At 73.2% G+C, this 56739-nt stretch carries 50 protein-coding genes (2 of these 50 running past the window's edge); 31 read left to right on the plus strand and 19 right to left on the minus strand.

Translation table 11 applies throughout. From position 1 onward, the window contains the following. The 4 genes from ABZY91_RS05140 to ABZY91_RS05155 form a co-directional block, all read left to right on the plus strand. A protein-coding gene (locus tag ABZY91_RS05140; RefSeq protein WP_355399824.1) for an LAETG motif-containing sortase-dependent surface protein crosses the window boundary here: on the plus strand, positions 1 to 266 show its end. It extends 478 nt beyond the left edge of the window; only the last 266 of its 744 coding nucleotides appear in the window; the start codon falls outside the window, past its left edge; its stop codon occupies positions 264 to 266. 284 nt (positions 267 to 550) lie between these two features. Further along, on the plus strand, positions 551 to 985 hold the full coding sequence (locus ABZY91_RS05145; protein WP_355399826.1) for a type VII secretion target: 435 nt from the start codon (positions 551 to 553) through the stop codon (positions 983 to 985). A 3-nt stretch (positions 986 to 988) separates the two neighbouring features. Then, entirely contained in the window at positions 989 to 2689 is a 1701-nt protein-coding gene (locus tag ABZY91_RS05150; RefSeq protein ID WP_355399828.1) for an alpha/beta hydrolase, read from the plus strand. A gap of 158 nt (positions 2690 to 2847) precedes the next feature. Beyond that, positions 2848 to 3381 (plus strand): hypothetical protein, encoded by a 534-nt coding sequence (locus ABZY91_RS05155; RefSeq protein ID WP_355399830.1) that lies wholly within the window; start codon positions 2848 to 2850, stop codon positions 3379 to 3381. 36 nt (positions 3382 to 3417) lie between these two features. Here ABZY91_RS05155 and ABZY91_RS05160 read toward each other — a convergent pair whose 3' ends face one another. After that, positions 3418 to 4137, minus strand: coding sequence for an ABC transporter permease (locus tag ABZY91_RS05160; RefSeq protein ID WP_329876444.1), 720 nt, complete (start codon positions 4135 to 4137; stop codon positions 3418 to 3420). A 41-nt stretch (positions 4138 to 4178) separates the two neighbouring features. Next, positions 4179 to 5105: an ABC transporter ATP-binding protein gene (locus ABZY91_RS05165; RefSeq protein ID WP_355399832.1), complete on the minus strand. Its 927-nt coding sequence runs from the start codon at positions 5103 to 5105 to the stop codon at positions 4179 to 4181. 323 nt (positions 5106 to 5428) lie between these two features. Here ABZY91_RS05165 and ABZY91_RS05170 point away from each other — a divergent pair, with 323 nt between their 5' ends. From ABZY91_RS05170 to ABZY91_RS05205, 8 genes are read left to right on the plus strand one after another with little or no spacing between them, the layout of a single operon-like run. Then, positions 5429 to 6274: an HTH domain-containing protein gene (locus ABZY91_RS05170; protein ID WP_329948642.1), complete on the plus strand. Its 846-nt coding sequence runs from the start codon at positions 5429 to 5431 to the stop codon at positions 6272 to 6274. Positions 6275 to 6283: 9 nt separating this feature from the next. Beyond that, positions 6284 to 7699, plus strand: coding sequence for a Fe-S cluster assembly protein SufB (gene sufB, locus ABZY91_RS05175; protein WP_329876337.1), 1416 nt, complete (start codon positions 6284 to 6286; stop codon positions 7697 to 7699). A gap of 58 nt (positions 7700 to 7757) precedes the next feature. Continuing rightward, complete coding sequence (gene sufD, locus ABZY91_RS05180) at positions 7758 to 8990, plus strand: Fe-S cluster assembly protein SufD (protein WP_355399834.1); 1233 nt, start codon at positions 7758 to 7760, stop codon at positions 8988 to 8990. A 4-nt stretch (positions 8991 to 8994) separates the two neighbouring features. Beyond that, positions 8995 to 9312: a bifunctional 3-phenylpropionate/cinnamic acid dioxygenase ferredoxin subunit gene (locus tag ABZY91_RS05185; RefSeq protein WP_329876333.1), complete on the plus strand. Its 318-nt coding sequence runs from the start codon at positions 8995 to 8997 to the stop codon at positions 9310 to 9312. Positions 9313 to 9318: 6 nt separating this feature from the next. Beyond that, complete coding sequence (gene sufC / locus ABZY91_RS05190) at positions 9319 to 10083, plus strand: Fe-S cluster assembly ATPase SufC (protein ID WP_329876331.1); 765 nt, start codon at positions 9319 to 9321, stop codon at positions 10081 to 10083. 23 nt (positions 10084 to 10106) lie between these two features. Beyond that, positions 10107 to 11354, plus strand: coding sequence for a cysteine desulfurase (locus ABZY91_RS05195; RefSeq protein ID WP_329948692.1), 1248 nt, complete (start codon positions 10107 to 10109; stop codon positions 11352 to 11354). 19 nt (positions 11355 to 11373) lie between these two features. Next, on the plus strand, positions 11374 to 11826 hold the full coding sequence (sufU, locus tag ABZY91_RS05200; protein ID WP_329876329.1) for a Fe-S cluster assembly sulfur transfer protein SufU: 453 nt from the start codon (positions 11374 to 11376) through the stop codon (positions 11824 to 11826). 22 nt (positions 11827 to 11848) lie between these two features. Further along, entirely contained in the window at positions 11849 to 12235 is a 387-nt protein-coding gene (locus ABZY91_RS05205) for a metal-sulfur cluster assembly factor (RefSeq protein WP_329876327.1), read from the plus strand. Positions 12236 to 12381: 146 nt separating this feature from the next. Here the strand turns inward: ABZY91_RS05205 and ABZY91_RS05210 are convergent, their stop codons facing one another. Further along, a complete protein-coding gene (locus tag ABZY91_RS05210; protein WP_355399838.1) occupies positions 12382 to 13713 on the minus strand; it encodes an MFS transporter in 1332 nt (443 codons plus the stop codon). A gap of 322 nt (positions 13714 to 14035) precedes the next feature. On the opposite strand from ABZY91_RS05210, the gene ABZY91_RS05215 reads away from it, so the two are divergent. Further along, on the plus strand, positions 14036 to 15712 hold the full coding sequence (locus tag ABZY91_RS05215) for a hypothetical protein (RefSeq protein WP_355399840.1): 1677 nt from the start codon (positions 14036 to 14038) through the stop codon (positions 15710 to 15712). 79 nt (positions 15713 to 15791) lie between these two features. Here the strand turns inward: ABZY91_RS05215 and ABZY91_RS05220 are convergent, their stop codons facing one another. Beyond that, positions 15792 to 16235, minus strand: coding sequence for a VOC family protein (locus ABZY91_RS05220; protein ID WP_329948648.1), 444 nt, complete (start codon positions 16233 to 16235; stop codon positions 15792 to 15794). Positions 16236 to 16417: 182 nt separating this feature from the next. Between ABZY91_RS05220 and ABZY91_RS05225 the strand changes: the two genes are divergently transcribed. After that, complete coding sequence (locus tag ABZY91_RS05225; protein WP_355399842.1) at positions 16418 to 17749, plus strand: hypothetical protein; 1332 nt, start codon at positions 16418 to 16420, stop codon at positions 17747 to 17749. Between the two features lie 215 nt (positions 17750 to 17964). Further along, positions 17965 to 19446: an alkaline phosphatase PhoX gene (locus ABZY91_RS05230; protein WP_329876317.1), complete on the plus strand. Its 1482-nt coding sequence runs from the start codon at positions 17965 to 17967 to the stop codon at positions 19444 to 19446. Between the two features lie 109 nt (positions 19447 to 19555). Here the strand turns inward: ABZY91_RS05230 and ABZY91_RS05235 are convergent, their stop codons facing one another. Beyond that, entirely contained in the window at positions 19556 to 21157 is a 1602-nt protein-coding gene (locus ABZY91_RS05235; protein WP_329948650.1) for a helix-turn-helix domain-containing protein, read from the minus strand. A 268-nt stretch (positions 21158 to 21425) separates the two neighbouring features. Here ABZY91_RS05235 and pruA point away from each other — a divergent pair, with 268 nt between their 5' ends. From pruA to ABZY91_RS05250, 3 genes are all read left to right on the plus strand, one after another. After that, positions 21426 to 23054, plus strand: a complete 1629-nt coding sequence (gene pruA, locus ABZY91_RS05240) for an L-glutamate gamma-semialdehyde dehydrogenase (RefSeq protein ID WP_329876313.1) — start codon at positions 21426 to 21428, stop codon at positions 23052 to 23054. 133 nt (positions 23055 to 23187) lie between these two features. Next, positions 23188 to 24117 (plus strand): proline dehydrogenase family protein, encoded by a 930-nt coding sequence (locus ABZY91_RS05245; protein ID WP_329876311.1) that lies wholly within the window; start codon positions 23188 to 23190, stop codon positions 24115 to 24117. 295 nt (positions 24118 to 24412) lie between these two features. Next, positions 24413 to 25105: an RraA family protein gene (locus ABZY91_RS05250; RefSeq protein ID WP_355399934.1), complete on the plus strand. Its 693-nt coding sequence runs from the start codon at positions 24413 to 24415 to the stop codon at positions 25103 to 25105. A gap of 111 nt (positions 25106 to 25216) precedes the next feature. On the opposite strand, the gene ABZY91_RS05255 is transcribed toward ABZY91_RS05250, so the two are convergent. Together ABZY91_RS05255 and ABZY91_RS05260 are read right to left on the minus strand one after the other, a co-directional pair. Continuing rightward, positions 25217 to 26476 (minus strand): TerD family protein, encoded by a 1260-nt coding sequence (locus ABZY91_RS05255; RefSeq protein WP_355399936.1) that lies wholly within the window; start codon positions 26474 to 26476, stop codon positions 25217 to 25219. Positions 26477 to 26669: 193 nt separating this feature from the next. Continuing rightward, positions 26670 to 28133, minus strand: coding sequence for a hypothetical protein (locus tag ABZY91_RS05260; protein ID WP_355399845.1), 1464 nt, complete (start codon positions 28131 to 28133; stop codon positions 26670 to 26672). A 406-nt stretch (positions 28134 to 28539) separates the two neighbouring features. On the opposite strand from ABZY91_RS05260, the gene ABZY91_RS05265 reads away from it, so the two are divergent. Then, positions 28540 to 29040 (plus strand): SsgA family sporulation/cell division regulator, encoded by a 501-nt coding sequence (locus tag ABZY91_RS05265; RefSeq protein WP_329876308.1) that lies wholly within the window; start codon positions 28540 to 28542, stop codon positions 29038 to 29040. Here the strand turns inward: ABZY91_RS05265 and ABZY91_RS05270 are convergent. Continuing rightward, positions 28992 to 30752: a GAF domain-containing protein gene (locus ABZY91_RS05270; RefSeq protein WP_355399847.1), complete on the minus strand. Its 1761-nt coding sequence runs from the start codon at positions 30750 to 30752 to the stop codon at positions 28992 to 28994. The genes ABZY91_RS05265 and ABZY91_RS05270 overlap by 49 nt on opposite strands. A gap of 665 nt (positions 30753 to 31417) precedes the next feature. On the opposite strand from ABZY91_RS05270, the gene ABZY91_RS05275 reads away from it, so the two are divergent. The 4 genes from ABZY91_RS05275 to ABZY91_RS05290 all read left to right on the plus strand — a co-directional run bounded on the left by ABZY91_RS05275 (position 31418) and on the right by ABZY91_RS05290 (position 34813). Next, positions 31418 to 32113 carry a phosphatase PAP2 family protein gene (locus ABZY91_RS05275; protein WP_355399938.1) on the plus strand — a complete coding sequence of 232 codons (696 nt, stop codon included), beginning with the start codon at positions 31418 to 31420 and terminating at the stop codon, positions 32111 to 32113. A 153-nt stretch (positions 32114 to 32266) separates the two neighbouring features. After that, on the plus strand, positions 32267 to 32779 hold the full coding sequence (locus ABZY91_RS05280) for a pyridoxamine 5'-phosphate oxidase family protein (RefSeq protein ID WP_329876304.1): 513 nt from the start codon (positions 32267 to 32269) through the stop codon (positions 32777 to 32779). Positions 32780 to 32996: 217 nt separating this feature from the next. Further along, positions 32997 to 34118 (plus strand): TIGR03364 family FAD-dependent oxidoreductase, encoded by a 1122-nt coding sequence (locus tag ABZY91_RS05285; protein WP_329876302.1) that lies wholly within the window; start codon positions 32997 to 32999, stop codon positions 34116 to 34118. Between the two features lie 11 nt (positions 34119 to 34129). Continuing rightward, positions 34130 to 34813 carry a phosphonatase-like hydrolase gene (locus ABZY91_RS05290; protein WP_329876300.1) on the plus strand — a complete coding sequence of 228 codons (684 nt, stop codon included), beginning with the start codon at positions 34130 to 34132 and terminating at the stop codon, positions 34811 to 34813. Positions 34814 to 35041: 228 nt separating this feature from the next. Here the strand turns inward: ABZY91_RS05290 and ABZY91_RS05295 are convergent, their stop codons facing one another. Then, positions 35042 to 35737 (minus strand): HAD family hydrolase, encoded by a 696-nt coding sequence (locus ABZY91_RS05295; RefSeq protein WP_355399850.1) that lies wholly within the window; start codon positions 35735 to 35737, stop codon positions 35042 to 35044. Between the two features lie 551 nt (positions 35738 to 36288). Between ABZY91_RS05295 and ABZY91_RS05300 the strand changes: the two genes are divergently transcribed. Together ABZY91_RS05300 and ABZY91_RS05305 are read left to right on the plus strand one after the other, a co-directional pair. Beyond that, positions 36289 to 37749 (plus strand): sulfatase, encoded by a 1461-nt coding sequence (locus ABZY91_RS05300; RefSeq protein WP_355399852.1) that lies wholly within the window; start codon positions 36289 to 36291, stop codon positions 37747 to 37749. Positions 37750 to 37921: 172 nt separating this feature from the next. Beyond that, positions 37922 to 38818, plus strand: coding sequence for a formylglycine-generating enzyme family protein (locus ABZY91_RS05305; protein ID WP_355399940.1), 897 nt, complete (start codon positions 37922 to 37924; stop codon positions 38816 to 38818). Positions 38819 to 39097: 279 nt separating this feature from the next. Here the strand turns inward: ABZY91_RS05305 and ABZY91_RS05310 are convergent, their stop codons facing one another. Next, positions 39098 to 40090 (minus strand): AraC family transcriptional regulator, encoded by a 993-nt coding sequence (locus ABZY91_RS05310; RefSeq protein WP_355399853.1) that lies wholly within the window; start codon positions 40088 to 40090, stop codon positions 39098 to 39100. A gap of 288 nt (positions 40091 to 40378) precedes the next feature. Between ABZY91_RS05310 and ABZY91_RS05315 the strand changes: the two genes are divergently transcribed. Beyond that, positions 40379 to 40732, plus strand: coding sequence for a hypothetical protein (locus ABZY91_RS05315; protein ID WP_329876283.1), 354 nt, complete (start codon positions 40379 to 40381; stop codon positions 40730 to 40732). A 116-nt stretch (positions 40733 to 40848) separates the two neighbouring features. Here the strand turns inward: ABZY91_RS05315 and ABZY91_RS05320 are convergent, their stop codons facing one another. From ABZY91_RS05320 to ABZY91_RS05345, 6 genes are read right to left on the minus strand one after another with little or no spacing between them, the layout of a single operon-like run. Beyond that, entirely contained in the window at positions 40849 to 41169 is a 321-nt protein-coding gene (locus ABZY91_RS05320) for a multidrug efflux SMR transporter (protein WP_355399855.1), read from the minus strand. 6 nt (positions 41170 to 41175) lie between these two features. Further along, positions 41176 to 41922: an HAD family phosphatase gene (locus ABZY91_RS05325; RefSeq protein WP_355399857.1), complete on the minus strand. Its 747-nt coding sequence runs from the start codon at positions 41920 to 41922 to the stop codon at positions 41176 to 41178. Between the two features lie 41 nt (positions 41923 to 41963). Further along, positions 41964 to 43043 carry an ABC transporter ATP-binding protein gene (locus tag ABZY91_RS05330; protein WP_355399859.1) on the minus strand — a complete coding sequence of 360 codons (1080 nt, stop codon included), beginning with the start codon at positions 43041 to 43043 and terminating at the stop codon, positions 41964 to 41966. Positions 43044 to 43090: 47 nt separating this feature from the next. After that, positions 43091 to 43930: an ABC transporter permease subunit gene (locus ABZY91_RS05335; RefSeq protein ID WP_329948660.1), complete on the minus strand. Its 840-nt coding sequence runs from the start codon at positions 43928 to 43930 to the stop codon at positions 43091 to 43093. Next, entirely contained in the window at positions 43918 to 44898 is a 981-nt protein-coding gene (locus ABZY91_RS05340; protein ID WP_355399861.1) for an ABC transporter permease subunit, read from the minus strand. The genes ABZY91_RS05335 and ABZY91_RS05340 overlap by 13 nt, the downstream gene beginning before the upstream one ends. A gap of 52 nt (positions 44899 to 44950) precedes the next feature. After that, entirely contained in the window at positions 44951 to 46120 is a 1170-nt protein-coding gene (locus ABZY91_RS05345; protein ID WP_355399863.1) for an ABC transporter substrate-binding protein, read from the minus strand. A gap of 340 nt (positions 46121 to 46460) precedes the next feature. Between ABZY91_RS05345 and ABZY91_RS05350 the strand changes: the two genes are divergently transcribed. Then, entirely contained in the window at positions 46461 to 47246 is a 786-nt protein-coding gene (locus ABZY91_RS05350; protein WP_329876269.1) for a GntR family transcriptional regulator, read from the plus strand. A gap of 109 nt (positions 47247 to 47355) precedes the next feature. Here ABZY91_RS05350 and ABZY91_RS05355 read toward each other — a convergent pair whose 3' ends face one another. Together ABZY91_RS05355 and ABZY91_RS05360 are read right to left on the minus strand one after the other, a co-directional pair. Then, positions 47356 to 49008, minus strand: coding sequence for a phosphonate degradation HD-domain oxygenase (locus ABZY91_RS05355; protein ID WP_355399865.1), 1653 nt, complete (start codon positions 49006 to 49008; stop codon positions 47356 to 47358). A 185-nt stretch (positions 49009 to 49193) separates the two neighbouring features. Then, entirely contained in the window at positions 49194 to 50294 is a 1101-nt protein-coding gene (locus ABZY91_RS05360; RefSeq protein WP_355399867.1) for an aminotransferase class V-fold PLP-dependent enzyme, read from the minus strand. A 96-nt stretch (positions 50295 to 50390) separates the two neighbouring features. Here ABZY91_RS05360 and ABZY91_RS05365 point away from each other — a divergent pair, with 96 nt between their 5' ends. From ABZY91_RS05365 to glnII, 4 genes are all read left to right on the plus strand, one after another. Then, complete coding sequence (locus ABZY91_RS05365; protein WP_355399869.1) at positions 50391 to 51482, plus strand: amidohydrolase family protein; 1092 nt, start codon at positions 50391 to 50393, stop codon at positions 51480 to 51482. 115 nt (positions 51483 to 51597) lie between these two features. Further along, positions 51598 to 52275, plus strand: a complete 678-nt coding sequence (locus ABZY91_RS05370; protein ID WP_329876261.1) for a uracil-DNA glycosylase — start codon at positions 51598 to 51600, stop codon at positions 52273 to 52275. A 316-nt stretch (positions 52276 to 52591) separates the two neighbouring features. Beyond that, entirely contained in the window at positions 52592 to 53716 is a 1125-nt protein-coding gene (locus ABZY91_RS05375) for an SCO1860 family LAETG-anchored protein (RefSeq protein ID WP_355399872.1), read from the plus strand. Between the two features lie 169 nt (positions 53717 to 53885). Next, complete coding sequence (gene glnII, locus ABZY91_RS05380; protein ID WP_329876257.1) at positions 53886 to 54908, plus strand: glutamine synthetase GlnII; 1023 nt, start codon at positions 53886 to 53888, stop codon at positions 54906 to 54908. Between the two features lie 89 nt (positions 54909 to 54997). Here glnII and ABZY91_RS05385 read toward each other — a convergent pair whose 3' ends face one another. Continuing rightward, a protein-coding gene (locus ABZY91_RS05385; RefSeq protein WP_355399874.1) for a hypothetical protein crosses the window boundary here: on the minus strand, positions 54998 to 56739 show its final stretch. Its footprint extends 3601 nt past the window's final position; only the last 1742 of its 5343 coding nucleotides appear in the window; its start codon lies off the right edge, out of view; it ends in the stop codon at positions 54998 to 55000.

The raw sequence follows: 56739 nt of genomic DNA on the forward strand, positions 1-56739 counted from the left end.
CGCCTACGCCGACTCCCACGCCGACTCCCAGCCGGACGGCGACCCCCACCCCCACGCGGACGCCCACCCCGACTCCCACGCCTACGCCGACCCGCACGCCCACTCCGGTCCCGACGGCCACCTCGACGCCGGTCGCCCCGGTGCTGGCCTCCACCGGTAGCAGCGACGCGACCCCGGTGATCGCGGCGGCAGGCGGCGGTGTCGTGGTCCTCGGCGGCGCCCTCGTCCTCCTCGCCCGCCGCCGCCGCAGCAGCGACGAGAGCTGACGCCCACCGCTCGGTTCCGGTCGGCGACGGCCCCTCGACTCGTCCGAGTCGAGGGGCCGTCGCCGTCGTGGGCCCGGGCCGGTGGAGGTGCCGTCCGCACAGGAAGTCGGACGGGTCGACCTCCTGTGCGGGCAGCGCGGCCGTGCCGCGTCGCGAAGTGCGGCGCGGAGGAGGAACGGTCGGACACCGAGGGGCAATTGAGTACGAGTACTCATTCACGCCACCGGGCCGGGTCCGGCAGACTTCCGGCATCACGACGCTGAGACGACGCACAGGGGGGAACCGTGCCGAATCCCGATCTCGCTTCCGAGTTCAAGGTCAATCCGGCGGCGTTGGCCGGCTGCGGGCAGAGCGCCCAGCACATAGCGGGTCAGGTGCCGGGAGAGACGGCGAGGATCGTCGCACCGAGCGACAGGGCCGCCGCGACGCTCCAGGGCTGGCTCACGGCAACCGCGATACGCACCTGCGGCACGAACTGGAGGACGCTGCTGGACAAGCTCTCCGGTGACATGTCGGACGTCGGCTCCAAGCTCGTCAAGACGGCGGCCCACTACCAGCAGGGGGAGCAGAGCGTCTACGCGCACCTCCGCGGCGCGGCGGGCCCCGCGCAGGGCGGCGCCACACCGGCGCCGGAGGCCGATCCGTTCGGGACGGTCCTGGCGGGCGAGAGCCCCGCCACCGGCACGGCGCGTGCCGCCGCAGAGCGGAAGTCCCGGTAGCCGATGGACATCGCCGGCCTCTACAACGCCAACCTCAACAACATCACCACCGCGAAGAACGCCTTCGACGCCCTGGCCACGGCCTTCGGACAGCACGTGGAAGCCTGGCAGCACGAGGTCGCCGACCGGCTGGGCGCCTCGCACTGGACCGGACCCACCTCCGCCGTGGCCCAGGGCCGCGTCAAGGACCTGGGCGGTCAACTCCGGGCCGCCCGCCAGGAACTCACGTTCGTCAGCAAGGCCCTGGCCAACGCCGTCGAACAGTTCGCGCTGGCCCAGTCCCATCTGATCAGCGCCCTCGACGACGCCAGGAACGCGAAGCTCGACGTGGCGCCCGACGGGCGCATCACGTGGGACAACGAGCCCGCCTCGCCGGGCTTCGCTGGCTCGGGCGCGGAGACGACCGCGGTCGCCATCAGCAACCGGATCACCGCCGCACTCAACGAGGCGGCCCACGCCGACCAGGAGATCAGTGCGAGGCTCAACCACCTGGCGACCAACGCGAGCAACGGCACGGGACTGAACGCCGCCACCGTGGCGCAGGACCTGGCTGCCGAGACCGCCCGCGAGCAGATACCCGTCGCGGGCACCGACCCGAACAGCGTCAAGCAGTGGTGGAGCGGCCTCACCCCGACTCAGCAGCAGAGGTTCGTCCACGACCACCCCGACCGGATCGGCAACCTCGACGGCATCCCGGCCGTCGCGCGTGACGGGGCCAACCGCCTCACCCTCCAACAGGCGAAGCTGGACCTCCAAGCCCAGCTCGACCACCTGGGCCCCGAACCGCCCGCGAAGGTCGCGGGCATGAACGGCGCCGTCTCGAACCCGGCACACGACGAGTGGGAGCGGAGGAAGGCCCTCCTCCAGGAGCAGGTCATCGGTGTGAACGCCATCGAGAAGCGGCTGATGACCAAGGTCGACGACAAGCATCCGCCCACCTATCTGCTCGGCTTCGACACCAAGGGCAACGGCCACGCCATCGTCGCGGTCAACAACCCCGACACCGCCGACAACGTCTCGACGTACGTCCCCGGCACCGGGGCCCGGCTCGGCAGCATCGACAGCGACATCGAGCGGTCGGACCGGATGGTCGCCTCGGCCAACACCGCCAATGTCAAGGCGGGTCTCCCCAGGACGACCTCGTCGATCACCTGGGTCGGCTACGACGCGCCGCAGTCCATCACGCCGGAGGCGATGAACGACAGCTACGCCAGGAACGCCGGGAACAGCCTGCACAGCTTCGAAGCGGGACTCCGCGCCACGCATGACGGAAAACCGTCGAACAACACGATCCTCGCCCACAGCTACGGAACCACGACCGTCGGATACACCTTGCGTGACAAGGGCCTGCCGGTCGACAACGTCGTGCTGATCGCCAGCCCCGGAGCCGGCGTGGAGCACGCCCGCGATCTTGGTGTCGATCCGTCCCGCGTCTTCGCGGCACAAGGTGACGCCGACGGTATTTCGATGGCCCCGCCCATGAACGCGAACGGTCTGGCGAGTAACTTCGGCAACAATCTCGGGGACTACTACGGGGTGCTCCAGAACCCCGATCATCACCTGATCCACGGGCGGGACCCCATCCTTCCCGGATTCGGCGCGCAGGTAATCCCGACTGACCCGGGAACCGGCCACTCCGACTACTGGAATCCCGGCTCGGTCTCGCTCCAGGCCATGGGCGAGATCATCGCCGGGAGGAAATGACGAGAATCACCGAGCGAACCTTCGCAGTGCCGTCAAGGCGCTGTGGTGAGCGGCGATCGAGTCCGTGATCGCGCTCACGGCGCCGAAATGCCGATGTCTGGAACGACATCACTCGTTTTCCCCCGCCACGGGGATGTCTTTGTTGGGAAGTGGAAGCCATGGGAGCTGTCGTACGCGCATCCACGGACTCGGCGCGGCCCGGCCGGACGGCCGCCGTAGCCGCCTTGGCCGTGGTGGTGCTCGCCTTGAGTTCCTGCGGAGCGGAGACCATCCCCGAACGAAGGAAGTCCACGGTCACCCTGGAGCAGGCCAAGGCTCAGGTCGACACCTATCTCGCGGAAATTCTGGCGAGACTGACGGTCAAACCCACGGCAAGTCCAGCCGATTTCCTCGACTCGCACTGCGATGCCAATGACGTGGGTCCGCACGGCAGGATGCAGACCTCTCGCGGGTATGATTTCGGTGACGTTCCGTTGGCGAGCAAAACGGAAGCCGCCGCTGCCTTTCGCACGTTCTTGACGGGGAAGGGATTCGAGCCGGATCCGAGTGCTACTGCCGACTGGGTGAAGCTGAAGAACCCCAAGGACAAGTTCCTGGCGATCCTCGACGGAGTTTCAGGCGAAAGCCACAACCTGTCGCTGGAGGTCAGCACGCCCTGCGTCTGGCCGAAGGGGACGCCGCCGCCGTCCTGACGCTCGGGGGTGGTGTGTGCCCGGGAGTCGGAGGGGCTACTCCCAGCGGAAGAAGCGGGCGGCGGCGGTCAGGGCGAGCACCGACCAGCCGGCGAGGATGCCGAGGTCCGACCAGGGCACGCCCGCGCCGGTCTGGAGGACGGACCGCAGGCCGTCGGAGAGGGCGGCGATCGGGAGCAGCTCCAGGACGGACTGCACGGCCGCCGGGAACTTCGACAGCGGCACGATCACCCCGCCCGCGAGCAGCAGCAGGATGAACACCAGGTTGGCCGCCGCCAGCGTCGCCTCCGCCTTCAGCGTGCCGGCCATCAGCAGGCCGAGTCCGGAGAAGGCCGCGGTGCCGAGGACCAGGAGGGCGGCCACGGTGAGGGGGTTGCCCTGCGGGGACCAGCCGAGTGCGAGCGCGATCACCGTCAGCAGCGCCACCTGGAGCGCCTCGGTGACCAGGACGCAGCCGGTCTTGGCGGTGAGCAGCGCCCAGCGCGGCAGCGGGCTGGCGCCGAGCCGCTTCAGCACGCCGTACCGGCGCTCGAACCCGGTGGCGATGGCCTGCCCGGTGAACGCGGTGGACATCACGGCCAGCGCGAGCAGGCCGGGTGCCAGGAAGTCGACGCGCTTGCCGGGGCCCTCGACGGCGACGATGTCGACCGCCGAGAAGAGGACCAGCAGCACCGTGGGGATGATCACGGTGAGCAGCAGCTGCTCGCCGTTGCGCAGCAGCATCTTCGTCTCGAACGCCGTCTGGGCGAGCAGCATCCGGCCGACGGGGGCGGCACCGGGCCGGGGGGAGTAGGTGGTCACGAGCGGAGGTCCCGTCCGGTCAGGTCGAGGAAGACGTCTTCGAGGCTGCGGCGCTGTACGGCGAGCCGCTCGGGCAGGATGCCGGAGGCCGCGCACCAGCCGGTGACGGTGGCCAGGAGCTGCGGGTCGACGGGCGCCTCGATGCGGTAGCTGCCGGGCGTCGTCTCGGCGGCGGTGGAGCCGTCGGGCAGCTCCTTGAGCAGGGTGGCGAGGTCGAGTCCGGGCGGGCCGTCGAAGCTCAGGCCGCCTTCGGCGCCGTCGCGGCGCAGTTCCTCCGGGGTGCCTTCGGCGATCACCCTGCCGCGGTCGACGATCGCGACCCGGTCGGCGAGCTGTTCGGCCTCGTCCATGTGGTGGGTGGTGACGACGACGGTGACGCCGTCCCGGCGCAGGTCGCGGACGAGGTCCCAGGTGGCGCGGCGGGCCTGCGGGTCGAGGCCGGCGGTGGGCTCGTCCAGGAAGACCAGCTCGGGGCGGCCGACCACGGCCATGGCGAGGGCGAGCCGCTGCTGCTGTCCGCCGGAGAGCCGGCGGTAGGTGGTGCGGCCGCAGGAGCCGAGGCCGAGCCGTTCGACCAGCGCGTCGACGTCCAGGGGGTGTGCGTGCAGCTTGGCGGTGTGCCGGAGCATTTCGACGGCGCGTGCGCCCGCGTACACGCCGCCGGACTGCAGCATCACTCCGATCCGGGGGCGCAGCGCCGCGCCCTGGGTGACCGGGTCGAGGCCGAGGACGCGGACGGTGCCGGCGTCGGGGCGGCGGTAGCCCTCGCAGGTCTCGATGGTGGTGGTCTTGCCGGCGCCGTTGGGGCCGAGGACGGCGGTGACGGCGCCGCGCGCGAGGGTGAGGTCGAGACCGTCCACCGCGGTCTTCTCGCCGTAGCGCTTGACCAGCCCGGTGATCTGGACCGCGGGATCGGAATGCATACCGGCGAGTCTAAGAGGACCGAACACGGCGGCCGTACGGGAGCCCGTGCGGGAGCCCCGGCGGAGCCCGTGCGGGAGCGCGGCTCGAAGCGGGCCGGGGTCGGTGGACGGGGCGAGAAGGGCATGGCGGAGGATTGGATTCCGCTCGGGCGGACCCCCCGGCCCGGGCCCGGAGCCGGCCCGGTGGCCGGCGAAGCGGAACCTCCGGTGATCGTTTCCGCAGGTCAGGTAAGGCTTACCTGCGTGACAGATGCCACGGATGAGGCCTGGGTCACGGCTTGTCCTGCCGGAAGGAATTACGCAACACTGGTGTTGTGAAAAACATGCGCGAGCACCCCGTACAGCCGGAGGCCGAGTCGGCCCCCGGCTGCGCCGTGCCCGCGACGGCGGCCGAGGTGCTCCTGGACGGCCACCGGGCCACCCGGGACCGGGTCGCCCGGTCGATCCTCGACCACGGTCCCTCCTCCGCCACCGATCTGGCGAACCGGCTCGGTCTGACCACCGCCGCCGTCCGCCGTCACCTGGACGGGCTCACCGCCGCCGGCCTTGTCGACGCCCGCGAACAGCGGGTGTACGGCAGCCGTGGCCGGGGCCGTCCCGCCAAGGTCTTCGCCCTCACCGACGGCGGCCGGGACGCCTTCTACCAGGCGTACGACCAGCTCGCCGCCGACGCCCTGCACTGGATCTCCGACGCCGTCGGCGGCGGAGCGGTGGGCGAGGAGGCGGTCGCCGCCTTCGCCCGCGCCCGGTTCGGGCGGCAGGCCGAGAAGTACCTGGAGACCGTCCGGTCCGCCAAGGTCGAGGAGCGCACCGAGGCCCTCGCCCAGGCGCTGAGCGCCGACGGGTACGCTGCCACGGTGCGGCGGGTTCCGTCCGCTGCGGCGCAGGCCCCGGCGGGCGCCCAGCTCTGCCAGCACCACTGCCCGGTCGCGCACATCGCCGAGCAGTTCCCGCAGCTCTGCGAGGCGGAGACCGAGGTCTTCTCCCAACTGCTGGGCACCCATGTGCAACGACTGGCCACCATCGCCCACGGCGACGGGGTCTGCACCACCTATGTGCCGGCACCCGGTGCCGCATCGTCGCCCGCCCTGCGCACTGCCGCCGGTCGGGGTACCGATGCCGCGCCGACTGCCGGTACGTCCACCGATGATTCAGCGTCCGCGCGTTAGGAAGCTCGCATGACTGACACCGTTTCGCACCCGGAGCTCGAAGGCCTGGGCACCTACGAGTACGGCTGGGCCGACCCGGACACCGCGGGTGCCGAGGCCAAGCGCGGGCTCAGCGAGGAGGTCGTCCGCGACATCTCCGCGAAGAAGAACGAGTCCGAGTGGATGCTGAACCTGCGGCTCAAGGGCCTCAAGCTGTTCGGCAAGAAGCCCATGCCGACCTGGGGCTCCGACCTGACCGGCATCGACTTCGACAACATCAAGTACTTCGTCCGCTCCACCGAGAAGCAGGCCGCGTCCTGGGAGGACCTGCCCGCCGACATCAAGGCGACGTACGACCGGCTCGGCATCCCGGAGGCGGAGAAGCAGCGCCTGGTCGCCGGTGTCGCCGCGCAGTACGAGTCCGAGGTCGTCTACCACCAGATCCGCGAGGACCTGGAGGAGCAGGGTGTCATCTTCCTCGACACCGACACGGCGCTGCGCGAGCACCCGGAGGTCTTCAAGGAGTACTTCGGCACCGTCATCCCGGCCGGCGACAACAAGTTCGCCGCGCTGAACACGGCGGTCTGGTCGGGCGGCTCCTTCATCTACGTGCCGAAGGGTGTCCACGTCGACATCCCGCTCCAGGCCTACTTCCGGATCAACACCGAGAACATGGGCCAGTTCGAGCGGACGCTGATCATCGTCGACGAGGACGCCTACGTCCACTACGTCGAGGGCTGCACCGCCCCGATCTACTCCTCCGACTCGCTGCACTCCGCGGTCGTGGAGATCATCGTCAAGAAGGGCGGCCGCTGCCGCTACACGACCATCCAGAACTGGTCGAACAACGTCTACAACCTGGTCACCAAGCGCGCCGTGGCGTACGAGGGCGCGACCATGGAGTGGGTCGACGGCAACATCGGCTCCAAGGTCACCATGAAGTACCCGGCCGTCTACCTGATGGGCGAGCACGCCAAGGGCGAGACCCTGTCGATCGCCTTCGCGGGCGAGGGCCAGCACCAGGACGCCGGCGCCAAGATGGTCCACATGGCGCCGAACACCTCCTCCAACATCGTCTCCAAGTCGGTGGCGCGAGGCGGCGGCCGCACCTCCTACCGCGGCCTGATCGAGATCGGCGAGGGCTCCAAGGGCGCCAAGTCCAACGTGCTCTGCGACGCGCTGCTGGTCGACACCATCTCCCGCTCGGACACCTACCCCTACGTCGACGTCCGCGAGGACGACGTCTCCATGGGCCACGAGGCGACCGTCTCCAAGGTCAGCGAGGACCAGCTCTTCTACCTGATGAGCCGCGGCATGACCGAGTTCGAGGCCATGGCGATGATCGTCCGCGGCTTCGTCGAGCCGATCGCGCGCGAGCTGCCGATGGAGTACGCGCTGGAGCTGAACCGGCTGATCGAGCTGCAGATGGAGGGCTCCGTCGGCTGATCCGCCGGCCGCCCCGCCGTCCATCGACACTTTGAGGAAGAGAGCACAACGAACAGCCATGGCTGACGTCAACACCCCCACCGGCTCCACCACCGCCGGTTCGATCGAGGTCGGAACGGCCGGTGCGGGCGCGCAGCTCGCCGGCCCCGGCACCGGCCGCGCCACCGTCCAGCAGCCGATCGACGCCCGCGTCACGGTCAAGCCGTCCTTCGACGTGGCGGACTTCCCGGTGCCGACCGGCCGCGAGGAGGACTGGCGGTTCACCCCGCTGCACCGCCTCGCCGGCCTGCACGACGGCACCGCCGCCGAGGGCGCCCAGGGCGAGGACAAGGTCGAACTGAGCCTGCCGGACGGCGTCACCGCCGAGACGGTCGGCCGCGACGACGCCCGCCTCGGCAAGGCCGGCAAGCCGGTCGACCGGGTCGCCGCGCAGGCGTTCAGCGCCTTCCAGCAGGCGCTCGTCGTCACCGTCCCCAAGGAGACGGTGCTCGCCGAGCCGGTCAAGATCGACGTGCACGGCGAGGGCGGCAGCCGCTTCGCCCACGTCGTGATCGACGTCAAGCCGTTCGCCGAGGCCGTCGTGGTGATCAACCACACCGGCACCGGCACCCGCGCCGCCAACGTCGAGCTGCTGCTCGGCGACGGCGCCAAGCTCACCTTCGTCTCCGTCCAGGACTGGGACCGTGACGCGGTCCACGTCGCGCAGCAGACCGCGCTGGTCGGCCGCGACGCGTCGCTGAAGTCCGTCGTCGTCACCTTCGGCGGCGACGTGGTCCGGATCCACCCGCGCGTCTCCTACGCCGCGCCCGGCGGCGAGGCCGAGCTGTTCGGCCTCTACTTCGCCGACGCCGGCCAGCACCTGGAGCACCGTCTGGTCATCGACCACGACACCCCGCACTGCCGCTCCAACGTGGTCTACAAGGGCGCGCTGCAGGGCAAGGACGCGCACGCCGTCTGGGTCGGCGACGTGGTGATCCGCGCCGCCGCCGAGGGCACCGACACCTACGAGCTCAACCGCAACCTGGTGCTCACCGACGGTGCCCGGGTCGACTCGATCCCCAACCTGGAGATCGAGACCGGTGAGATCGTCGGCGCCGGCCACGCCTCCGCCACCGGCCGCTTCGACGACGAGCAGCTCTTCTACCTGCAGGCCCGCGGCATCCCGGCCGACGAGGCCCGCCGCCTGGTGGTGCGCGGCTTCTTCGCCGAACTGGTCCAGCAGATCGGCGTCGCCGACATCCAGGACCAGCTGATGGAGAAGATCGAGGCCGAGCTGGAATCGGCGGTCTGACCCGATGAGCTTCCTTCGCGCCTGCGCGCTGAGCGAGCTGGCTGAGGACGAGCCCAAGCGCGTCGACCTCAACGGCGTCCCGGTCGCCGTCGTCCGCACCGACGAGGGGGTGTTCGCGATCAACGACATCTGCTCGCACGCGAACGTCGCGCTCTCCGAGGGCGAGGTCGAGGACTGCATGATCGAATGCTGGCTGCACGGTTCCAGCTTCGACCTGCGCACCGGCAAGCCCTCCGGGCTGCCCGCCACCAAGCCGGTCGCTGTCTACCCCGTAAAGATCGAAGGGGACGATGTGCTCGTCTCCGTCAACCAGGAGTCCTGAGTACCCATGGCAACGCTTGAAATCCGCGACCTGCACGTCTCCGTCGAGACCGAGAACGGTCCCCGCGAGATCCTCAAGGGCGTCGACCTGACCGTGAAGCAGGGCGAGACCCACGCCATCATGGGTCCGAACGGCTCTGGCAAGTCCACCCTCGCCTACTCCCTCGCGGGCCACCCGAAGTACACCGTCACCAGCGGCACCGTGCTGCTCGACGGCGAGGACGTCCTGGAGATGTCCGTCGACGAGCGCGCCCGGGCCGGCGTCTTCCTGGCCATGCAGTACCCGGTCGAGGTCCCCGGCGTCTCGGTCTCCAACTTCCTGCGCACCGCCGCCACCGCCGTCCGCGGCGAGGCCCCCAAGCTGCGCCTCTGGGTGAAGGAGGTCAAGGAGGCGATGGCCGGCCTCCAGATGGACCCGGCCTTCGCCGAGCGCAACGTCAACGAGGGCTTCTCCGGCGGCGAGAAGAAGCGCCACGAGATCCTCCAGCTGGAGCTCCTCAAGCCGAAGATCGCGATCCTCGACGAGACCGACTCCGGTCTCGACGTCGACGCGCTGCGGGTCGTCTCCGAGGGCATCAACCGGGTCCGCTCGACCGGCGAGGTCGGCACCCTGCTGGTCACCCACTACACCCGCATCCTGCGGTACATCAAGCCCGACTACGTCCACGTCTTCGCGGCCGGCCGCATCGTCGAGTCCGGCGGGGCCGAGCTGGCCGACAAGCTGGAGGCGGAGGGCTACGAGTCCTACGTGAAGGGCGGCGCTTCCGAGTGACCCATACGCACGAGTCGAGGGTCCTGTCGGGCCTGCTCGACACCGACGCGATCCGCAAGGACTTCCCCGTCCTGCAGCGCCTGCTGCACGACGGCAAGCCGCTGGTCTACCTCGACAACGCCGCCACCTCGCAGAAGCCCCGCCAGGTGCTCGACGCGCTGAACACCTACTACGAGCGGCACAACGCCAACGTCCACCGCGGCGTGCACGTGCTCGCCGAGGAGGCCACGGCGCTGTACGAGGGCTCCCGTGACAAGGTCGCGGCGTTCATCAACGCGCCGAGCCGCAACGAGGTGATATTCACCAAGAACGCCTCCGAGTCGCTCAACCTGGTCGCCAACATGCTGGCCTGGGCGGAGGAGCCCTACCGGGTCGACGCGGACTCCGAGATCGTCATCACGGAGATGGAGCACCACTCCAACATCGTCCCGTGGCAGCTGCTCGCGCAGCGCAGCGGCGCGAAGCTGAAGTGGTTCGGGCTGACCGACGAGGGCCGGCTCGACCTGTCGAACATCGACGAGCTGATCACCGAGCGGACCAAGGTCGTCTCCGTGACCCTGGTCTCCAACCTGCTCGGCACGGTCAACCCGGTCGAGGCCATCGTCCGCAAGGCCCAGTCGGTCGGCGCGCTGGTCGTCATCGACGCCTCGCAGGCCGCGCCGCACATGGTGCTGGACGTGCAGGCGCTGGAGGCCGACTTCGTCGCCTTCACCGGCCACAAGATGCTCGGCCCGACCGGCATCGGCGTGCTCTGGGGCCGCCAGGAGCTGCTGGAGGACCTCCCGCCGTTCCTCGGTGGCGGCGAGATGATCGAGACCGTCACCATGGGCTCGTCCACCTACGCCCCGGCGCCGCACAAGTTCGAGGCCGGCACCCCGCCGATCGCCCAGGCGGTCGGGCTCGGCGCGGCCGTCGACTACCTGTCGAACATCGGCATGGAGCGGATCGCCGCCCACGAGCACGCGATCACCGAGTACGCGGTCGAGCGGCTGCTGGAGGTCCCGGACCTGCGGATCATCGGCCCGCGCACGGCCGTCGACCGCGGCGCCGCGATCTCGTTCACGCTGGGCGACATCCACCCGCACGACGTGGGCCAGGTGCTCGACGAGCAGGGCATCGCGGTGCGCGTCGGCCACCACTGCGCGCGGCCGGTCTGCCTGCGGTACGGAATTCCGGCGACCACGCGGGCGTCGTTCTACCTGTACTCGACGCCGGGCGAGGTCGATGCCCTGATCGACGGCCTCCACCACGTCCGGAACTTCTTCGGCTGACGGGACGGGGCACGCGAACATGAAGCTCGACTCGATGTACCAGGACATCATCCTGGACCACTACCGCAACCCCCACGGCAAGGGGCTGCGCGACGGTGACGCCGAGGTGCACCACGTCAACCCCACCTGCGGGGACGAGATCACCCTGCGGGTGCGGCTCGACGGCGGCACGGTCGCCGACGTCTCGTACGAGTCCCAGGGCTGCTCGATCAGCCAGGCCAGCGCCTCGGTGCTGAACGACCTGGTGGTGGGCAAGACCGTCGGCGAGGCGCAGGCGGTCCAGGAGGCCTTCCTGGCGCTGATGCAGAGCAAGGGCCAGGGCGAGGGCGACGAGGAGGTGCTGGAGGACGCGGTCGCGTTCGCCGGCGTCTCCAAGTACCCGGCCCGGGTGAAGTGCGCGCTGCTCAGCTGGATGGCCTGGAAGGACGCCACCGCCAAGGCCCTGGCCGAGCACCCCGCCGTCAACGACTGAAGCAGAAGAGGAGGACAGACACATGAGTGACACCGAGACGCCGACCCCTTCCGCTTCCGCCGAAGAGGGTCCGACCGTCATCGTCGGCACCACCGCCGGAACCGTCTCCGTCGAGGACCTGACCGAGGCCCTGATGGACGTCGTCGACCCGGAACTGGGCATCGACGTCGTCAACCTGGGCCTGATCTACGGCATCCACATCGACGAGTCCGACGTGGCCACCATCGACATGACGCTCACCTCGGCGGCCTGCCCGCTGACCGACGTCATCGAGGACCAGGCCAGGACCGCCACCGACGGCCTCGTCCAGGACCTGCGCATCAACTGGGTCTGGATGCCGCCGTGGGGTCCCGACAAGATCACCGACGACGGCCGCGACCAGCTCCGCGCCCTCGGCTTCAACGTCTGACGGTCGGATCTTCCGCCGATCCACTGCCGCGCGAACCTCTCCTTCGGGGGAGTGTTCGCGCGGCAGTGGTGCGTCTGCCGGCGGACGCGGCCGAACGCCGCTGCCCGGGACGGATCCTCCGTCCCGGGCAGTGGCGTTTCCCGTGGTCAGGCGTGCCTGGGCCTGCGGGCGACGGCGACGGCCAGGGCGGCGCAGAGGGCTGCGGCGAGGAGGACGAAGCCGCTGGTGGCGGGGAGGAGGCCGTAGGCCTGGACGAGCGCGCCGACGGCGACGATGGGGAGGGACGAGCCGAGGTACACGATCACCCAGAGGGAGGAGAGCTCGGAGCCCCGGCGCTCCGGGTTCATCGCGGCGACGGCGCCGGTGAAGAGCGAGCGGAACGCGATCCCCTGGCAGGCGCCGCCGAGGACGCTGCCGATGAACAGCAGGGCCGGGGTGCCGGTGTACTGGGCGGTGACGACCAGGCCGAGGCCGGTGGCCAGGCCGGCCATGCCGAGGGCGATGACCAGGCGGTCGGCGGTCGGCGGGACGAGCAGCTGGGCGGCGGCCGAGGAGCCGAGCAGCAGGGCCGCGACGACGGCGCCGGTCAGGCGGGAGTCGGTGTGCAGCAGCTTGGCGGAGAAGGCCGGGGCCAGGCTGAGGTAGACGCCGAAGACCGCGTAGGAGATGAAGCCGGCCGAGGAGGCCAGCAGGAACTCGCGGCGGCCGGTGATCGGCAGGGCCAGGCGCTGCGGACGCAGGTGGGCCGGGGTCGTGATGCGGGGCGGGGAGGCCGGCGGGCGGTTGCGGCCGGGCATCCGGGGGTGGACCAGCGCGAGCGGCACGCAGAGCGCCAGCAGGGCGATCGCGTGCAGCAGGAACGGGGTCAGCAGCGGGTCGGAGCCGCCGGCCAGCAGGGCGCCGACCACCGGGCCGAGCGCCACACCGCCCGCGGAACAGGCGAGGGTGAGCTTGGCGGCCAGGGTGGGGTGGTCGGGCAGCAGGTCCCCGAGGGCGGCCCCGGCGGCGCCGGTGGACAGGCCCACCGCGACGCCCTGGACGGCGCGGCCGGCGGCGAGCTGCCAGAAGCTGCCGGAGGTGGCGAAGACGACGTCCCCGGCGGCGGCCAGGGCCACGGCGGGCAGGATCAGCGCCCGCCGGCCGAGGTGGTCCGACCAGTGGCCGACCGCGGCCAGCACCGGGACCAGCGCGAACACGTAGATCGTGAACAGGACGGTGGTGTCCAGCGCGGTCAGGGACAGCCGCTGTTGGAGCAGCGGGTAGATCGGGGTGGCCAGGTTGGCGCCGATCAGCATGAAGAGGAGGGCGGCGGCGACGAGGCCGACGCGGACACCGCGCAGCGCGTTCCAGCGGCTGATCGCGGCGAGCCGGAGCTGGGCGCGGGGCGCGAGCTCCAGGGGAAGCAGGGCCTCCGACAGTCGGCGTCCGTCGAGCTGCGCGGTGCGCAGGCCGGAGCCGGCGGGGGAGAGGTCCGCCATGGCAGGGGTCTCCTGTGGCCGGGCACCACCGGGGTCGGCGGGGTATGCCGGCGCGCCCGTCCTGGGCGCTGTGGTGGTGGCCTCGGTGCGGGGCTCCCTGGTGGAGCGGGTGAGCTGAAGTGGGCTTCGTTGCCCGTGGGCCCGCGCGGGGTGTGCGCGGTACCGATTCGAAGGATAAGGGGTAGGCGCGCGCTCGCGGCGCGCGCCCCTTGAGGCCGGGCATCGGGCGTGCGCGGCCTATACGCTGAGGTGATGGACCGGTACGCGCGGGTGATGCCGCGGGGCCGGCGGATTGACCTCGGGGTAGGGAGAACGCGCAACGATGGCCGCACGACGTCGTAAGAACGCCGGGACCTCGGAGGCGGGCACGCCGGGCGAGGGTGCGGTGCTGCCCGCCGACCTGGAGCTGCAGGATCTGTACGGGGCGTTCGCCGCACACGGGTTGGACGACGACGACCTGGACGACTCGGCCGTGCTGGTGCCGCCGGTGACGCTGCCGCCCGAGGCCGAGCTGGCCGCGCAGGCGAAGGCCGTCCCGATGTTCGGGTGGGCCCTGGAGCTGGCCCGCTGGACGGCCCCGCACCGCACCGTGGACGAGTTCGGCGACCTCACCGACCCGGACCGGGAGCCGGCCGCCCGGCTGCTCGGCCTCGCGCCGGAGGAGGGCGAGGTGTCGGAGGAGGCCGTGGTCGAGGCGATGCGCGCCTGGTCGCTGGCCTGTGACCTGGATCTGATCGAGATCGGTACCACGGCGGCCGGCGAGCACGTCGCCGTTCCCGGGCCGGACCTGGAACCGGCCGAGGAGGGGGACCCGGAGACCGTTCTGGAGCTGTGGCTGACCGCCGCCGGGATCGTCCGTGAGCTGGCCGTCGAGGCCGACTCGATGCCCGAGCCGGGTCACGAGGGACACGGCGGTCACGCGGGCGGGGAGGGCCGGGAGGACGCCGAGGGCTCGGAGACCTCGGCGGACGAGGACGAGGACGACGAGGACCGGCTCAGCGAGGTCGAGGAGGCCCGCGACGAGGCCGCCGAGCTGCTCGACGAGGCGCTCCAGGTGCTGTACGAGACCACGGCCTTCGCCGAGCCGGGCGGCGAGACCGTGCCGCTCGGCGTGCTGGCCGCGCTCCTGGTGGTGCCGGAGGGCGAGGAACCGAGCGAGGAACTGCTCGGTGACATCACCGACGTGATGGTCGCCCTGGACCCGATGCTCGCGGACCTGGCCGAGCTGGGCCTGCTGGACTACCGGCCGATCGACCCGGACCTCTTCGACGAGGAGGAGGGCGAGGCCGCGGCGCCGGAGGCCGACACGGAGGAGCCGCTGGACGAGGCGGAGTCCGCCCGCTTCGGGCTGGTCCGCCTCACGCCGCTCGGCCAGTACGGCATCCGGCAGTGGCTGCTGGAGGACGGCTACGACGCGCCGCTGGTCGGCGACCTGGCCGGGGGCGACGCCGCCGCGCTGCTCAGCGGGATCAGCGAGGCCGCCAACGTGCTGCCCGAGGAGGAACTGCGGGTCTGGATCACCGACCGGGATCCGGTGGAGGCGGCGCGCGAGCTACTCGCCGCGGCGCGCGGCCACGACGCGTACGCCCCGATGCGCCGGATGCTCTGCCACTCGGCGCTGACCATGCTCGGCGGGCCCGCCGAGCCGGCCGTCCGGGAGGTGCTGGACGACCCGGAGCTCGGCGGCGGGGCGCGGACCTGGCTGGTCTCGCTCGGCGCGGCCGACGTGCCCGCGCCCGAGCGGGCGATGGCGCTGTGGACGGTGGTCGACGCGTTCGCGGCCCAGCTGCTCGACTCCGGCGGCGACCCGGAGCAGCTGCGCGAGCTGATCACGGACCTGCCGGTGACCGGCAATCCGGCGAGCTACTTCGGCGAGCTGTGGCGGGTCGACCACCCGTACACGGCGGACGTGCTGGAGGCGGTCGGCGAGCTGCACCTGGACCGGACGGTCGCCAAGGAGGCCCGCAAGGCGGCGTTCAAGGCGCGGTCGAAGGGCTGAGCCGCCCGGGGCCGCCCGGGTGGCGGGTGGCCCGACAGCGGGGGCGGCGGGGCGCCCGGCGACCGATCGGTCGCCGGCCTCACGGCAGGTCCAGCGAGCCGCCTTCGGCGATCGGGAAGAACGGGTTGTGGGCCAGCTCCCAGAGGTGGCCGTCCGGGTCCTCGAAGTAGCACGAGTAGCCGCCCCAGCTGGTCGGCGCCGGCGGCTTGACCACCGTCGCGCCGGCCGCCGCCGCCCGCTCCAGCGCGGCGTCCACCTGGGCGGGCGACTCCAGGTGCACCGCGAGGGTGACGCCCCGGAACGAGGGCTCGCCGCCGGCCGGCACACCCGCGTCGGCGGCCAGTTCGTCGTGCGGGAAGAGGCCGAGCACCGAGTCGGCGGTGCGGAACCAGACGATCTCCGGGCTGGAGACGGAGGAGCGGCGCCAGCCCAGTGCCTCGTAGAAGCGGGCACTCTCGTCGAGGTCGGTGACCCCGAGGGTGACGATGCTGATCCGGGCCGGGAATTCCGTGGTTGCTGTCATGCCGGCCAGCGTACGAAGGGGGACCGACAGCCGGGCGCCCGGACACGGCCGCCGGCCGCCGGTTCCGTTTGCCGGGCCGATCGGCCCGCTGCGGCAAAGGGCCTGATGACCCGGCAGGTCGGGCCACGTATCGTTGCCCGCAGTCGACGGGGCACGGCGAGGACCAGGAGGTGCGGCGCGGGATGACGCGGGCGAGCGGCAGCGGGTGGGACGGCCGGCACAGGGACGGCGCGGGGACGGTGGACCGGTTCGACCGGCCGGACGGATGCCGCGGTGACGACCTGGAGGAGTGCCTGGCGGCCCAGGAGGAGTTCGCCCGCCGCACCCTCGCCTCGGCCTCCTTCCCGGTGTACGGCGCCGCGCCCCTGCTCGGGCCGGGCGGGGCCGTGCTGGTCGCGTTCGAGGCCGGTGGCGCCGGCTCCGGCGGTGCCGGCACCGAGGCGTCCGGTGCGCGGTTCGGCGGTACGGGGACGGCCGGCGCGGGATCCGGCGGCGTCCGTACCGTCGCCGGGCCGGGCTGGATCGAGGTCGGCTCCGGCGACTGGAGCTCCCCCGACGGCCCGTTCATCACCGTGCGTACCCACCGGCCCGGCGCCGAGCGCCTCGGGCCGCTGCCCGAGCTGGACGACGTGGTCGAGGACGAGCGCGACCGCGTCTACGAACAGCTCGGGGTGGACGAGGGCGACGGCCCCGGCCGGGTCCGGGCGCTGCGCGAGTGGATCACCGTGGACGGCGAGCCGCGCGCGGTCGAGGTGCACGAGGACCGGCGAGGGCTCTGGTCCGGTGCGGCGCTGCCCGGCTGCTGCCCGATCAGCGGGGCCGAACCCGTGTGGGCCGGCCGCCTCCGGCTGGACGGACTGACCGTCACCGTCTGCGGCCGCGGGGTGCCGCCCGGCGGCGTCGAGCTGGCCCGGATCGGTGACCAGGAGCGGTACCTGCGGGGCCGGACCGCGATGCTGCGCGACCTGGCCGTCCGGCGGGGCCGTCAGGTACCCCTGGGCGAGCGCGAACTCGCCCTGGCCACCGGCCTGGAGGCGCACCGGGCGGTGATCGCCCAGGGCATCAGCGAGGCCGCCGCGGTCGAGGCGCGGGTCCGGGCCGGACGGGCGCCCAGGCCGTCCCGCGGAGCCCGCGCGGAGGCGGGCGCGCTGCGCTGGGAGACGGCCGTGCGGCAGCAGATGCGGCTCGCCTCGGAGACCCGGGAGGAGGCGCTGGCCGCGGTGGCGTCGATGGTCGAGCAGCTCAACCGGCTCTCCCAGCTGACCCACTGGGTGGTGGGGACGCCGGAGGGGGACGCCGCGGTCGAGGAGGTGATCCGGTACACGGTGTTCGCCAGCGAGGTGGCGAGCCTGCCGGCGCAGCGGGCCTGGGAACAGGTCCGGCGCGGCCGGGCCGGCCGGGGGCCGGAGGACCGGGTTCCGGACGGGCTCGGGGAGGGCGAGGAGCACCGTCTCTGCGAGCAGCTCTGGCTGGCCTCCTGGGAGCAGTGGCGGGTGGCCCGGAACGGTCGCTGAGCCCCCGTTCGCCCGCTCGACCTGCGGTTCGTCGGGGAAGGGCGGATCATGAGTTCGAATACGGTCGGCAAATGACCACCCTGACGAGGCATCCGCTTAACCGTGCGTTCATCGAACGGGCGGAGTCTGCTGGGCGTCGACGTCCAGCCTCGACACCTCGCACGCCACGTACCGGGCACCGTCCCGGTCGGCGCCACCCCTCAGGAGTGACTGCCATGTCGCTGTCCCGCCGGGACTTCGTCAACCGTTCCACCGTCGTCGGGGCCGGTGTTCTGATCGCCGGCAGCGCCGAGGCGCTGGCCAGCGCGCCGGGCGCGATCGCCGCCCCGGTCGGCGGCGAGGCGCCGGCCGCCGCCGTCGCCGAGGCCGAGCGGGTGGCCGTCGGCTACGGCCCGCTGGTCCAGGACCCGGAGGGCCTGCTCGCGCTGCCCAAGGGCTTCAAGTACAAGGTCGTCAACCGGACCGGCGTCACCAAGCTGCGCACCGGCGAGTTCACCCCGAGCAACCACGACGGCACCGCGGCGTTCGAGGACGAGCGCGGCGGCAACCTGCTGGTCGTCAACCACGAGCTGTCCGGCGGCCGTGCCAACTGGCCGAACCCGGTCCCGCTGATCGAGGGCCACGTCTACGACCCGGGCGCGGCCGGCGGCTGCACCATCGTGCACGCCAAGGCCAACGGCAAGGTCGAGCAGTGGGTCGGCATCGCCGGTACCTCCACCAACTGCGCCGGTGGCGTCAGCCCGTGGGGCACCTGGCTGTCCGGCGAGGAGACCGAGGACAAGGCAGGCAAGAACGGCCTGACCAAGGACCACGGCTACATCTTCGAGGTCGACCCGTTCGACGACGACTACAACCGCGACCCGCAGCCGGTGAAGGCCTTCGGCCGGTTCGCCCACGAGGCCGTCGTCGTCGACCCGAAGCGCGCCCACGTCTACCTGACCGAGGACGCCTCGAACCCGAACGGCCTGCTGTTCCGCTGGACCCCGCCGGCCGGCTTCAAGCACGGCCGCTACCAGCTGCGCAAGCTGGCCGCCGACGCCGGTCTGCTGGAGGCCTTCAAGGTCTTCGACGCCCAGGGCAAGTTCGTCGACGACCTCTCCCGCGCCACCACGGTCGGCACCACCTACGGCGTGGACTGGGTCAAGGTCGAGGACCGCGACGCCCGCACCGTCTCGATCCGCAAGCAGTTCAAGGACGGCGAGGTCACCCGCGCCCGCAAGCTGGAGGGCATGTGGTGGGGTGACGGCGGCTTCTACTTCGTCTCCAGCTTCGCCCGCTCCGAGAGCCCGGTGCAGCACGACGGCCAGGTCTGGTTCTACAACCCGGTCCGCCGCACCATCACCCTGAAGGTGCTGCTGGGCGTCAACACCGACGTCTTCGGCGACCACGACAACTACGACGGCCCGGACAACATCACCGTCTCGCCGTACGGCGGCATCGTGATCGCCGAGGACGGCGAGGGCGTGTCCCACCTGTTCGGCGCCACCGAGGACGGGCTGACCTACCCGATCGCCCGCAACGACCTGAACATCGGCACCGCCACCAAGCCCGAGTTCAGCGAGTTCACCGGTGTGACCTTCTCGGACGACGGCAAGACCCTCTTCGCCAACATCCAGGTCCCCGGCATCCAGCTGGCCATCACCGGCCCGTGGCACCGGCTGAACGAGCACAAGCGCGGCCAGGGCTACGGCGCCTGAACCGACCGCAGGTGAGTGACGGGGGCCCGCTTCGGCGGGCCCCCGTCGCGTCCCCCGACGGGTGCGTCCCCCGGGGGCCCGGACGAGGGCCGGGCGGGGAGCGGGCGGGCTACGGCTCGGCCGGGAGCCGGAGCTGGAGCATGGCCAGCAGGCGCTGCTGCGGCTGGGCCAGGTCGATGCCGGTCAGCTGTTCGGCCCGGCGGACCCGGTAGCGCAGCGTGTTGGGGTGGATGTGCAGGGCGTCCGCCGCGACCCTGACCTCGCCCAGCGCGTCCAGCCAGGCCAGCACCGACTCGCCGAGCCGGGTGCCGTGCCGGCGGTCGTACGCGGTGAGCGCGGTCAGCCGCGGGTCGCGCAGGCCGCCGCGCTCCTGGAGCAGCGCCAGCACCTCGCTGACCAGTACCTCCGCCTGCACGTCGATCAGCGCCGCGACCTCCAGGTCCACCCCGCCGCGGCCCATCGCGTCCAGGATCCGGTCCGCCTGCGCCCGGGAGTCGGGCACCTGGGCGAGGCCCTCCACGGTCGACCCGATCGCCGCCCGCAGCGGGACGCCCAGGTGGTCCCGGGCCGCCTCGACCACCTCCTGCGCCCAGTCCCGCACCGTCGCCATCGGCAGGTTGGCCGGCAGCTCCGGCAGCAGCACGTACACCCGGGACTCGATCGGCGCGAGCAGCGCCGTCCGGTGCCGGGCCGCCGTGTGCACCGAGATCAGGCCGGTCACCTCGGCCCGGGTCAGCTCCTCGGTGGAGCCCGCGCTGTACGCCAGCACGGTCGCCGGGCGGCGCAGGTCCAGCCCCAGGTGGGTGGCGAGCGACTGCGCGCCGGTGGAGCCCTCCAGCAGGCCGGTGAGCAGCGTCCGGGTCAGCCGGACGTCCGCGGACAGCTCCCGGCGTCGGCGCACCAACTGGGCCGCCGCCACCCGCGCCGCGCCGACCAGGGCCTGCTCGGCCAGCGGCGCGAGCGGCTGGGCCCCCTCCTGCACCCAGATGGTGCCGAGCGGCTGCGCGCCGGCCCGGATGCCGATCGCCAGCCGGCGGCGCAGGCCCAGCTCCGGGTGCGGGTCGACCGCGATCGCCGTGTCCGAGGTGCGCAGGTGCTGGAAGACGCCCCACTCGCGGAGCTTCGACAGATACGGTTCGGGGCCCTGCCAGCCGAGGATGGAGAGCCGGCGCAGGTCGTCCACCTCGTCCGAGTCGGAGGAGCGCGAGTAGGCGAGCACCCGGCTGGAGGTGTCCTCGATCGAGACGATGCCACTGGTGAGGACGGCGACCGTCTGGGCGAGCGAGAAGAGGTCGCCGGCGTTGTGCTCGGCGGTGCCCGGCGAGTCCGGGGTGTCCGGCCCGGCGATGATCGCGCGGGCGAGCGAGTCGAGGTGCTCCCAGCGGGTCTCCCGGCGGACCGAGAGCAGGGCCACGCCCGCCTCGGTGGCCGCCTCGCGCAGCGCGTCGGCCTGCCCGGGCGCGTCCAGTTTGACGGCCACCGCGGCGGCGCCGGCCCGTCCGGCCGCACGCAGCGCCGGGAGGGCGGCCCGGCCCCGGGCGCCGATGGCGAGCACCAGCTCGCCGGTGGCGGCGGTGGGCGGGTCCTCCGGGTCGAGGATCGCCACGTCGCGGACGGCGACGTCCAGTCCGTGCGGGGCGGCCTGGAGCTCGACCAGCGGCTCGCCGAGCGACATCAGCAACTGGCGGAGCGGGATGCCCGGGCTGGTCATCGGTCCGCCTCCTTCGGGCACCGGCCGGCCCCGTCCGGGGACCGGTCCGCCTTCCTTCCGCCGCCTCGCCGTTGCGGCGGTCCGCGCGTCGATCGGCGCGTCGATCGGTGCGATCGGCCGGCTGTTCATCCAGTTGGACAACGCCGTGCGAATGATTTTAGCCGCCCGGCCAATCAAGCGGGCCCCGGTGCGGGAATAGCGTTCGTCCTGTGGCCGTCGTGCGACCCGCGCCGGCATCCCCGCAAGACATGAAGGAGAGCGTGCGCTCATGGATGCTGTGACCCAGGTCCCCGCGCCGGTGAACGAGCCGGTCCACAGCTACGCCCCGGGCAGCCCCGAACGGGCCCGTCTGGAGGCCAAGCTGAAGGAGCTGGGCGGCCAGGAGCCGGTCCAGCTGACCATGACGATCAACGGTGAGCGCCGCATGGGCGCCGGCGCCGAGATCCACGTCGTCCAGCCGCACAACCACGCGGCGAGGCTCGGTACCCTGCGCAACGCCACCCAGGCGGACGCGCAGGACGCCGTCGATGCTGCCCTGGCCGCTGCCCCGGCCTGGCAGGCGCTCTCCTTCGACTCCCGCGCCGCGATCTTCCTGCGGGCCGCCGACCTGCTGGCCGGCCCCTGGCGCGAGACCCTGGCCGCCGCCACCATGCTCGGCCAGTCCAAGACCGCCCAGCAGGCCGAGATCGACACCCCCTGCGAGCTGGTCGACTTCCTGCGCTTCAACGTGCACTTCGCCCGGCAGATCATGGCCGAGCAGCCGATCTCCTCGGACGGCGTGTGGAACCGCAGCGACCACCGCCCGCTGGAGGGCTTCGTCTACGCGATCACCCCGTTCAACTTCACCGCCATCGCCGGCAACCTGCCGACCGCGCCGGCGCTGATGGGCAACGTGGTGCTCTGGAAGCCGTCGCCGACCCAGCAGTTCTCCGCGCACCTGCTGATGCAGCTGCTGGAGGCGGCGGGCCTGCCCAAGGGCGTCATCAACATGGTGACCGGCGACGGCCTGGCCGTCTCCGAGGTCGCGCTGAAGCACCCGGCGCTGGCCGGCATCCACTTCACCGGCTCCACCGCCACCTTCCAGCACCTGTGGCGCGAGGTCGGCACCAACATCTCCGGCTACCGCACCTACCCGCGGATCGTCGGCGAGACCGGCGGCAAGGACTTCCTGGTCGCCCACCCGTCCGCCGACAAGGCCGTCCTGAAGACCGCGATGACCCGCGGCGCCTTCGAGTTCCAGGGCCAGAAGTGTTCGGCTCTCTCGCGCGCCTACGTCCCGGCGTCCATCTGGGCCGAGCTGAAGGACGAGTTCCGCGACGAGGTCGACGGCCTCACCATGGGCGACGTCAGCGACCTGTCGAACTTCATGTCCGCCGTCATCGACGACCGGGCGTTCGCCAAGAACAAGGCCGCGATCGACCGCGCCCAGGCCGACCCGCAGGTCGAGGTGCTGGCCGGTGGCACGTACGACGACAGCGTCGGCTACTTCGTCCGCCCGACCGTCCTGGTCTGCCAGGACCCGGCGAGCGAGTACTTCCGTGACGAGTACTTCGGCCCGGTCCTCGCCGTGCACGTCTACGAGGACGACCGGTACGACGAGATGCTGACCCAGATGGAGTCGGTGTCGGACTACGCCCTGACCGGCGCGATCATCTCCCAGGACCGCGAGGCCGTCCAGCACGCGATGCTCAAGCTGCGCAACGCGGCCGGCAACTTCTACATCAACGACAAGCCGACCGGCGCGGTCGTCGGCCAGCAGCCGTTCGGCGGCGCCCGCGCCTCGGGCACCAACGACAAGGCCGGCGCCAAGCAGAACCTGGCCCGCTGGACCTCGACCCGTTCGGTCAAGGAGACCTTCGTCCCGCCGACGGACTACCGCTACCCGCACATGGGCTGAACGTCCTCCCCCCGGGACCTTGTCCCCTGACGCCCGGTCCCGCAACCGGGCGTCCCTCGGGCGGCGGACCCCACCCCCCGGTCCGCCGCCCGCCTTTCTGCCACCCCTAGAAGCACCAGTTCCAGGAGTCACGATGCTCCGTTCCGCCCTCCTCGCGGCCTCCCGTTCCCCGCAGGTCCGCACCGTCGTCGAGAAGTTCCCGCCGACCCACGCGATAGTCGAGCGCTTCGTCGCCGGCGAGGCCCTCGACGACGCCGTCACCGCCTGCGACGACCTGGTCGCCACCGGCCGCAAGGTCACCCTGGACCACCTCGGCGAGGACACCCAGGACGCGGCCCAGGCCGCCGGTACCGCCGAGGCCTACGAGCACCTGCTCGCGGCCCTCAAGGACACCGGCCTGGCCGCCGGCGCCGAGGTCTCGGTCAAGCTCTCGGCCGTCGGCCAGTTCCTCCCGGTGGACGGCGAGAAGATCGCGCTGGAGAACGCCCGCCGCATCTGCGAGGCCGCCGCCGACGCGGGCACCACGGTGACCCTCGACATGGAGGACCACACCACCACCGACTCCACCCTGTCGATCGCGCGCGAGCTGCGCGCCGACTACCCGTGGCTCGGCGTCGTCCTCCAGGCCTACCTGCGCCGCACCGAGGCCGACTGCCGCGAGTTCTCCGGCGCCGGCTCCCGGGTCCGCCTCTGCAAGGGCGCCTACAAGGAGCCCGAGTCGGTCGCCTTCCAGGGCAAGCACGAGGTCGACCTCGCGTACGTCCGCGCGCTCAAGGTCCTGATGGCCGGCGAGGGCTACCCGATGATCGCCTCGCACGACCCCAACATGATCAAGATCGCCGGCCAGCTGGCCCAGTGGAACGGCCGCAAGCGGGACTCGTTCGAGTACCAGATGCTCTTCGGCATCCGCCCCGAGGAGCAGCTGCGCCTCGCAGGCGAGGGCAACACCATGCGCGTGTACCTCCCGTACGGGCAGGAATGGTACGGGTACTTCATGCGCCGCCTCGCGGAGCGCCCGGCCAACCTGACGTTCTTCCTGCGTGCCATGGCGACCCGCGGCTGACGACCGCCGCCGAGGACACGGCCCGTACCCCCGATGCGCGGAGGGGTGCGGGCCGTTCTCGTCGTCCGGGGCCGGAGCTCGGAGGAAGTCCTCCTGCGGCAGGGAACCCGTGATCGGTTGCTCATGTCATGCACCACAGCACTCGTGATGCCCCTCCTTCGGATGCGCGTCACGCCAATGGCGGGTCGGGGGAGTTGCGCCGTTCGCGACGGTCTTTCACCCGATGGTGTGAGCCGGCTGCGGCGTAGGATCCTCCCGCTGGTGAACTGGGCTGCGGGAAGAAGGAGTTGGCATGGTGATGAAGCGGTTCGCGGAACTGTCGACGCCGTTGGTGGCGGACGCGTGCGTGCGGCTCGGCGTCGAGGTGCGGGTGGCGCCCGCCGGGGTGGTCGCGGTGGCCCCGGGGAGCCGCGTCGCCGGGCGGGTGCTGCCGGTGCGGCACTACGGCAGCGTCGACGTCTTCCTGGAGGCGTACGGTTCCGCGGAGTCCGGGGACGTGCTGGTGATCGACAACGGCGGGCGGGTCGACGAGGCGTGCGTCGGTGACCTCGCGGTGCTGGAGGCGCGGGCCGCCGGGGTGGCCGGGCTGGTGGTGTGGGGGCTGCACCGGGACACGCCGGAGCTGCTGGAGATCGGGCTTCCGGTGTTCAGCTACGGCAGCCTGCCGCTCGGGCCGGTCCGGGTGGACGACCGGGAGCCGGAGGCGCTGACCACGGCCCGCTTCGGCCCGCACCTGGTGAGCGCCGGGGACGTGGTGTTCGCGGACGCGGACGGCGCGCTGTTCGTCCCGGGCCCGCGGGTGGACGAGGTACTGGAGACCGCCGTCGGGATCGCCCGCACCGAGCGCGTCCAGGCGGAGCGGATCCGTTCGGGTGACACGCTGCGCAGGCAGACCGCGTTCGACCAGTACCTGGAGCGCCGCGCCCGGGAGCCGGAGTACACCTTCCGCCGGCACCTCCGGCAGGTGGGCGGGGCGATCGAGGAGTAGCCGCCCCGAGGGCGCGAACGGGTTGACGCGGCAGGGAGCCGACGGGCCCGGCTGCTCCTGTTCGCGGGAGCGGCCGGGCCCTCGGTGGTGCCGGTGCCGGTGCGGGTGCGGTCAGAGCATCGAGGCGGCGGGCTTGACCATCGCCCGGGCTGTCTTGGCGTCGACGTACTCGCCGATCGCGGTCATCACCCACTCGCCCGAGAACTGGCGGACCAGCTTGCACATCACCACGCCGGTGCGGGGCTCGGACTGGGTGAGGTCGAAGCGGACCAGCTCCTGGTTGGAGGACGCGTCGACCAGACGGCAGTAGGCGTTCTTGACGTCGGTGAACTTCTGCCCGGAGAAGGAGTTCACGACGAACACCAGGCCGCACACCTCCGGCGGCAGGCCGTTGAGGTGGACGGTGATCGACTCGTCGTCGCCGCCTCCCTCGCCGGTCAGGTTGTCGCCGGAGTGGACGACGGAGCCGTTGAAGATGCCCAGCTTCATGAACCAGGCGGTGTCCAGCTTCTCGCGCTTCGCGTCGAAGGCGATGCAGGACGCGTCGAGGTCGATGTTGCGGCCGCGGCCCGCGGGCTCCCAGCCGAGGCCCATCCGGATGGAGGAGAGGAAGGGCTTGCCGTTCTTCTCCAGGGAGACCGAGCCGCCCTTGGTGAGGCTGACCCGGCCCTTGTCCAGGGTGACCTTGGTGAGGGACGGTGCGGCCGGAGGCGCCGGCGGCACGGGCGGGGCGCCCTGCGGCATCGGCGGGGCGGAGGCCATCGCGACCCGGGGGTCGACGGGCGTCCGGACCGTCTGGGCCGTCGGCGCGGCGGGGGCCGGCGCGGCGGGCGGGGCGACCGGGGCTGCGGCGGGGGCCGTGGCGGCCGGGGCGGCCGGCTCCTCGACGCTGACGCCGAAGTCGGTGGCGATGCCCGCCAGGCCGTCGGCGTAGCCCTGGCCGACCGCGCGGACCTTCCAGGCGCCGTTGCGCTGGTAGACCTCGACCACGATCAGGGCGGTCTCCCGGCCGAGCGGCGGCGGGGTGAAGGTGACCAGCACCTCGCCCGTGGCGCTGTCCCGGACGGTGGCGGTCGGCTCGATGCCCGCGAAGGTGGCGCCGGACTCGTCCGGGCTGGCGGTCACCACGATCTTGGTGATGCCGGCCGGGACGGCGGTGGTGTCGATGGCGATGGCGTCCGGGCCGCCGGCGGAAGCCGGACGGTGGGTCACGCCGGGCCCGTTCGGGGCGTTGTAGAAGACGAAGTCGGCGTCCGAGCGGACCTTACCGTCATCGGTCAGCAGCAGGCCCGAGACGTCCAGCGCCTTGGGTGCGGTGACCTCGACGGTCACCCGCGCGGTGGTCAGCGGGGCGTTTCCGCCTTGGGTCAGGACCGTGGACACGAACTCCTCCTGGGATGCGGTGGTGCGGGGCCGGCCCCGTGGGACGGGACGGCTGTGCCGACTGGCGACCACAGTAACGAACGAGGTGGCCGAGATGAGCCCGAACGGGAGCCGACCCGTCCGGTGGCCGGGCGGTCCTCCGGCGGGCGACCCGGTGGTCGGGCCGGGACAGCGGGCCAGGTCAGCGGGCCGGTGCGGTCGCGTGGGCCCGGGGGCGCGGTACGGCGGACGCGGAGGGTCCGGCGGGGGCGCCGGGTGCGGCCGTCGGGGGTGCGAAGGTGCCGAGGGCGGCGACCGCGCGGGGGTGCTGGATGCCGAAGGCCGCGGCGCTCCAGGTCTCCGGCGCGGTGGCCGGGCGCGGGGCGGCACTCGGCGCGGGCGCTGCGGAGGGGGCCGTCGGCGCGGGTCCCGCGCCCGGTGCGGCGGTGGCCGCGGTGGAGCGGCTGCCGAGGACGCCGAAGACGTACCGGCCGGGGCGGACGTCGGTGCCGGGCGGCGTGGTGAAGCGGTAGACGAGTGCGCCGCGTTCGTGGTGGGTGGTGGCCACGGCGCCCGCCAGGTCGGTCCAGGCGGTGCCGGAACCGGGCGCCAGGGTGCCGGGGGCGAGCCGGAACTCGGTCTGCAGCGCGGTGAGCGGCTCGCTGACGGTCAGGGCGAGCAGGTGCCGGGTGCCGTCGCGGCCGAGGGACTGGACCAGGGCGGCGCCGGTCAGCGCCCGGTCGGTGTGGTCGGTGTTGCCGGTCTTGGTGCCGTTCTCGGTCCCGGCGGTCGGGTTCTCGTTGCCGGTCTCCCGTCCTCCGGTCTCCTTGCCTCCGGTCTCCTCGGAGGTCAGGCCGCCCGGGCCCGGGGGCGCGACGGGCGGGCGGGGCGCGACGCCGCCCGGCGACGGGACGAGCGGCCGCGGAACGGAGGGCGCGGGGGCCGACGGTGACGGTCCGGACGGTGACGTGCCGTCGGCGGGCTCTCCGGCGGGGGGCCGCTCGGCGGCCGGGTACCCGTCGGCCTGCGGTCCGTCGGTGCCCGCCGGGTCGGCGCCGGGCTGCCGGCCGTCGGCGGCCCTCGGGCCGGGTCTCGGATCGCCGCCCAGGGCCTCGTTCCCGCCGGGCCCGTTCCCGCCGAGTGCCTGGGCGGAGGGTTCGCCGGTGAGGCCGTGCGAGGTGGCCGGGCCGCGCGAGGCGGCCGGACCTTCGGCGAGCGGTCGGCCGGACGCGGAACTCCCAGGGCGCGGCGCGCCCGACGCGAACGGGCCGGGGGAGTGCGTCCCCGCGGCCGGTCCCGGCGCGCCGGTTCCGCCGGCCTGCGGAGGGACGGCCGGTGCGCGGCCCGCGGGCCCGGTGGCGGTCGGGTCGGAGGAGGGTCCGTTGGCGTCGGGGGAGGCCGGACTGGGCGGCCCGCTGGATCCGACCCGGGCGACCCCGGCGCGCCGGCCCACGCCCTGCTGCTCGTTGAGCAGGAAGGTGGTGGCGATGCTGATGCCGACCACGGTGGACATCGCCATCGCGGCACCGGAGAACCGCAGCGTGGGCAGCCGGAGGCGCCCGCCGAACGGCTTCGGCCGACCGTGCCGACCGTGCCGGCCGTGGCGTTCGCGGTGTCGGTCGTGCGGGTACGCCGCGTCCTGACCGGCGTCCTCGGACAGAGTCACCGGGCCCCCTCCCTCCCCTGAAGTCGCCGTTGCGGTCGTCGCATTCTCCCACGTACCGACGGCGGCGCCGGTGCTGCCGGACCGGGCGGACGGCCGCCTGGCCGGCCGGTCCGGCGAGGTCTCGTCCGGGGCTGCGCGTGCGGGGTCCACCGGGACTCGCGCGCGGGCGCGCGCCGGCAGGGGGACGAGCGTACCAGCGGGCGGCCCGGGGGTGGCCAGCCCTTGGACGGAACCGATCCGATCCGTGGACAACCCGTCGGATAGCGGAAGTTGACGGTCCGTCTGACAGGATCGGTAAGGATCTGCCCGGTCGGGCAGGGATTATTGCAACCTCCTTGCAACCCTTGCCGCCCGGTGACCAGTGGCGCAGGCTGATGCCATCCCACGCCGTCCCGGAGAGATCGTCATGCCGCCCGACCCGCTGTCAGCACCCTCCAGTGCCCCTCTCGCCGCTACCCCCACGGGCGGCGATGAGGCAGGCTCCACCGCCGCTCCGGCGGCGGTGGAGGAGGTGCTGACCCTGCGGATCTCGTTGGGCGAGGAGGTGGTCGGCGAGGTCCGCACGCGGTTCCGGTTCGACGCCGACCGCCCGTACGAGGTGCTGCTGACGTTCCACCTGGGCCGGCCGGACGAGGCCGACTGGGTGTTCTCGCGTGAACTTCTGCGCGACGGCCTGCGCTCGTTGAGCGGTCAGGGCGACGTCAAGCTGTGGCCGGCGTACTGTCCGTGCCACGGCTCGACGTTGCACCTGGCGCTGGAATCGCCACACGGCAGCGCCCTGCTGGAGGTCTCGAAGCCGAAGGTCCGGGCCTGGCTGGACCGCACGTACGCGCTGGTCTCGGAGGAGGCGGAGCGCGCCTACGGGCCGACCGACGCCCAGCTGTCCGAGCTGCTGACGGGCGGCTGAGGCCGGACGGGCCGTGGGCCCGGAGGCTGGGCGCGCGAGGGTTGCGGGCCGGCGGGCGACGGCGGGGGCAGGTGTGCGCCCGGGAGCTGCGAGCGGACCGGCTGCGTGCCGACGGGCTGCGCGGAGGCGGGCTGTACGGAAACGATCTGCACGGAGACGGGTTGTCCGGAGACCGGTTGCCCGGAGACGGGCTGCGCGTTCCGGTGGTGTGCGTGGGGCGCGCGGGGTCGGGACGGGTGTGCGGGCAGGGCTCGTGGCACGGCCGCGTCGCCGGGGCCGCGCGGGCCCGGTAACGGCGGGGGGCCGGGGAGCCGGGCCGTGCCGTCGGCCAACCCCGTCCGGAGCCGGCGTACGGCCGGTGCCGACGAGCTCGGCAGCAGGTCGTACGGGTCCTCCGGGCCGAGCACGCTGACCAGCACCGACTCGGCGAACCGGTACGGCCGGTGGGCCAGCAGGCCGCCCAGGTAGCGGCGGAGCCGGGACAGTTCGGCCCGGACCGTCACCGTCCGGGCCGGGTCGCCGAACAGGCCGTCGGCCAGCTGGGCCGCGGTGTGGCCGTCCCGCTCGGTGGCGAGCAGGAGGAGCAGTTCGGCGTGGCGCGGGCTGAGCCCGTGGGACCAGCTGCCGGCGGCGCCGTGCACCGAGAGCTCGGCGCGGTCCGGCCGGCGCAGGTCGAGCCGGAGCCGGGCGCCCTCGGCCTGCTCGGCGAGCAGCCCCTGGTCGGGCCGGCCGTCCGGACCGCCGGTCGCGGTCGGGTCGTCGTCCTGGGGGCGGACCGGGCGGACCAGCCAGCCGTCGGCCAGCGGCTCGATCACGCACTCACCCAGGCTCGGCAGCCAGTGCACGGCCGCCGAGCCCCAGCCGCCGGCGGGCAGCCGCAGCCGCGCGGGCGGGGGGAATCCGGCGGCGGCGGCGGTCCAGCCGGCGGCGTCCACGACCAGGGCCGGACCGTTGACCCGGGCCAGCAGCGGGGCCGCCAGGGTGCGCAGGTGGTGCAGTGACTCCAGCCGCCGGGCGCGGAGCTCGGTCTCGGCCAGTCTGGCGGCGGTGGCGGTCAGTTGCAGGAGGTACGGGCGGACCGTGTGGGCCGGTCCGCTCAGGTTGATCGCACCGATCAGCCGCCCGGTTCCCGGGTCGTGGACGGGCGCGGCGACGCACGTCCAGGAGTGGTGGCTGCGGAGGTAGTGCTCGGCGGAGTGGACGTGCATCGGGCGCTGCGCGCGGAGCGCGGCGGCGATGCCGTTGGTGCCGACGCTCTCCTCGACCCAGCGGGCGCCGGTGAGGAAGCCGATCCGGTCGGCGCTGCGGCGCAGGCCGCGTTCGCCCTCCTGCCAGAGGATGTGGCCGTCGGCGTCGGCGATGGCCAGGATCAGCGGCGCCTGGCCGACCGGTTCGAGCAGCGTGTCGCGCAGGACCGGGAGCACCGGGTCGAGGCCGCTGGTGCGGCGGCGGTGTTCGATTTCGGCGGGGCCGAGGTGGACGGCGGCGGCGCCGGAGTCCGGGTCGAGGCCGAGCCGGCGCAGGCGGGCCCAGGAGTCGCCGATCTCGGGACGGGGTTCGAGGCGCGACTGGTCGTCGTCGGGGGCGGCGTCCCGGGCGGCGCTGCGGGCGGCGGCCTCGGCGAGGGCGCGCTCGTGGACCTTGGCCAGCTCCGCAGCGGTCTGCGGAGTTCGACGTTCGGGTCGTCGGGTCTGCCGTCCGGTCTGCCGCACTCCGTTTGCTCCTCGCCGCCGTTCGAGGGCGCGCCGGGTTGACGCGTTGACGAAAGAGTACGGGCGCTGCCGGTTCCTGGGGATGGGGTCTGCCAAGTCGGAATACCACGGGGTATGAGAGTGAACATGCCAATGAGTTATGACCGCCGGGCGTCGGGTCCGGTGTGGCTGCGGGGGCGGGTGGTGCGTGGCCGGAGGCGGGGCGGGCGAGGCGGGCGGGCGGCCTTCCGGGGCGCGGTCCCGTGCCGGGTCGCGGTGTCGTGCCGGGTGGTGGGGCGGGGGTGCGGCGGGTCCGGCGCGGGCCGGGAACGGGGCTGCGGCGGGGCGCTGCGGGGCGGAGTGGGGCGGAGCCGCGGCGGGTGACGGACCGGTCGCGGCGGTCGTGACGGATGCGCGTCGGGCGCACGGAGGCGCGTCGGGGGCGCATGTCCGGATGCCGGTCACGGGGTCGCCGCCGGAGCGTCCGGAGGCGGCGAGCGAGGCGGGGCCGGCCGCCGACCTGCGAGGCCGCCCGAGGAGGGCCCGCCGGGCGTGCCCGGAATCAATCGGTATCCGGTGGCGACCACTGTTCTGGTAGTAGTTGTCTCCATGCTCCCGTTTGTTCTCGAAGTGTTCCGCCCCGGAAGGGCCCGCCGGTGACCGTCCTGCTGCCGACGGCGGCGGCCGTGACCGTCCCCGCCCCCGCGCCCGCGTCGTACGCGGCCGGTCCGCAGGCCGCCTACGACGGCAGCGGCGTCGACGGCGGCCTGTACACCCGGGTGGTCGGCTGGGCCGACGCCGCGCCGCACTGGCTGGACCGGCTGGTCGCGCTCTGGTCCGCGCTCGGCCTGGCGCTCTTCGCGCTGCTCATGCTCGCCGCGTGGTGGCGTGCGCGGGGGGCCGGGTCCGCGGTGATAGCGCGGGTACTCGCCTCGCCGCTGATCGTGGTCGTCGCGTACGCGGTGAACTCGGTGTTCAAGGGAGTGGTGGAGGAGGTCCGGCCCTGCGCCCAGCTCGGGGTGCGCGACACCCTGGAGACCTGCCCCGGACCCGGCGACTGGTCGTTCCCGAGCAACCACACGGTGGTCGCGTTCGCCGCCGCCGCCGCGCTCTGGTTCGCCGACCGGCGGATCGGGTGGATCGCCGGGGTCGCCGCCGTCCTGATGGGTGCCTCCCGGGTGTGGGTGGGCGTGCACTACCCGCACGACGTGCTGGCCGGTGCGGTGGTCGGCGTACTGGTGGCGCTTCCGCTCGCGTCGGTGGCGGGCCGGGCCGCGCCGCTGGTCGACCGCGTGCGGAGCGGTCCGCTGCGCCCGCTCCTCGGCGCCGGGCTGCCCGCGCCGGCCGGTGGCCGACCGCCGGCGACGATGCGGCGGGGCTGAGCGGGACGGGTGCCGTCCGACCCTTGTGTGACCGGGGTGGCGGGGAGAGCATGTGAGCCGGGCGTGGGGCCCCTGTGGACGCGGCACCCGCCCGGCTCAGTCGTGCCCGGGCGCCACGGGCGCCGGGCGTGCCAGTGGAGGGAAGTGCTGCCCATGCCGTACGGACTCGACATCACCCAGGGGGACTGGCCGGCCGAGGAGCTCGGCAAGGGGGTCGAGGGGCTGCTGGCCGAGGCGATGGTGCTCACGCTCGCGACCGCCGGCCACGAGCACGGCCCGCACGCCAACCTCGCCTTCTTCGCGTACGACGAGGACCTCGTCCTCTACTTCGTCAGCGAGCGTGCCACCCGGCACAGCCACCACCTCGCCGAGGAGGCCCGGGCGGCGGCGACCGTCTTCCTGCCGCCGCCGGTCTTCGGCGAGCAACTGCGCGGCCTCCAGCTGACCGGCAGCGCGGGGGAGGCGTGGGGGCGGCAGGCCGAGTCGGCGCTGGCCGCCTACCAGGGTCGGTACCCCGCCTTCGCGCAGGACGCGGAGATCCGGCGGCAGTTCCTCACCGGGGGCGGTGCGGCGGCGCTGTACCGGTTCCAGGTGGAGGAGCTGACGGCGGTGGACGAGCCGAAGTTCGGCCGGCGGAACTACCTGCGGGCGACGGTGCGACGGTAGCGGGGTTCCCGGCACGGGTTCCCGGCACCGGGCACCCGGGCGAGCTGCCGGGGCGGGGCCGGGCGGGGTTCGGGGCGGGTGCCCCGGGCCTCGCGCCCCGGCCTCGGGCCCGAGCCGCGGCCCTCGCCCCAGGTTGGCTGTACAACTTTTCGGTCGGTTCATCTGCGGGCCGCCGCTCGGACGCCCCTCGGTCACCTGGCGGCACCACCCTGGCCGCATGAGAGTCATCGTCGTAGGAGCAGGCGTGCTCGGCACCATGCACGCCTGGCACGCCGTGGAACGCGGCCACGAGGTCGTCCACCTGGAGCGGGAGGCCGAGGCGCGTGGCGCCTCGGTGCGCAACTTCGGCCTGGTCTGGGTCAGTGGCCGGGCCCAGGGCGAGGAGCTGGACACCGCGCTGCGTGCCCGCGAGCTCTGGGAGCGGATCGGCGGCCAGGTGCCCGACCTCGGCTTCCGGGCCAACGGCTCGCTCACCGCGATCCGCACCGAGGCCGAACTCGCCGTCGCCGAGCAGGCGTTGACCCTGCCGGACGCCGCGGCGCGCGGCTACCGGCTGCTCGACGCGGAACAGGCCCGGGCCGCCAACCCGGCCCTGCGCGGCAAGCTGCTCGGCGCCCTGCAGTGCGACCGGGACGCCGCCGTCGAGCCGCGCACCGCCCAGCCCGCGCTGCGCGCCGCCCTGCTGGCCACCGGCCGGTACACCTTCCTGCCCGGGCGCGAGGTCCGCGACGTCATCGGCGAGAACGCCGTCCGCGACGACCACGGCGACACCCACACCGGCGACCTCGTCGTGCTCTGCACCGGCGCCTGGCTGGGCGGCCTGGTCCGCGAGCTCGCCCCCGAACTGCCCGTCCGCAAGGTGCGGTTGCAGATGATGCAGACCGACCCGCTGGGTGAACCGCTCACCACCTCCGTCGCCGACGGCGACTCCTTCCGCTACTACCCCGCCTTCGCCGGCGGTGCGCTGGAGCACCTCAAGGCCGTTCAGCCGCAGCCGCCGGTCGCCGCCGAGCACAAGATGCAGCTGCTGATGGTGCAGCGCCGGGACGGCGGTCTGACCATCGGGGACACCCACGAGTACGACCAGCCGTTCGGCTTCGACGTGGTCGAGGACCCGTACGACCACCTGGTCGGCGTGGCCGAGGAACTGCTCGGCCGCCCGCTGCCCCGGGTCCGGCGCCGCTGGGCCGGGGTGTACGCGCAGTGCGTCGACACCACCCGGGTCGTTCACCGCGAGCGCGTCCGCGACGGCGTCTGGCTGGTCACCGGCCCGGGCGGCCGGGGCATGACCTGCTCGCCCGCCATCGCCGAAACCACCGCCGAACTCGCCAACCTGTAAGAGGAACTGAAATGTCGTACGACATCCGCCTGGTCGTCCTGGACATGGCCGGCACCACCGTGGCCGACGACGGCCTCGTCGAGCGGGCCTTCCAGGCCGCCGCCGGCACCCTCGGCGTCGAGGCCGGCAGCCCCGAGCACGCCCGCATGCTGGAGCACGTCCGCGCCACCATGGGCGAGTCCAAGATCTCCGTCTTCCGGCACCTGTTCGGCGAGGAGGAGAAGGCCCAGCGGGCGAACACCGCCTTCGAGGCCGCCTACCACGACCTGGTCGACGCCGGTCACTGCGCGGCACTGCCCGGCGCGGCCGAGGCGATCGCCGAACTCCGCGGCCAGGGGCGGACGGTGGTCCTCACCACCGGCTTCTCCCGGGCCACCCAGGACCGCATCCTCACCGCGCTCGGCTGGCAGTCGATCGCCGACCTCACGCTCTGCCCCGCCGAGGCGGGCCGAGGCCGCCCGTACCCCGACCTCGCGCTCACCGCGCTGCTGCGCACCGGGACCGAGTCCGTGCGGCAGATCGCGGTGGCCGGCGACACCGGCTACGACATGCTGACCGGCGCGCGCGCCGGGGCGTCCGTGGTGGCCGGGGTGCTCACCGGCGCCCACGGCGAGGAGCGGCTGCGGGCCGACGGGGCGACGCACGTGCTGACGTCCGTCGTCGAACTGCCGGGGCTGCTCGGTCCGGTGGGCTGATCCCGTGCCGGGCGGGCGCGGCCGTGGGCGCGCCCGCCCGGTCGGCCGCCCGGCACCCCGCTCCGGTGTGGGCCGAGCGCGGTGCCGGGCGGTCCGTCGACGGCCGCGAGGGGGGGCGGCCGGTCGGCCGTACGCGTGTGGGCCGGGGCCGGGGGGACCGGGTCCGTGGGGCTGCACCGGTCGGGCGCCGGTCGGGGGCCGCTGTCCGGGCCGGCCGCCGCGCGACGGCTATCCGGCGGCGAGCAGGGCGGGGAGTTCCCGCATGTCGTCGAAGACGACGGTCCCGGGGCCCGCCAGCCGCTCGGCGGCGGTGAGACCCCCGGCGTAGCCGAAGGCGCGCATGCCGGCGGCGCGGGCGGCCCGGACGCCGGGCTCGCTGTCCTCGACGACGGCGCAGGCGGACGGCGGCACGCCCATCCGCTGCGCCGCGTACAGGAAGAGGTCGGGGGCCGGCTTGCCGCGGGCGACCTCGGTGGCGCTGAAGATCCGGCCGGCGAAGCGGTGGTGGAGCCCGGTGCGGCCGAGGGTGTGCGCCATCTTCTCGTGCGAACCGCTGGAGGCGACGCAGGTCGGCAGGGTGATCGCGTCCAGCGCCTCCGGCAGGCCGTCGACGGCGGTGAGTCCGGCGTCCACCTCCTCGGCGTGCCGCCGGACGAACGCCTCCCACCACGCTCCGGCGGTCTCCTCACCGAGCCGGGCGGCGATCTGTTCGTGGATCGACGCCTGGGAGCGGCCGATGAAGCGCTCCACCACGTCGGCCTCGGTGAGCGGCCAGCCGAGTTCGGCGCCGAGCGCGACCTGGATGCGGGCGGCGATCCGCTCGCTGTCCACGAGGACCCCGTCGCAGTCGAAGATGACGAGCCGTATCGGGTCCGGTGAGGGTGCCGACGGGAGTGCCGGTGAGGGCGCCGGTGAAGTGATCATGACCGGACAGCATAGGGGGACGCCCGACCGCCGACGGGCCGCGCCAGGGCCGTCCGTCGGCGGGAGGGGGCCGGCGGGAGGATACCGGCGGAAACATGGGTCCCGATATCCGTCATGGCGCCGCAACAATTCTCCCCGGGTATTGCCAGCGACTCCCCGCAACTCCTACAGTCGCTCGCATGGCAGCTGGCGATTTCCTGGCTGCTCGTCGGCATGTCGATTTCGGACGGCTGGCGAGCGCCCTCTGTACAGCCCACTCGGCGTGAGTCGGGCGGCGGTTCCCCGAAGGACGGACGGGAACCGGCCGACCCGCGTCGCGATTCCTCGGGGTGGCTCGCACTCGCACCGTTCGTGCAGGTAGACGAGGCGCCCCGGTTCCTTTCAGGCGGACTGCCGGCGACTCGCCGTGCCCGAGGACGCCGTCCTGGGTGCGGGTGCGGACGACTCGCGGGCCGGAGTTCCGCTTCCCGGCACCGATTTCCGGCAATGCCGAACCGGGATTTCCCGTGAGCGGCCTGCCGGGATCACCGAAAAGCACGGAGGGAATTCGAATGAGCGATTCCACGGGAGATTCGACCGGCAATTCGACCGGCGGTCCGGTCGGGGAGGGCCGGGCGCAGGCCGTCGGCCGGCGGGGGTTCCTCACGGGCGCCGCCGCCGTGGCGGCCACCGCGGCGGCCCCCGCCGCACTCCAGCTCGCCGCCGCCCGGCCCGCGGCCGCCGCCGGCGCCGCCGCCCGGCCGAACATCCTGCTGATCGTCACCGACGACCAGCCCAAGCACACCGAATGGGCGATCCAGAAGACCGTGGACTGGATCGCCGGCCAGGGCGTCCGGTTCAGCCACGGCCACGTGAGCACACCGCTCTGCGCGCCGTCGCGCTCGTCGGTGTTCTCCGGCCGCTACGCCCACAACCACGGCGTGCGCAACAACGGTGCGTCGCACAGTCTCGACCAGAACACCACCGTGCAGCGCCACCTCCGGCAGGCCGGCTACCGCACCGGTCTCTTCGGCAAGTACCTCAACTCCTGGGCGCTGGCCGACAACCCGCCGCACTTCGAGGAGTGGGCGCTGCTCCAGCCCGCCTTCAACAACGCCAACTGGAACATCGACGGCACCGTCCAGACGCTCACCGGGTACACCACCAACATCATCAAGAACCGCACGCTGGCCTTCCTGGACAAGGCCGCCACCGACACCCGCCCCTGGTTCGCCTACGTCACCCCCTACGCCTCGCACGAACCGAACGTCCCGGCCGCCAAGTACGCCGACACGGTGGTGCCGCCGTGGAACGGCCGCCCCTCCGTGCCCGAGGCCGACCGCAGCGACAAGCCCGGCTACATCAAGAACGCCACCTCCACGCTCGCCGACGCCCAGGCGCTGCGGACCCGGCAGCTGCGCAGCCTGCTCTCGGTCGACGACGCCGTCCAGGCGATCCACGACAAGCTGGTGGCGCTCGGCCAGCTGGACAACACCCTGGTCATCTACGTCGGTGACAACGGGTACACCTGGGCCGACCACGGCTGGCTCAAGAAGTCCGTGCCCTACTCCCCGGCCCACGAGGTGCCGTTCTACCTGTCCTGGCCGGCCGGTGGGCTCGGCGCGGGCACGGTCGACAACCGGATCGTCGCCAACATCGACATCGCCCCGACCATCCTCGACGCCGCCGGCATCACGCCCGGCACCCCGCAGGACGGCCACTCGCTGCTCGGCACCTACAGCAGGGACCACCTGCTGGTCGAGTGGTGGAAGCAGGGCACGGCGGCGGGCGGCCCGCCCACCTGGTCCTCGTACGTCGCGAAGGACCGGCAGTACACCGAGTACTACGCGCTGCACACCGACGCCAACGGCACGGTGTCCGGCACCGGAGAGGTGAAGTTCCGCGAGTACTACGATCTGGCGGCCGATCCGTACCAGCTGACCAACCTGCTGTACCAGGCGACGCCGCAGGAGGAGCAGGCGCTCGGTGTCCCGGCGCTGGCGGCGCAGCTGGCCGCCGACCGGGTCGCCTGACCGGGCCGCCCGACCGCTCGACCACCGGTGGTCGGCGCCCCGCACCCGGTTCGCCCGGTGCGGGGCGCCGGCCCCGCACCGACCACCCGGAACGAGGAACCCCGTGCCGACCACCAAGCCCTGCTGCACCCCCGGACGCGGCGCGGACACCGGCGGGACCACCGCCACCGTGCTGCCGCTCGCCGACCCGCGGGCACTGCGTGTCGCGCGGCAGCTGACCGGCCTGCCCGGCGGGCGGTTCCTGATGGGGACGGACGACCGGGAGGGCTACCCGGCCGACGGCGAGGGGCCCGTCCGGCCGGTCGAGCTGAGCCCGTTCCGGATCGCGCCGACCACGGTGACCAACGCCGCGTTCGCGACCTTCGTGAAGGCGACCGGCCACCGCACCGAGGCGGAGACCTTCGGCTTCTCCTACGTCTTCGAGGGCTTCCTGCCCGGGGAGCTCGCCGCCGCCTCGCCCGCGGTGGCCGCCGTGCCGTGGTGGCGGGCGGTCGCCGGGGCGACCTGGAGGTCGCCGGAGGGGCCGGGCTCCTCCGTCACGACGCGGCAGAACCACCCCGTCGTCCACGTCTCGTGGAACGACGCGCAGGCGTACTGCGCCTGGTCCGGCACCCGGCTGCCGACCGAGGCCGAGTGGGAGTACGCCGCCCGGGGCGGGCTGGAGCAGCGGCGCTACCCGTGGGGCGACGAGCTGATGCCGGGGGGACGGCACCTGTGCAACATCTGGCAGGGCGTCTTCCCGACGCTGAACACGGCGGCGGACGGTCACCGGGGTACCGCCCCGGTGACCGCGTTCCGGCCGAACGGCTTCGGGCTGTACAACACCGTCGGCAACGTCTGGGAGTGGTGCGCCGACTGGTTCAGCCCCGGCTTCCACCGCACGGGGCCGGGCCACGACCCGGCCGGGCCGCCGGACGGCTCGGCGCGGGTGATGCGCGGGGGCTCCCACATGTGCCACGAGTCGTACTGCAACCGCTACCGGGTGGCGGCGCGCAGCTCGAACACGCCGGACAGTTCGGCCGGCAACATCGGATTCCGGGTGGCGGCCGACGCCGTGCCGGCCGGCTGAGCGGCCGGTTGTCCGGGCCGGTTGTCCCGGGAGACTTCCCGGGGTGACTCTCGGGGACGGCACACGGTGGCTGCCCGGCGGGGCGGGCCGCCCGTGCGCCGCCGGGCGGTGGTGATTCACCTGCACACGGCGCTTCCCCGGAAAGGTCGACCGCGTCGTGCCGGCTTCCCCACGGCCTCCCCGCGGCCTCTCTTCAGGCTGCTCCAGGCGGGTTCCCGGCGGCAGGACGAGTCCGCTGCCGATCGGGCAGCGCCTGCCCGCCCGCGATCGTCCGCTCCGTCACTCTGCCTCCGGTGCCGTGTCCGAGGCCAGGGACCGGCTGCGGAAGGCGCCGGGGGGAACACCGTGGGCCTCGCGGAACGCCCGGCCGAACGCCGACGCGTGGCTGAAGCCCCGCCGCGCGGCGATGACGTGCACCGGCACCCCCCGGTGCGCGGGGTCGGCCAGGTCCTGCCGCGCTCGCGCGAGCCGCTGCTGTTGCAGGAAGCTCGCGACCGTGGCTCCGTTCCCCTCCCGCTGGAACAGGCGGTGGAGATAGCTGACGGATATGTGGTGCGCGGCGGCGATCGCGCGGATGTCCAGCTGCGGGTCGTCGGCGTTGTTCCGCACGAAGGCCATGATGCGGAGCGCCAGGGTGCGTTGGCGGGTCTCCGGGGTCAGCGACCGGTCGGCATCGAGGACACCGGCGAAGAGCGCGGCCACGAGGTCGGTCAGCACCGTGCTCAGACGCGGGGCGTCGGCCGGCTGGTAGGAGTGGCTCTCCCTCGTCACCTGGTCGAGGAACGTGGCCAGCAGGGCTCCCATTCCGCCTCGGGCCGAGATGTTCCTTCCGACGATCCGTCGGGCGGTGCCCGCAGGCAGCGGAAGGAGGGCCTTGGGCACCTCGACCCCGATGATCTTGAACGGCTCCTGGAGTGCGCTGACGAACGGGAGCGACGTGTCGGTGGTGTGGTACTCGAACTCCTTGCGGGCGACGCTGTCCCTGCCCTGGGTGACCACTCCCGACCCGCGCTTGACCAGCGAGATGTGGAGGGCGTCGGGGTCCGACCTCCCGATCAGCTTCCGTGTGCGACGGAAGGTGAGGGGTTGGCATTCCAGGGGATAGACGGTGATCTCGCCGAGTGCGATGGTCCGCTGGTTCACCCAGAAGTCGGCAGCGTGGTCGCTCCACATGTCCATGGGTGCGTGCGTCTCCGACATGAGCGCCCGCCAGCATTCGAACCGGTCGGCGGGCGGCAGGTCGGCACTGCGGAACGTCCTCTCGGGCAGCATGATCACGGGTCTACACCGGCCGGGGCGGACCGCGCAAGGAAATCCCCGGGCTCCGGGCCGCTCCGCCGGCGACCGCTCCGGTGTCCGGTGCCGGGTTCGGCCGGCCGAGTCGACTGTCCGTCAAGATCCGGTGCACTCAACGCCGATGACCGGTGCGCCGGGTCTTGGAAGAGTGAGCGGTGGATCGAGCGGCCCGGCGGGCGACGCCGACGCACCCGGGGGCACGCCTCCGGGGCCGGATCCCACGGGCGCTCCCCGGCAACATCGGTCGACAGATGAGGAAGCACCATGAGGAAGAGAATCGTCCGGACAGTCGTGGCGACGTCGGCGATGGCCGTCTTCGGACTCTTCGCGGCGTCCCCGGCGAGCGCGGCGTCCGCGTCGTGTTCGAGCGGGGGCGGGGTCTGCACCAGTAGCAGCATCCCGGCGAACGGCAACCACCAGGTGTGCTTCGGGGGGCAGCACACCGCGCTGTCCTACTGGGGTCGTGCCGAGCTGTGGGACGCCGACACCGGCGTGATGGTCGGCTCCATCGCGACCAACCCGTTCCGGTGGCAGCAGGCGTGCACCGGCGGCCTGTACGGGGCCCACTACTACCTGCGTGGCACCGGCAACCAGTTCTACGGCGAGGTCTGGAACTGACCCCTGACCCCTGACCTCCGACGCCCGCCGGCCGGCGGGCCGGCGGGCGGCCGAGGGCAGCGGAACGGAGCAGGAAGTCGGGGCGGCCGACTTCCTGCTCCGTGGGCGGTCGTGCGTCAGTGGCTGCCCTTCAGGTTGAGCACCACCACGCCGACGACGACCAGGGCGAGCCCCAGCCACTGCAACCGCCCCAGCGACTCGCCGAAGGCCACCACGCCGATGCCGGCGACCGCCGCCGTCCCCGCTCCCGACCAGACCGCGTACGCGACCGACACCGGGATGTGCTTCAGCGCCCTGCCGAGCAGGTAGAACGAGAGGACGTAGCCGATCGCCACCCCCACGCTCGGCCAGAGCCGGCTGAAGCCCTCGGTGAGCTTCAGGCAGCTGGTGGCGCAGATCTCGCTGAGGATCGCCAGGGCCAGGAGTACGTAGGGCACGGGAGGTCAGACCCCGAACGCGGCGGTGAGCTTCCCCAGCAACGCGACGTCGGCGTGCTCCAGGCTGTCGAGCAGCGTCACCCGCGAACCGCCCGGGATCCGGGTGTCGCCGGACGGGACGGCGAGCACCGCGCAGCCGGCCGCGGTGGCGGAGGCGACGCCGGTCGGGGTGTCCTCGACGGCGACGCACGCGGCCGGGTCGAGGCCGAGGCGTGCGGCGGCGGCGAGGTAGGGGTCGGGCGCGGGCTTGGTGCGCGGGGTGTCCTCGGCGGCCAGCGTGACGGCGAACCAGTCGCGGCCGATGGTGCCGAGCACCATGTCGACGACGCGGCGCGGCGAGGCCGACACCAGTGCGGTGGGCACGCGGGCGTCGCGCAGTTCGGCGAGCAGGGCGAGCGCGCCCGGCCGGGGGACGGTCTCGGCGGCGACCTTGCCGGCGAACGAGTCGCCGAGCCGGTCGGCGAGTTCGGCCTCGCTCAGCGACGTCCCGCTGACCCGGTGGAGGTGGGCGGCGGTGTGCTCGACGGCCTGGCCGAGCACCTCGGGGACGTCGGAGTCGGTGAGCGAGTGGTGGAGTTCGTCGGCGAGTTCGGCGGCGGCCTGCCACCAGAGGTGCTCGGTGTCGACCAGCGTGCCGTCCATGTCGAAGAGGACGGCGGCGGGCGTCACGGTCACGGCGGGTGCGGCCGGCGACACCGGTGCGGCGGGGACAGCAGGAACAGCAGGAACGGCGGATTCAGCGGATGCAGGCATGGCGGTACCTTCGGTGGTTCATCAGGAGGAGGGCGGACGGGTCAGACCGTACGGCGGTCGACCAGCACCGGGCGCTCCGGCAGGGTCAGCGCGGCGCGCGAGCCGACGGGCAGTGCGGTGGCGGTCTCGGTCGGCAGGTCGGCCTTGACCTCGGTGCCGTCGCCGAGCCGGACGGTGAGCCGGGTGACGGCGCCCAGGAAGGACGCGGAGACCACCTGGGCCGGGCCGTCCGCCGCCGGGGCCAGCGCGACGTTCTCCGGCCGCACGAGCACGTCCAGCGAGCCGTCCGCGGGCAGCTCGCCGTCCACGGCGTGCCGGCGGCCGAGGACCTCGACGCCGTCGCCGGCCCGGACGCACGGGATGCGGCTCATGGTGCCGACGAACTCGGCGACGAAGGCGGTGGCCGGGCGGGCGTAGAGCTCGGCGGGCGCGGCGCACTGCTCCAGCCGGCCGGCGCGCAGCACCGCGACCCGGTCGGCCATCGAGAGCGCCTCCTCCTGGTCGTGGGTGACGAACAGCGTGGTGATCCCCAGCTCCTGCTGGAGGCGCCGGATCTCCTCGCGCAGGGACAGCCGCACCTTGGCGTCGAGTGCGGAGAGCGGCTCGTCGAGCAGCAGGACGCGGGGCTGGAGGGCGAGCGCGCGGGCGAGCGCGATGCGCTGCTGCTGGCCGCCGGACAGCTGGTGCGGGTAGCGGTCGGCGTGCTGGGGCAGGCCGACGAGCTCCAGCAGCTCCTTGGCCCGGTTGAGGCGTTCGGCCTTGCCTGCGCCGCGCATCCGCAGGCCGAAGGCGACGTTGTCGGCTGCGGTCAGGTGCGGGAAGAGGCTGTACGACTGGAACACCATGCCGGCGTCGCGCTTGTGGGCGGGGATCGCGGTGATGTCCTCGCCGTCGACCAGCACCTGGCCGGAGTCGTGCTGCTCGAAGCCGGCGAGGATGCGCAGCGCGGTGGTCTTGCCGCAGCCGGACGGGCCGAGCAGGGCGAGGAGTTCGCCGGGCTGCACGGTCAGGTCGAGGCCGTCGAGCGCGGTGGTGGCGCCGAAGGTGCGGCGCAGCGAGCGGAATTCGACGGTCGCGCCGCCCGATCGGGTGGCGGTCTTCTCAACGGCGAGGGAGGTCACGGGAGTTCTCCGGAGGTGCGGGGGAGGCCGGCGTGCGGTCAGGGAGGTCAGGACGTGGTCTTGGCGTGGCGCTCGCGGCCGAGGGTGGCCAGCAGGAGCAGGAGCAGCCAGGTGATCAGCAGGCTCAGGATGGAGACCGCGACCGACATGTGGGCCTGGCTGTTGCCGACCGTGTAGATCCAGACCGGGAAGGGCTGGTAGCCGAGGATCGAGGCGGCGGTGAACTCGCCGAGCACCAGGGCCAGGGTGAGGAAGGAGGCGTTCAGCAGCGCCCCGCGCAGGTTGGGCAGGACGACGGTGAACACCGCACGCGGCCAGCTCGCGCCGCAGTTGCGGGCGGCCTCGACCAGGGTGCGGACGTCCACGGCGCGCAGGCCGGCGTCCAGCGCGCGGTAGGCGAGCGGCAGGCCCATCAGCACGTAGGCGATGACCAGGACCAGCGGGAAGTCCGGGTCCTGGACGAACACGAAGGTCTGGAAGAACGGCGTGTCCATCAGGTAGTCCGGGCCCCAGCGCAGCACGCCGATCAGGCCGGCGGTGAGGGCGACGGGCGGGACGACCAGCGGCAGGGTGCAGAGCACGTCGATCACCGGGCGCAGCTTCGGCGCGCCGAGCCGGACCGCGATCAGGGCGGGGACCAGCAGGAGCAGCAGCACCAGGACGGTGACGACGGCGAGCCCGAGGGTGAGCCAGAGGCTGTCGAGGAAGCCGGGCGCGGAGAGCAGCCCGGTGTACGCCTCGAAGGAGTAGCCCTGGGGCTCGTCGATCGAGAAGTAGCCGGCGGCGGCGAGCGGGACGACGAAGTAGATCCCGGCGATTCCCAGGACGGCGCCGCGCCACCAGCGCACCTTGGTGCGGCCGGTACGGGTGGGGGTCAGCTGAGCCATCGGGCGCTCCGGCGCTGGAGGGGGAGGTACACGGCCATCACGAGGACGGCCACGACGATCATGTTGAGGCTGAGGGCGAGGGCGAGGTTGCCCTGGCCGACCAGCACGTTGCCGGAGAGCGCGTCGGCGATCGAGCGGCTGACCAGCGGGACGGTCGCGCCGACCATCGCGGCGGCGGTGGCGTACGCGGCGAAGGCGCTGCCGAACAGCAGGACGAAGCCGCCGAGCAGGGAGGGCAGCAGGATCGGCAGGGCGACGTGCCGCCAGTACTGGACGGTGGTGGCCCGGTTGTTCTGGGCCGCCTCGCGCCACTGCACCCGCAGGCCGTCCAGGGCCGGCGTGATGGTGAGCACCATCAGCGGGATGAGGAAGTACAGGTACACGATGGTGAGTCCGGTGAACGAGTAGAGCGTCCAGCCGTGGTCGGTGAGGTGGAGCAGCTGGGTGACCTCGCCGGCGTTGCCGAGGGTGGCGACGAACGCGAACGCGAGCGGCAGGCCGCCGAAGTTGGCGAGGACGCCGGAGGCGGTCAGCACGGCCTGGCGCAGCCAGGTGTGCCGGGAGGTGACCACGGCCTGGGCGATCGGCAGGCCGATCAGGGTGGCGAGCAGGGCGGTCAGCGCGGAGAGCTTGAGGCTGCTCAGCATGGCCGTCCAGTAGGCGCCCTGGACGGAGGCGGTGATGTTGTCGAACGTGAACTGGCCGCCGCCGCCCTCAGCGTCGGTGGAGGTGGTGAACGCGCCGATCACGATGGCGACGGCCGGCAGGCCGAAGCCGACGAGGAAGAAGAGCAGGAGCGGGACGGTGGCGAGCCAGGAGGCGCCGCCGAGCCGGGCGAGCGGTCGCCGCCGGGGGGCGGGGACGGTGGTCGTGGGGGTGGACGTCGTGGCGGTTCCGGACGCCCCCGCGCCGCCACCGAGGTCGGTGGCGGCGGGGGTGGTCGGCACCGGGGTGGGAGCCGTGGTCATGAGTGCCTTTTCGCGGTGGAGTCGGCCCGAAGTGCGGTGCGGGGCGGGAGTGTCAGCCCGCGATCGCCTTGGTCCAGTTCTCGGTCACGACCTTCTTGGCGGCCGTGATCTGGTCCTGGGTCGGGAAGGTGGTGAAGGGCTTCTCGACGGTCGGCAGCTTGGCGGCGGCCGTGGCGTCGAGGGTGCCCTCCTTCTTCAGGGCGTCGAAGGTGGACGGGGTGGCGTAGCCGCCGAGGAAGAGGTTCTGGCCCTCGGCGCTGAACAGGTACTCCTGCCACAGGCGCGCGGCGGCGGGGTGCGGGGCCCACTTGTTGATGCCCTGGTTGTAGAACTGGGCGTAGCTGCCGTCGGAGGGGATGGAGACCTTCCAGTCGACGCCCTTGTCCTTGAACTGGTCGCTGTAACCGGCGTTCAGGTAGGACCAGTCGATCGAGATCGGGGTCTCGCCCTTCTCGATGGTGGCGGGGGTCGACTCGACCGGGTTGAAGTTGCCGGACTGCTTGAGCTTGCCGAAGAAGTCGATGCCGGGCTGGATGTTGTCCAGCGAGCCGCCGTTGGCGAGCGCGGCCGCGTAGACGCCGCCGAACGCCGAGCCGGACTTGGTCGGGTTGCCGTTGAGGGCGACCTGGCCCTTGTACTCGGGCTTGAGCAGGTCGGCGAAGGTCTTCGGGCAGCTGGCGATCTTCTTGGCGTCGCAGCCGATCGAGATGTAGCCGCCGTAGTCGTTGACGGCGGCGCCGGCCGCGTCCTTCTGGGAGGCCGGGACCTTGTCGAAGGTCGCGACCTTGTAGGGGGCGAGCAGGCCGTCCTTGACCGCCTGGAGCGCGAACGCGCTGCCGAGGTCGACGACGTCGGGGGCGCGGTCCTGGCCCTTGCGGGAGGTGATCGCGTTGATCTCGTCCTGGCTGGAGCCGTCCGGGTTCTCCTCCTCGACCTCCAGGCCGTACTTGGCCTTGAAGCCGTCGATGATCTTGCCGTAGTTCGCCCAGTCCCGGGGCAGCGTGATGACGTGCAGCTTGCCCTCCTTCTTGGCGGCGGCGATCAGGCCGTCGATGCCGCCGAGGTCGGCCGCGGAGGTGGCCTCCTTGGCGTCCTTGGTGCCGGCCTTGGCGGCGTCGCCGGCCTTGGCGGTCGAACCGGCGGAGCCGCAGGCGGTGAGGGAGAGCGCGGCGGCGGTCAGTACGGCCGCGAAAGCGGCGGCGCGGGCACGGTGCACGGTCACGGGTCAGTCTCCTGATCAGGGCGTACTGCGAGGGGTGCGTTTCGCGGGGATTCGTCGGGCGAGTGGGGTGGCCGGGGCGGCCGGGCCGGGGTGAGCGGCCGATTGTTCGGCGCCCGAGTTGACTAGCCAACTTCGCTGACGGGGGTAAGTACGCCGGAGCCCGATGACGGGAAGGTGAACGGATGGCCCAGTCCCGGGGTCGGCTGCGGGAACGGTCGAATCAGGTCGCCGGCGGATGATCGCCGGAGTGCGATGCTTCGGTGGCGCAGCGGGATAAGGTCGGGCTGTCCGCGCCGGTACGGCTGTGCAGGACACCGCCCCTGGAGGGACATTGACTGACGTGGCAGTGGAGTCGGGCCGTCCGGCCGCCGAGGACCGCGCCACCGGCGCGCTCTACCGCAAGGTCGCCGCCGACCTGCGCGAGGCGATCACCACCGGCGCGTTCGGCGAGGCCGGCCGGCTTCCCGCCGAGGGCGCGCTCGCCGAGCAGTACGGCGTCTCGCGCGGCACCGTCCGCCAGGCGCTCGCCGTGCTCCGCTCGGACGGGCTGGTCACCTCGCGGCGGGGCACCCGCCGGGTGGTGCTGGGAACGGCCCGCGTGCAGAGCTTCTCCGAACTGCTCAGCTTCACGCACTGGGCGTACTCGATGGGGGAGGAGCCCGGCGGCATACTCGACTCGCTGGTCCGCCGCCCGGCCGACGCCGCCGAACGCGAGCAGCTCCGCCTGGAGCAGGGCGCGGACGTCTACGTGACGGTCCGGCTGCGCACCCTCTCCGGCAAGCCGGTGATGGTGGAGCGGACGGTCTACCCGCCCCGGGTCGGCGAGATCGTCGCCGAACTGCCGCCGGACGTCGTCTCGCACACCGAAGTCCTGCGCGAGCACGGCATCCTGTTCACCGACGCCGACCACACCATCGACATCGTCGTGGCCAACGCGGACGACGCCCGGTTGCTCGGCTGCCGCCGCGGCGGCCCGCTGCTGCGCGAGCGGCGGCGGACCACCGACCCGACCGGCACCCCCGTGGAGTGGTCCCAGGACCGCTACCTGCCCGGCACGGTGGCGTTCAGCGTGCACAACTCGCTGGCCGCGTCGGCGCTCTCCCGGCACGCCCGGGAAGTGGACTGAACCCTCGGCGGGGGGATGCGCACGGCGTTCGCGGCTCGGGGGCCGGAGCGCGCGGCGGGGTGGTGGGCCGGTCGGCCCACCACCCCGTTCCCGTCCGCCCTCCGGAGGTTCAGCGCATCAACGCGGCCAGCAGCGGGCGGAAGTGCGCGAAGCCCGGGGTGTCCGCGTCGGCCTCCTTGGCCTGCTCGTCCCAGCGGCGGACCGCCACCGCGTCCTCGGCGCCCGGGCGCGCGGCGAAGGCCGCGGCCTGCTCCTCGGACATCGGGCCGCCCTGCACCCGGAGCGTGTACTCGGAGGCCTCGGACAGCCGCGCCCGGTAGCCCGGCTCGACCGCGCACAGGTAGCGCTTGGCGGCCACGTGCAGGCGGACCGGGTCGGTGACCTCCGGGCCGAACCAGCGGGCCAGCCAGTCCGCACCCGTGTCGCTGTGCCGGTTGTCCTGACCCTCCATCAGGTCCCGTCCGTGCAGAGCCCCCTGGAAGTGGCCGACGTCGTGCAGCAGCGCCGCCGCGACCAGGTGCGGGGCCGCCCCGGCCGCCTCCGCCAGCGCGCCGGCCTGGAGCATGTGCTCGGCCATGGTCACCGCCTCGCCCAGGTACTCGCCGGCGCCCTCGCCCGCGAACAGCTCGGCGATCGCGTCCAGCGCGGCTGCCCGGCGGTCCAGTACGGCGAGGGTGCTGGCCAGCGAGTCCAGGTCGGCGTAGCAGCCCTGGAGGTGGCGGTGGCCGTCCTTCTCGAAGGCCGTCCTGGCGTGCATCAGGCGGACGTTGTCGAAGATCAGGCAGTCGCCCCGGTCCAGCCGGAACTCCAGCTGCAGCTCGGGGCGGAGGGTGATCGCGGCGAACCGGCGGTAGGCGTCGTAGAACGCGTCCAGCTCCCGGGCGGTCCCGCGCAGCGTGCCGATCGAGCGGTTGTTGAACCGCACCTCGCGGATCCGGCCGAGCGGATCCACCCCGATCAGCGGTCGGTCGGCCCGCAGTTCGGTGTCCCGGTCGCGGAAGACGAACGGGACGGGCGTGCGGGTCAGCACCGCGAAGGCCTCCGGAGCCTCCTCGCGCAGGACCGCGGCGGCCTTGAACCCGTCCACCAGGCCGGAGTCCCCGCCGGTCGCCGAGTTCTCCAGGCAGTGCAGCAGCTGGAGGGTGGGGACCGGGTCGCGGTACGGGTTGTCGGTGTGCGGGGTGATCGCCGCGCTGGTGAAGGCCAGGTTGTTCGGGTCCGGCTCGACCCGGACGTCGAACAGCTCGCCGTAGTTGGTGACCCGCACGTACCCGAAGGTCCCGGCGACGGCGAGCACCTGCCGTTCCACCGCAGGCACCCCGCGCAGCACGGCGAAGCCGGACCGGCGTACGGCGGCCAGGACGGCGGCGCGCTCCGCCGGGTCGGCCAGGTAGGCCGTCCACTCCGCCTCCGGGAGGCCGTCCGCGAAGTCCGCCGCCGTCCAGAGGCGCTTGTCGGCCTCCGTCCGCCCGTCGCCGTCGACGGTGCCGCCGGCCCCGCCGCCGGGCGCCGCCCCGGCCAGCCACTCCAGCGGGTAGCGGGACCGGTGCCCGTCCGACCAGAGCACCTCCAGGTGCCCGCCCTGCCCGTCCTGCCCGTTCTGCCCGTCCTGCTCGGTCTGTGTGCCCTGTTCGGTCTGCGCGGCGATCGCGAGGTCGTCCGGCAGGTCGGTGATCTGGAACAGCTTCTGCCCGTTCCGCGGGTCGCGGCATTCGGCGCAGGGGCAGTTGTCGCGCAGCCAGTACGGCGGAAGCTCGGGCATGGGGTTCCTCCTGGTCGGTCTCACGAGTGAAGTTGTATAGCCAACTTTGCGTTGTGAGGAGCCTCTCGGGCGCCGGTGAGATCCGCGTGGCGAAACGATGAACCCCTCGGGAACAGAAGCTCCCGAGGGGTGGTGAGGCGTGGCCCGGCCGGGGCAGGGGTGGCCCGGCCGGGCGGGGGGTTCGGTCACCCGAAGGAGGGGCCGACCGCCTCCCAGGCGGCCTCCGCCGCCTTGAGGGCGGAGGTGGCGTCGGTGCCGGTGGCGGTGGCCAGGGCGGTGAGGGTGGCTCGGACCGTCTCGGGGGAGGCGGCCGGGCCGTAGTGGTTGACGCGGAGCATCCCGGCGGCGAGTGCGCCGCCACCGGCCTGGACGGGGAGGGTCGGGTCGAGGCGGCGGAGCTCGGCGGCCAGTGCGGCGGCGTCCAGGCCGGCCGGGGTGCGCAGGGTGGTGGCCACCGGGGCGGCGTGGGCGTCGTCCGGGACGAACGGGGCGAGGGTGCCGAGGGCGCGGACGCCGGCCCGGACGGCGGCGGACGCCGCGCCGTGGCGGGCGATCACCGCGGGCAGCCCGTCCGCCTCGATCCGGTCCAGGCAGGCGCCGAGCGCGAGCATCTCCAGCTGGGCCGGCGCGTGCGGCAGGACCGTCCGTCCGGCGTCCGTCCAGCGCTCCTTCCAATCCAGGAGGGAGAGGTAGGAGCGGCGCGGGGCGGCCGGGTTGGCGGTGATCCGCTCCCAGGCCCGCGCGGAGACGGAGACGGCGGAGACCCCGGCCGGCCCGCCCATCGCCTTCTGGCCGCCGATCACGCACAGGTCGACGCCCCAGGCGTCGGTGAGCAGCGGTTCGGCGGCCACCGAGGCGACCGCGTCCAGCATCAGCAGCGCCCCGTGCGCGCGCACGACGGCGGCGATCTCGGCGACCGGGTTGGTGTTGCCCGTGGCGGCCTCGGCGTGCACCAGGGAGACGAAGTCGACCTCCGGGTGCGCGGCGAGCGCCTCGGCCACCTGCCCGGCGGTGACGGCGGTGTCGAACGGCACGGCGAGGTCGACGACGTTCGCCCCGCAGTCGCGCAGCCAGCCGCCGAAGGTCTGCCCGTACGGTCCGGTGACGATGTTGAGCGCGGTCGACCCCGGGTGCGCGGCGCCCCGGATCGCGGCCTCCAGCGGCAGCAGGGCCTCGCCCTGGGTGACGATCACGTCGGCGGTGGTGTGCAGCAGCGCGGCCACCTGGTCCTCGACGGCCGCGAAGTCGGCGGCGCTGAACGGGGGCAGGTCGAGGTAGGGGGTCACGGGGTCGGGCCTCTCACGTGGGGGAACGGTGACCGGAACGAGTCTGCCCCATCGGCGGTCCTCACAGGGAATGCCGTCGTCGGTAGAGTGCGGGCCATGAGCGATGGCACGGTGCTGCACGTCCGGGGTCGGGTGCTGGTCGGTCCGGAGGACGTCCGCGACGAACTCTGGGTGGTGGACGGCCGGGTGACCTTCGACCGCCCCGCAGCGGCCGGTGACGTCCGGACGGTGGACGGCTGGGTGCTGCCCGGTCTGGTGGACGCGCACTGCCACGTCGGCCTGGACGCGCACGGCGCCGTCGACGCCGCCACCAGCGAGAAGCAGGCGCTCACCGACCGCGACGCCGGCACGCTGCTGATCCGTGACGCCGGTTCGGCCGCCGACACCCGGTGGATCGACGAGCGCGAGGACCTGCCCCGGATCATCCGGGCCGGCCGGCACATCGCCCGCACCCGTCGCTACATCCGCAACTACGCGCACGAGATCGAGCCCGGCGACCTCACCGCCTACGTCCGGGCCGAGGCGCGCCGCGGGGACGGCTGGGTGAAGCTGGTCGGCGACTGGATCGACCGGGAGCGCGGCGACCTCGCCGCCTGCTGGCCCGGCGACGCCCTGGCCGAGGCGATCGCGGCGGCGCACGAGGAGGGTGCGCGGGTCACCGCGCACTGCTTCGCCGCCGAATCGCTGCCCGACCTGCTGGCGGCCGGCATCGACTGCGTCGAACACGCCACCGGCCTGACCGAGGAACTGATCCCGGCCTTCGCCGAGCGCGGCGTCGCGATCGTCCCGACGCTCGTCAACATCGCCACCTTCCCGCGCCTGGCGCTCGGCGGCGACCTCAGGTTCCCGGCCTGGTCCGCCCACATGCGGCGGTTGCACGCCCGCCGCTACGACACCGTGGGCGCCGCGCACGACGCGGGCATCCCGATCTTCGTCGGGACGGACGCGGGCGGCTCGATCGCCCACGGCCTGGTCGCCGACGAGGTGGCCGAGCTGGTCAAGGCCGGGCTGAGCCCGGCGGAGGCGCTCTCGGCGGCCACCTGGTCGGCGCGGGAGTGGCTGGGCCGTCCGGGCCTGGAGGAGGGGGCGTCGGCCGACTTCGTGGTGTACGCGGAGGACCCGCGGGCGGACGTCCGGGTGCTCGCCGACCCGCGCCAGGTGGTGCTGCGCGGGAGTCCGGTGGGGTGAGGCCGGCGGACGGCGCGGGGGCGGCACGGGGGCGGCGCGCGGCCGTCGGCGGCCGGGCGGGCCGAAGATCATCCGGGTGAACGGGCTGTCGTTGTAGGCCGATAGGGTTACGCCCATGGCACCGCGTCCACTGAATGAGATCGTCGAGCCCGGGTGGGCCACCGCGCTGGAGCCGGTGGCCGGGCGGGTCGCCGCCATGGGCGACTTCCTCCGCGCCGAACTGGCGGCCGGCCGCACGTACCTGCCCTCCGGGCCGAACGTGCTGCGCGCCTTCCAACAGCCCTTCGCCGATGTGCGGGTGCTGATCGTCGGGCAGGACCCGTACCCCACCCCCGGCCACGCCGTCGGCCTCAGCTTCTCGGTGGGGGCGGACGTCCGCCCGATCCCGGCCAGTCTGATCAACATCTTCCAGGAGTACGGGAACGACCTCGGTCTCCCGCAGCCCTCGAACGGGGACCTCACCCCCTGGACGCAGCAGGGCGTCCTGCTGCTGAACCGCGCCCTCACCACCGCGCCGCGCAAGCCCGCCGCGCACCGGGGCAAGGGGTGGGAGGAGGTCACCGAGCAGGCGATCCGTGCGCTCGCGTCGCGCGGCGGCCCGCTGGTGGCGGTTCTCTGGGGCCGTGACGCGCGCAACCTGCGTCCGTTGCTGGGGGAGATCCCGGCGATCGAGTCCGCGCACCCGAGCCCCTACTCGGCGAACGGCGGCTTCTTCGGCTCGCGCCCGTTCAGCCGGGCCAACGAACTGCTGGCGCGGCAGGGTGCGCAGCCGGTGGACTGGCGACTGCCGTAGCCGGGCTGCCGTCGCCCGGCTGCCGTGGCCTGCCGTGGCCTGCCGTGGCCTGCCGTGTCCGGCTGCCGTGCCCGACTGCCGTGCCGGTGGTCGTGGCCGGAGGCCGGAGGCCGGAGGCCGTTGCGGCGGGCCGTGGTGTTCCTGGGCGTCAACCTCACCCGAACGAGTGAAATGACGTTCTGTGTGACTCATGTGACGGATTGTTCGAGAAGACTGGCGGCTCGTCGTTCGGAGCGCCAGCCCCTTGGCCCCGCCCCCGCGGGCGGGTGATGTCGGAGGTGCGCTCCTCCTCGTCACCACCCGTGGGGGTACCGCCATGTCCTCGTACCGTTCCGTTCCCGCCGTCACCGTCGCCGCCCTCGCGGTGGCGGCGCTGATAGTCCCGGCGTCCGTCGTGCCGTCCGTCGCCCACGCCACCGCACCGGGTGCGCCGGGGGCGTCGGGTGCGTCCCCGGCGACACCGGCCGCACCGGCGGCCTCCACGGGGGCCTCCCCGGCGCCCTCCGCCGGCAAGGCGCGCGCCGTCACCGCCGAACTCGACCTGGACGTCAGCCTGTTGAACAAGACCGTGGACGTTCCGGTGAACATCGCACTCAACAAGGTCGAGACCCCCGCGCAGAGGGAGGGGTCCGTCCTCACCGCCGTCGTCGAAGGCGTCGACCAGCAGGGCCCGGTCACCCTGGTCAGGGCCGACCTCGGAAAGTCGGTGACCAGGGTCGACGCCAGGGGCGCCTTCGCCGCCGTCCAGCTGGTCAACGCGGACGTCCACGCCCCCGGCCTCCCCGCCACCACCCTGCTCGGCCTGGAGGCGCTCAGCGCCACCGCCACCTGTCCGGTCGACGGGCGGCCGACCGCCGACGTGGTGGCCCCCGCGAAGCTGACCCTCCTCGGCAAGCCCGTCACCGTCAGCCTGTACGGGCCGACCAGGGTGGACGTCCCGCTGGTCGGCAGCGTCTCGGTCGAGTTCTCCAAGAAGACCACCACCTCGACGACGGCCGCCGCCTCGGCCCTGGAGGTGCGGGTGGAGGTCAACCCGCTCAGCCTCAACGTCGCCAAGGTGACCGGGACCGTCACGGTCGCCTCGGTGAGCTGCGAGAAGCCGGTGCCGACGCCCTCCGCCCCGGCGCCCACCACCGCCCCGGCCGTGGCCCCGCCCGCGGAGGTGCCCGCGGCCCGGCCGGTGGGGGACGGCACTCCCACCGCCGCCGCCGGTACCGGCCGGGCCGCTGCCGCCCCGCCGTCCGCCACCGGTACGCAGGCCGCCCGCCGTCCGGCCTCCGCCGCCCCGGCCGCGGCGGACCACCTCGCCGCCACCGGCGGCAGTGACTCCACCGCCCCGCTCGCCGTCGGAGCCGCCGCCCTGGTCGCTGCCGGCGCCTGCGCCCTCTGGGCCACCCGCCGTCGCCGGGCCGCTGTCGCCGCCCACGCCCGCAGGCGCTGAAACCCGCCCCGGATCCCGTGCGGGAGTGTCATCTGCGGCACTCCCGCACGGTGACGGTGCCGACGCGGACGGTTGGTTCACATGGGCGTTACATGAGAGGAACAACCGGGAAACGGCGGCTTGCGACGCTACGCGGGCACCCACCACTCAGTTTGCGAGGGACACCGCCGTGGCAATCAAGGCCGAGTACATCTGGATCGACGGCACCAAGCCGACCGCCAAGCTCCGCTCCAAGACTCGGGTCCTGCCGAACGCCGACAAGATCCCCACCTGGGGCTTCGACGGTTCCTCGACCAACCAGGCCGAAGGCCACGCCTCGGACCGAGTGCTGGAGCCGGTCAAGGTCACCAAGGACCCGATCCGCGGCGGCGACAACATCCTCGTCCTCTGCGAGGTCCACGAGACCGACGGCACCCCGCACGAGTCGAACACCCGCGCCCTGCTGCGCACCGTCGCCGAGCAGTACGCGGCGCAGGACTCGATCTTCGGCATCGAGCAGGAGTACACCTTCTTCAAGGGCTCCCGCCCGCTCGGCTTCCCCGAGGGCGGCTTCCCGGCCCCGCAGGGCGGCTACTACTGCGGCGTCGGCGCCGAGGAGGTCTTCGGCCGCGAGATCGTCGAGCTGCACCTCGACCGCTGCATGGACGCCGGCCTCGCCATCTGCGGCATCAACGCCGAGGTCATGCCCGGCCAGTGGGAGTTCCAGATCGGCCCGGTCGACGCCCTGACCGCCTCCGACGACATGTGGATCGCCCGCTACCTGCTCTACCGCACCGCCGAGGAGTTCGGCATCGACGCCACCCTCGACGCCAAGCCGGCCAGGGGAGACTGGAACGGCGCGGGTGCGCACACCAACTTCTCCACCCGGGCGATGCGCGAGGGCTACGACGCGATCATCACCGCCTGCGAGTCGCTCGGCGCCTCCCAGGAGATCGTGCTGGAGCACGTCAGCCAGTACGGCGACGACATCCAGTCCCGCCTGACCGGCAAGCACGAGACCGCCCCGTGGAACGTCTACTCCTACGGCGTCTCCAACCGCGGCGCGTCGGTCCGCATCCCGTGGCAGGTCGAGGTGGACCAGAAGGGCTACATCGAGGACCGCCGCCCGAACGCCAACGTCGACCCGTACGTGGTCACCCGCCTGCTGATCAAGACCTGCTGCGCCGCGCTGGAGAAGGCCGGCCAGGTCTGAGCCACCGCTCACCGGTAACAGCTGAAGCGCCCGCCGGGCCTCCCCCTGCTGCATGGGGGAGGCCCGGCGGGCTTTTCGCGTGGTCGGGGTCAGCCGGAGTGGATGACGTCCGCCAGTTCACGGGCGAGAGCGGCGAGTTCCGGCAGACGCCGCGCCAGGTTGCGCAGGTGGATGGCGTACGCCTCGCGCTGGACGGGGCCGGCGGTCTCGGTGATCACCCCGGCGATCTCGCGTGCGGCGTCGGCCTTGTCCGCGCCGAGCATGAGGACCAGTGCGAACAGCCCGCCGGAGGCGTGGTTCAGTAGCTCCGGGCAGGCGGTCCTGACCGCGTCGAGACGGCCGAGGTCCGCGGCTTCGACGGCCGCGAGTGCCTCGGCGACGGCGAGGTCGGGGTCGGTGACGATCCCGTAGACCTGTTGTAGCGGCATGACCCGGGCCAGGCGGACGATCGCGAGGTGTTGGCGGACCTCCGGGTCGTCCACCTGCGAGAGCACCTCGGAGAACCGGGGGTCGTGCAGTTCCGACCGGTGCGCGGCGTGGAACGCGTGGGACTCGGGCCAGGTGGGGACGGCCGCCCAGGCCGCCGCGAGGGCCAGCGCGTCGTGCTCGCGCCGGCCGGCGGCGAGGACTGCGGGGAGGCCCAGGGCGTCGATGTCGTCGAGCACGGCGGTGATGTCGGCGATGTCTTGGTCCCCGGGGAAGACCTCGCCGGCCAGGCGCAGGAGGCGCCGTGAGGCGGGCGTCCGGAGGCCGTCGGCATGGGCTTGCAGGAACCTCTCGGTGTCGGGCCAGCCCTCATGGCTCCCCCAGGCATCGAGGAGACGGACGAAGTCGCTCGGAAGGGGGTCGGTGGCCCAGCCGGGCAGACCGCTCCCGAGAGCGGGGAGATGGGACACCAGCGTGCGGATCTCCAGTCTGGCGGCGCCCAGCTGACGCGGTTCACCGTCAGTGGCGGCGCCGGTGGCCTCGACGAGCAGTTCGAGTGCGCCCCGGCGGTCGCCCCGTCCGGCGAGCCAGAAAGCGTAGTGGGCTCGTAGGACCGCCTGCGGGAGGGGGTGGCCGCGCAGGGCGGTCACGGCGTCCCGCCAGGCGGCGTGCACGGGTTCGGCGTCGGCCTGCTGCGCGGCGAGGGCATGGAGGCTGGTGGTGAGGCCGGAGAGGAAGGCGGCGGGGTCTACTTCGGCGAGGCGCAGGTGGTGGCCGACGGCTTCGGCGGTGGACGCGAGGGCCCCGGCCCGGTCCCCGAGGTCGAACTGTTGGTTGGCGAGGTTGCCGAGGTTGCCCGCGAGGGCGGGGAGGTAAGCGGCTGGATTGGTGTCGGCGAGCGCGCGGTAGAGGGTGACTGCTTCGGTGGAGGTGGCCAGGGCCGTCGCGTTGCCGCCCGAGCTGGACTGCTGGACGCCCAGGTTGCCGAGGGTGCCGGCGAGGTCGGGGAGGAAGGCGTCGGGGTTGCTGTCGGCGAGCGCGCGGTAGAGGGCGACGGCCTCGGTGATGGAGGCCAGCGCGGTCCGGCTGTTCCCCGTCCGGTGCTCCTCGTTGGCGAGGTTGTTGAGGGCGCCGGCGAGGTCAGGGAGGAAGGCGTCGGGGTCGGTGTCGGCGAGCGCGCGGTAAAGGGTGACGGCCTCGGTGGCGGAGGCCCGGGCCGCCGTGTCGTCGCCTGCGCCCGACTGGTGGATGCCCAGGTTGTTGAGGGCGCCGGCGAGGTGCGGGAGGGAGGCGGCCGGGTCGGTGTCGGCGAGGTGGCGACAGATCGTGACGGCTTCGGTGGCGGTGGCCAGGGCCGCAGACCGGTCGCCGTTGTCGGCCTGTTGGGCGGAGAGGGTGCAGAGGG

The sequence above is a fragment of the Kitasatospora sp. NPDC002965 genome (genome assembly GCF_040611255.1).
GTDB lineage: Bacteria > Actinomycetota > Actinomycetes > Streptomycetales > Streptomycetaceae > Kitasatospora.

Excerpts from the sequence above, each read along its gene's own strand:
- ABZY91_RS05165 (WP_355399832.1), bottom strand. The coding sequence starts at position 5,105 with ATGCATTCCGATCCCGCGGTCCAGATCACCGGGCTGGTCAAGCGCTAC.
- ABZY91_RS05205 (WP_329876327.1), top strand. The coding sequence starts at position 11,849 with ATGAGTGACACCGAGACGCCGACCCCTTCCGCTTCCGCCGAAGAGGGT.
- ABZY91_RS05220 (WP_329948648.1), bottom strand. The coding sequence starts at position 16,235 with ATGACAGCAACCACGGAATTCCCGGCCCGGATCAGCATCGTCACCCTC.
- sufU (WP_329876329.1), top strand. The coding sequence starts at position 11,374 with ATGAAGCTCGACTCGATGTACCAGGACATCATCCTGGACCACTACCGC.
- sufD (WP_355399834.1), top strand. The coding sequence starts at position 7,758 with ATGGCTGACGTCAACACCCCCACCGGCTCCACCACCGCCGGTTCGATC.
- ABZY91_RS05155 (WP_355399830.1), top strand. The coding sequence starts at position 2,848 with ATGGGAGCTGTCGTACGCGCATCCACGGACTCGGCGCGGCCCGGCCGG.
- ABZY91_RS05170 (WP_329948642.1), top strand. The coding sequence starts at position 5,429 with ATGCGCGAGCACCCCGTACAGCCGGAGGCCGAGTCGGCCCCCGGCTGC.
- ABZY91_RS05340 (WP_355399861.1), bottom strand. The coding sequence starts at position 44,898 with ATGACCACGGCTCCCACCCCGGTGCCGACCACCCCCGCCGCCACCGAC.
- ABZY91_RS05315 (WP_329876283.1), top strand. The coding sequence starts at position 40,379 with ATGAGGAAGAGAATCGTCCGGACAGTCGTGGCGACGTCGGCGATGGCC.
- ABZY91_RS05325 (WP_355399857.1), bottom strand. The coding sequence starts at position 41,922 with ATGCCTGCATCCGCTGAATCCGCCGTTCCTGCTGTTCCTGCTGTCCCC.
- ABZY91_RS05365 (WP_355399869.1), top strand. The coding sequence starts at position 50,391 with ATGAGCGATGGCACGGTGCTGCACGTCCGGGGTCGGGTGCTGGTCGGT.
- ABZY91_RS05280 (WP_329876304.1), top strand. The coding sequence starts at position 32,267 with ATGCCGTACGGACTCGACATCACCCAGGGGGACTGGCCGGCCGAGGAG.
- ABZY91_RS05160 (WP_329876444.1), bottom strand. The coding sequence starts at position 4,137 with ATGCTGCTCGCCCAGACGGCGTTCGAGACGAAGATGCTGCTGCGCAAC.
- sufB (WP_329876337.1), top strand. The coding sequence starts at position 6,284 with ATGACTGACACCGTTTCGCACCCGGAGCTCGAAGGCCTGGGCACCTAC.
- ABZY91_RS05210 (WP_355399838.1), bottom strand. The coding sequence starts at position 13,713 with ATGGCGGACCTCTCCCCCGCCGGCTCCGGCCTGCGCACCGCGCAGCTC.
- sufC (WP_329876331.1), top strand. The coding sequence starts at position 9,319 with ATGGCAACGCTTGAAATCCGCGACCTGCACGTCTCCGTCGAGACCGAG.
- ABZY91_RS05375 (WP_355399872.1), top strand. The coding sequence starts at position 52,592 with ATGTCCTCGTACCGTTCCGTTCCCGCCGTCACCGTCGCCGCCCTCGCG.
- ABZY91_RS05150 (WP_355399828.1), top strand. The coding sequence starts at position 989 with ATGGACATCGCCGGCCTCTACAACGCCAACCTCAACAACATCACCACC.
- ABZY91_RS05370 (WP_329876261.1), top strand. The coding sequence starts at position 51,598 with ATGGCACCGCGTCCACTGAATGAGATCGTCGAGCCCGGGTGGGCCACC.
- ABZY91_RS05295 (WP_355399850.1), bottom strand. The coding sequence starts at position 35,737 with ATGATCACTTCACCGGCGCCCTCACCGGCACTCCCGTCGGCACCCTCA.
- ABZY91_RS05310 (WP_355399853.1), bottom strand. The coding sequence starts at position 40,090 with ATGCTGCCCGAGAGGACGTTCCGCAGTGCCGACCTGCCGCCCGCCGAC.
- ABZY91_RS05355 (WP_355399865.1), bottom strand. The coding sequence starts at position 49,008 with ATGCCCGAGCTTCCGCCGTACTGGCTGCGCGACAACTGCCCCTGCGCC.
- ABZY91_RS05335 (WP_329948660.1), bottom strand. The coding sequence starts at position 43,930 with ATGGCTCAGCTGACCCCCACCCGTACCGGCCGCACCAAGGTGCGCTGG.
- ABZY91_RS05185 (WP_329876333.1), top strand. The coding sequence starts at position 8,995 with ATGAGCTTCCTTCGCGCCTGCGCGCTGAGCGAGCTGGCTGAGGACGAG.
- ABZY91_RS05290 (WP_329876300.1), top strand. The coding sequence starts at position 34,130 with ATGTCGTACGACATCCGCCTGGTCGTCCTGGACATGGCCGGCACCACC.
- ABZY91_RS05265 (WP_329876308.1), top strand. The coding sequence starts at position 28,540 with ATGCCGCCCGACCCGCTGTCAGCACCCTCCAGTGCCCCTCTCGCCGCT.
- ABZY91_RS05225 (WP_355399842.1), top strand. The coding sequence starts at position 16,418 with ATGACGCGGGCGAGCGGCAGCGGGTGGGACGGCCGGCACAGGGACGGC.
- ABZY91_RS05300 (WP_355399852.1), top strand. The coding sequence starts at position 36,289 with ATGAGCGATTCCACGGGAGATTCGACCGGCAATTCGACCGGCGGTCCG.
- ABZY91_RS05215 (WP_355399840.1), top strand. The coding sequence starts at position 14,036 with ATGGCCGCACGACGTCGTAAGAACGCCGGGACCTCGGAGGCGGGCACG.
- ABZY91_RS05285 (WP_329876302.1), top strand. The coding sequence starts at position 32,997 with ATGAGAGTCATCGTCGTAGGAGCAGGCGTGCTCGGCACCATGCACGCC.
- ABZY91_RS05245 (WP_329876311.1), top strand. The coding sequence starts at position 23,188 with ATGCTCCGTTCCGCCCTCCTCGCGGCCTCCCGTTCCCCGCAGGTCCGC.
- ABZY91_RS05235 (WP_329948650.1), bottom strand. The coding sequence starts at position 21,157 with ATGACCAGCCCGGGCATCCCGCTCCGCCAGTTGCTGATGTCGCTCGGC.
- ABZY91_RS05230 (WP_329876317.1), top strand. The coding sequence starts at position 17,965 with ATGTCGCTGTCCCGCCGGGACTTCGTCAACCGTTCCACCGTCGTCGGG.
- pruA (WP_329876313.1), top strand. The coding sequence starts at position 21,426 with ATGGATGCTGTGACCCAGGTCCCCGCGCCGGTGAACGAGCCGGTCCAC.